Annotated in this window: 48 protein-coding genes and 2 pseudogenes; 8 read left to right on the forward strand and 42 right to left on the reverse strand. The window is 36.4% G+C overall.

Features of this window, described 5'->3' with window-relative positions:
- Positions 1-1106: pseudogene (locus tag V7Z48_RS07170) on the forward strand (urocanate hydratase); the annotation flags it as partial.
- A 23-nt stretch (positions 1107-1129) separates the two neighbouring features.
- Complete coding sequence (locus V7Z48_RS07175; RefSeq protein WP_334112723.1) at positions 1130-1711, forward strand: DUF4136 domain-containing protein; 582 nt, start codon at positions 1130-1132, stop codon at positions 1709-1711.
- 112 nt (positions 1712-1823) lie between these two features.
- Here V7Z48_RS07175 and V7Z48_RS07180 read toward each other — a convergent pair whose 3' ends face one another.
- The 3 genes from V7Z48_RS07180 to V7Z48_RS07190 are packed head-to-tail and all read right to left on the reverse strand — an operon-like array spanning position 1824 to position 6291.
- Positions 1824-3923: an alpha-ketoacid dehydrogenase subunit alpha/beta gene (locus V7Z48_RS07180; protein WP_334112724.1), complete on the reverse strand. Its 2100-nt coding sequence runs from the start codon at positions 3921-3923 to the stop codon at positions 1824-1826.
- Positions 3923-4990 carry a branched-chain amino acid aminotransferase gene (locus V7Z48_RS07185; protein ID WP_334112725.1) on the reverse strand — a complete coding sequence of 356 codons (1068 nt, stop codon included), beginning with the start codon at positions 4988-4990 and terminating at the stop codon, positions 3923-3925. Before V7Z48_RS07185 ends, V7Z48_RS07180 begins: the two co-directional genes overlap by 1 nt.
- A 26-nt stretch (positions 4991-5016) precedes the next feature.
- Positions 5017-6291 (reverse strand): dihydrolipoamide acetyltransferase family protein, encoded by a 1275-nt coding sequence (locus V7Z48_RS07190; protein WP_428849894.1) that lies wholly within the window; start codon positions 6289-6291, stop codon positions 5017-5019.
- Between the two features lie 232 nt (positions 6292-6523).
- On the opposite strand from V7Z48_RS07190, the gene V7Z48_RS07195 reads away from it, so the two are divergent.
- Positions 6524-7000, forward strand: a complete 477-nt coding sequence (locus V7Z48_RS07195) for an Lrp/AsnC family transcriptional regulator (protein WP_334112727.1) — start codon at positions 6524-6526, stop codon at positions 6998-7000.
- A 3-nt stretch (positions 7001-7003) separates the two neighbouring features.
- On the opposite strand, the gene V7Z48_RS07200 is transcribed toward V7Z48_RS07195, so the two are convergent.
- The 19 genes and pseudogenes from V7Z48_RS07200 to V7Z48_RS07290 form a co-directional block, all read right to left on the reverse strand.
- Positions 7004-7600, reverse strand: a complete 597-nt coding sequence (locus V7Z48_RS07200; RefSeq protein ID WP_334112728.1) for an acyltransferase — start codon at positions 7598-7600, stop codon at positions 7004-7006.
- Positions 7601-7619: 19 nt separating this feature from the next.
- On the reverse strand, positions 7620-8039 hold the full coding sequence (locus tag V7Z48_RS07205; RefSeq protein WP_334112729.1) for a four helix bundle protein: 420 nt from the start codon (positions 8037-8039) through the stop codon (positions 7620-7622).
- Between the two features lie 63 nt (positions 8040-8102).
- Positions 8103-8855, reverse strand: coding sequence for an enoyl-CoA hydratase/isomerase family protein (locus tag V7Z48_RS07210; protein ID WP_334112730.1), 753 nt, complete (start codon positions 8853-8855; stop codon positions 8103-8105).
- Between the two features lie 45 nt (positions 8856-8900).
- Positions 8901-9209, reverse strand: a complete 309-nt coding sequence (locus V7Z48_RS07215) for a GIY-YIG nuclease family protein (protein WP_334112731.1) — start codon at positions 9207-9209, stop codon at positions 8901-8903.
- 45 nt (positions 9210-9254) lie between these two features.
- The gene (gene paaZ / locus V7Z48_RS07220; RefSeq protein WP_334112732.1) at positions 9255-11756 is read right to left on the reverse strand and encodes a phenylacetic acid degradation bifunctional protein PaaZ; all 2502 of its coding nucleotides are present in this window, start codon (positions 11754-11756) and stop codon (positions 9255-9257) included.
- A 99-nt stretch (positions 11757-11855) separates the two neighbouring features.
- Complete coding sequence (locus V7Z48_RS07225; protein ID WP_334112733.1) at positions 11856-12188, reverse strand: type II toxin-antitoxin system PemK/MazF family toxin; 333 nt, start codon at positions 12186-12188, stop codon at positions 11856-11858.
- Positions 12185-12430 carry a CopG family transcriptional regulator gene (locus tag V7Z48_RS07230; RefSeq protein WP_334112734.1) on the reverse strand — a complete coding sequence of 82 codons (246 nt, stop codon included), beginning with the start codon at positions 12428-12430 and terminating at the stop codon, positions 12185-12187. The genes V7Z48_RS07225 and V7Z48_RS07230 overlap by 4 nt, the downstream gene beginning before the upstream one ends.
- A 36-nt stretch (positions 12431-12466) precedes the next feature.
- Positions 12467-13675 carry a 3-oxoadipyl-CoA thiolase gene (pcaF, locus tag V7Z48_RS07235; RefSeq protein WP_334112735.1) on the reverse strand — a complete coding sequence of 403 codons (1209 nt, stop codon included), beginning with the start codon at positions 13673-13675 and terminating at the stop codon, positions 12467-12469.
- A gap of 131 nt (positions 13676-13806) precedes the next feature.
- Positions 13807-14670, reverse strand: a pseudogene (gene ypfJ / locus V7Z48_RS07240) (KPN_02809 family neutral zinc metallopeptidase).
- A gap of 65 nt (positions 14671-14735) precedes the next feature.
- Entirely contained in the window at positions 14736-15140 is a 405-nt protein-coding gene (locus V7Z48_RS07245; RefSeq protein ID WP_334112736.1) for a PaaI family thioesterase, read from the reverse strand.
- A gap of 73 nt (positions 15141-15213) precedes the next feature.
- Positions 15214-16383 (reverse strand): 3-hydroxyacyl-CoA dehydrogenase NAD-binding domain-containing protein, encoded by a 1170-nt coding sequence (locus tag V7Z48_RS07250; RefSeq protein WP_334112737.1) that lies wholly within the window; start codon positions 16381-16383, stop codon positions 15214-15216.
- Positions 16384-16473: 90 nt separating this feature from the next.
- The gene (locus V7Z48_RS07255) at positions 16474-17409 is read right to left on the reverse strand and encodes a threonine ammonia-lyase (protein WP_334112738.1); all 936 of its coding nucleotides are present in this window, start codon (positions 17407-17409) and stop codon (positions 16474-16476) included.
- Positions 17410-18192, reverse strand: coding sequence for an enoyl-CoA hydratase-related protein (locus V7Z48_RS07260; protein WP_334112739.1), 783 nt, complete (start codon positions 18190-18192; stop codon positions 17410-17412).
- Positions 18193-18293: 101 nt separating this feature from the next.
- Positions 18294-18794: a 1,2-phenylacetyl-CoA epoxidase subunit PaaD gene (paaD, locus tag V7Z48_RS07265; RefSeq protein WP_334112740.1), complete on the reverse strand. Its 501-nt coding sequence runs from the start codon at positions 18792-18794 to the stop codon at positions 18294-18296.
- A gap of 60 nt (positions 18795-18854) precedes the next feature.
- Positions 18855-19640: a 1,2-phenylacetyl-CoA epoxidase subunit PaaC gene (gene paaC / locus V7Z48_RS07270; RefSeq protein ID WP_334112770.1), complete on the reverse strand. Its 786-nt coding sequence runs from the start codon at positions 19638-19640 to the stop codon at positions 18855-18857.
- A gap of 7 nt (positions 19641-19647) precedes the next feature.
- Positions 19648-19932, reverse strand: a complete 285-nt coding sequence (gene paaB, locus V7Z48_RS07275) for a 1,2-phenylacetyl-CoA epoxidase subunit PaaB (protein WP_334112741.1) — start codon at positions 19930-19932, stop codon at positions 19648-19650.
- A gap of 43 nt (positions 19933-19975) precedes the next feature.
- Entirely contained in the window at positions 19976-20932 is a 957-nt protein-coding gene (paaA, locus tag V7Z48_RS07280; RefSeq protein WP_334112742.1) for a 1,2-phenylacetyl-CoA epoxidase subunit PaaA, read from the reverse strand.
- A 95-nt stretch (positions 20933-21027) separates the two neighbouring features.
- Positions 21028-22101, reverse strand: coding sequence for a 2Fe-2S iron-sulfur cluster-binding protein (locus V7Z48_RS07285; protein ID WP_334112743.1), 1074 nt, complete (start codon positions 22099-22101; stop codon positions 21028-21030).
- 130 nt (positions 22102-22231) lie between these two features.
- Complete coding sequence (locus V7Z48_RS07290; RefSeq protein ID WP_334112744.1) at positions 22232-22804, reverse strand: TetR/AcrR family transcriptional regulator; 573 nt, start codon at positions 22802-22804, stop codon at positions 22232-22234.
- 78 nt (positions 22805-22882) lie between these two features.
- On the opposite strand from V7Z48_RS07290, the gene V7Z48_RS07295 reads away from it, so the two are divergent.
- Positions 22883-23188, forward strand: coding sequence for a rhodanese-like domain-containing protein (locus tag V7Z48_RS07295; protein ID WP_334112745.1), 306 nt, complete (start codon positions 22883-22885; stop codon positions 23186-23188).
- On the opposite strand, the gene V7Z48_RS07300 is transcribed toward V7Z48_RS07295, so the two are convergent.
- The 3 genes from V7Z48_RS07300 to gldB are packed head-to-tail and all read right to left on the reverse strand — an operon-like array spanning position 23183 to position 25111.
- Entirely contained in the window at positions 23183-23797 is a 615-nt protein-coding gene (locus tag V7Z48_RS07300; protein ID WP_334112746.1) for a DUF4230 domain-containing protein, read from the reverse strand. The two genes, V7Z48_RS07295 and V7Z48_RS07300, sit on opposite strands and share 6 nt — an antisense overlap.
- Before the next feature lie 16 nt (positions 23798-23813).
- Positions 23814-24149, reverse strand: a complete 336-nt coding sequence (gldC, locus tag V7Z48_RS07305; RefSeq protein ID WP_334112747.1) for a gliding motility protein GldC — start codon at positions 24147-24149, stop codon at positions 23814-23816.
- Entirely contained in the window at positions 24149-25111 is a 963-nt protein-coding gene (gene gldB / locus V7Z48_RS07310) for a gliding motility lipoprotein GldB (protein WP_334112748.1), read from the reverse strand. Before gldB ends, gldC begins: the two co-directional genes overlap by 1 nt.
- A 92-nt stretch (positions 25112-25203) precedes the next feature.
- Here gldB and nadE point away from each other — a divergent pair, with 92 nt between their 5' ends.
- Together nadE and V7Z48_RS07320 are read left to right on the forward strand one after the other, a co-directional pair.
- Entirely contained in the window at positions 25204-25995 is a 792-nt protein-coding gene (gene nadE, locus V7Z48_RS07315; RefSeq protein WP_334112749.1) for an NAD(+) synthase, read from the forward strand.
- 119 nt (positions 25996-26114) lie between these two features.
- Positions 26115-26744, forward strand: coding sequence for a response regulator transcription factor (locus tag V7Z48_RS07320; protein WP_334112750.1), 630 nt, complete (start codon positions 26115-26117; stop codon positions 26742-26744).
- Here the strand turns inward: V7Z48_RS07320 and dnaG are convergent.
- From dnaG to V7Z48_RS07345, 5 genes are all read right to left on the reverse strand, one after another.
- Positions 26741-28714, reverse strand: coding sequence for a DNA primase (gene dnaG / locus V7Z48_RS07325; RefSeq protein WP_334112751.1), 1974 nt, complete (start codon positions 28712-28714; stop codon positions 26741-26743). The genes V7Z48_RS07320 and dnaG overlap by 4 nt on opposite strands.
- 156 nt (positions 28715-28870) lie before the next feature.
- Positions 28871-29914 (reverse strand): hypothetical protein, encoded by a 1044-nt coding sequence (locus tag V7Z48_RS07330; RefSeq protein ID WP_334112752.1) that lies wholly within the window; start codon positions 29912-29914, stop codon positions 28871-28873.
- A 32-nt stretch (positions 29915-29946) separates the two neighbouring features.
- Positions 29947-30690 carry a hypothetical protein gene (locus tag V7Z48_RS07335; RefSeq protein WP_334112753.1) on the reverse strand — a complete coding sequence of 248 codons (744 nt, stop codon included), beginning with the start codon at positions 30688-30690 and terminating at the stop codon, positions 29947-29949.
- Positions 30677-31237: an RNA polymerase sigma factor gene (locus tag V7Z48_RS07340; protein WP_334112754.1), complete on the reverse strand. Its 561-nt coding sequence runs from the start codon at positions 31235-31237 to the stop codon at positions 30677-30679. The genes V7Z48_RS07335 and V7Z48_RS07340 overlap by 14 nt, the downstream gene beginning before the upstream one ends.
- A gap of 207 nt (positions 31238-31444) precedes the next feature.
- Positions 31445-32422 (reverse strand): polyprenyl synthetase family protein, encoded by a 978-nt coding sequence (locus V7Z48_RS07345; RefSeq protein ID WP_334112755.1) that lies wholly within the window; start codon positions 32420-32422, stop codon positions 31445-31447.
- A gap of 253 nt (positions 32423-32675) precedes the next feature.
- On the opposite strand from V7Z48_RS07345, the gene V7Z48_RS07350 reads away from it, so the two are divergent.
- Entirely contained in the window at positions 32676-34136 is a 1461-nt protein-coding gene (locus V7Z48_RS07350; protein WP_334112756.1) for a T9SS type A sorting domain-containing protein, read from the forward strand.
- A 51-nt stretch (positions 34137-34187) separates the two neighbouring features.
- Here the strand turns inward: V7Z48_RS07350 and rlmN are convergent, their stop codons facing one another.
- The 8 genes from rlmN to rsgA form a co-directional block, all read right to left on the reverse strand.
- The gene (gene rlmN / locus V7Z48_RS07355; RefSeq protein ID WP_334112757.1) at positions 34188-35225 is read right to left on the reverse strand and encodes a 23S rRNA (adenine(2503)-C(2))-methyltransferase RlmN; all 1038 of its coding nucleotides are present in this window, start codon (positions 35223-35225) and stop codon (positions 34188-34190) included.
- A gap of 107 nt (positions 35226-35332) precedes the next feature.
- Positions 35333-36382 (reverse strand): tRNA preQ1(34) S-adenosylmethionine ribosyltransferase-isomerase QueA, encoded by a 1050-nt coding sequence (queA, locus tag V7Z48_RS07360; RefSeq protein WP_334112758.1) that lies wholly within the window; start codon positions 36380-36382, stop codon positions 35333-35335.
- 128 nt (positions 36383-36510) lie between these two features.
- The gene (locus V7Z48_RS07365; RefSeq protein ID WP_334112759.1) at positions 36511-37740 is read right to left on the reverse strand and encodes a 3-phosphoshikimate 1-carboxyvinyltransferase; all 1230 of its coding nucleotides are present in this window, start codon (positions 37738-37740) and stop codon (positions 36511-36513) included.
- A 39-nt stretch (positions 37741-37779) separates the two neighbouring features.
- Positions 37780-38106, reverse strand: a complete 327-nt coding sequence (locus V7Z48_RS07370; protein ID WP_334112760.1) for a nucleotide pyrophosphohydrolase — start codon at positions 38104-38106, stop codon at positions 37780-37782.
- A 2-nt stretch (positions 38107-38108) separates the two neighbouring features.
- Positions 38109-40136 carry a hypothetical protein gene (locus V7Z48_RS07375; protein ID WP_334112761.1) on the reverse strand — a complete coding sequence of 676 codons (2028 nt, stop codon included), beginning with the start codon at positions 40134-40136 and terminating at the stop codon, positions 38109-38111.
- A gap of 18 nt (positions 40137-40154) precedes the next feature.
- Positions 40155-42053, reverse strand: a complete 1899-nt coding sequence (locus V7Z48_RS07380) for a DUF3857 domain-containing protein (RefSeq protein ID WP_334112762.1) — start codon at positions 42051-42053, stop codon at positions 40155-40157.
- A 74-nt stretch (positions 42054-42127) separates the two neighbouring features.
- Positions 42128-42580, reverse strand: coding sequence for a D-aminoacyl-tRNA deacylase (gene dtd, locus V7Z48_RS07385; RefSeq protein WP_334112763.1), 453 nt, complete (start codon positions 42578-42580; stop codon positions 42128-42130).
- Between the two features lie 42 nt (positions 42581-42622).
- Entirely contained in the window at positions 42623-43573 is a 951-nt protein-coding gene (gene rsgA, locus V7Z48_RS07390) for a ribosome small subunit-dependent GTPase A (protein ID WP_334112764.1), read from the reverse strand.
- Between the two features lie 83 nt (positions 43574-43656).
- On the opposite strand from rsgA, the gene V7Z48_RS07395 reads away from it, so the two are divergent.
- Complete coding sequence (locus tag V7Z48_RS07395; RefSeq protein ID WP_334112765.1) at positions 43657-44103, forward strand: hypothetical protein; 447 nt, start codon at positions 43657-43659, stop codon at positions 44101-44103.
- 33 nt (positions 44104-44136) lie between these two features.
- Here V7Z48_RS07395 and V7Z48_RS07400 read toward each other — a convergent pair whose 3' ends face one another.
- The 4 genes from V7Z48_RS07400 to V7Z48_RS07415 form a co-directional block, all read right to left on the reverse strand.
- Positions 44137-45219, reverse strand: a complete 1083-nt coding sequence (locus tag V7Z48_RS07400; protein ID WP_334112766.1) for a bifunctional 3-deoxy-7-phosphoheptulonate synthase/chorismate mutase type II — start codon at positions 45217-45219, stop codon at positions 44137-44139.
- A 112-nt stretch (positions 45220-45331) separates the two neighbouring features.
- Positions 45332-46183, reverse strand: a complete 852-nt coding sequence (locus V7Z48_RS07405) for a prephenate dehydrogenase (protein ID WP_334112767.1) — start codon at positions 46181-46183, stop codon at positions 45332-45334.
- On the reverse strand, positions 46180-47325 hold the full coding sequence (locus tag V7Z48_RS07410; RefSeq protein WP_334112768.1) for a pyridoxal phosphate-dependent aminotransferase: 1146 nt from the start codon (positions 47323-47325) through the stop codon (positions 46180-46182). Before V7Z48_RS07410 ends, V7Z48_RS07405 begins: the two co-directional genes overlap by 4 nt.
- A partial coding sequence (locus V7Z48_RS07415) for a prephenate dehydratase (RefSeq protein WP_334112769.1) occupies positions 47322-47872 on the reverse strand: 551 nt, incomplete at its 5' end. The genes V7Z48_RS07410 and V7Z48_RS07415, both read right to left, overlap by 4 nt.

Consider the following 47872-nt stretch of genomic DNA (forward strand, 5'->3'; position numbering starts at 1 on the left):
CACTAATCTCGAGAGTATCAAAAGCTAAAATTGAAAAAGAAGTCGTATCGCTAGCCTTTCTGGGAAATATTGTCGATGTGTGGGAAGCACTTTACGATGCCAATATACATATTGACTTAGGAAGTGATCAAACCTCCTTGCACAATCCATGGGCTGGTGGTTATTATCCAGTTGATATGACTTTTGAACAAGCAAATGAAATGATGTCCATAAACCCTGAGTTATTTAAACAAAAAGTTCAAATCTCTTTAGTGCGTCATGCAAAAGCCATTAATAAACATACGGCCAAAGGCACTTATTTTTTTGATTATGGAAATGCCTTTCTATTGGAAGCGTCACGTGCAGGTGCTGATGTTATGGCTCAAAATGGCATCGATTTTAATTATCCAAGCTACGTGCAAGATATTATGGGACCCATGTGCTTTGATTATGGATTCGGACCGTTTCGATGGGCTTGCGCTTCTGGAAATGGAGAAGATTTAGCTAAAACTGATGCCATTGCTTGTGAAGTACTTGAATCCTTGAAAAAGAAAGCGCCAAAAGAAATCCAACAACAATTAGCTGATAACATAAAATGGATAAAAGGCGCACAAAGCAATAATCTTGTAGTGGGTTCAAAAGCTAGAATTTTATATGCTGATGCCGAGGGACGGATAGAAATTGCTAAGGCTTTCAATAAAGCCATTAAAAATAAAGATATCGGCTACGTGATTCTCGGTAGAGATCACCATGATGTTTCAGGTACAGATTCACCTTATAGAGAAACGTCAAATATCTATGATGGCTCAAAATTTACAGCCGATATGGCCATCCAAAATGTGATTGGCGACAGCTTCAGAGGCGCGACCTGGGTAAGCATTCACAACGGTGGTGGCGTAGGTTGGGGCGAGGTTATTAACGGTGGCTTTGGTATGGTTCTTGATGGAAGTAAGAGGGCAGATAAAAGCCTCAAGTCCATGCTCTTTTGGGATGTTAATAACGGAATAGCGAGACGAAGCTGGGCTAGAAATGAGGAGGCTATTTTCGCCATAAATCGCGCCATGGAAAATGAACCGCAACTGAAAATTACCATACCGAATTTGGTTGACCCAGAATTACTAGAATAGACGTAACTCAATAAATAAAGACTATGAAAAAAATTGTAAAACTATTGCCAATACTACTCGTAGTAGCAGTATTAACCTCCTGTTCATCCGTTCGTGTAGCAGCTGATTATGAACGTGGAACTAATTTTGCAGATTACAAAACCTTCGCGTTTTTTAAACCAGGAATTGATCAAGCCAAAATAAGTGATATAGATAAAAGACGCATTCTAAAAGCTATAGAAACAGAAATGCTCGCAAAAGGTTACTCAAAATCCGAAACGCCCGACTTGCTCGTCAGTATCTTTACCGAATCCACCCAACGTGTTGATGTTTACAACAACGCTTGGGGCTGGGGAGGTTGGGGAGGCTGGGGAGGCTGGGGCTGGGGTCCTGGCTGGGGAGCCTGGGGTCCTGGTTGGGGCGGCGGCTGGGGTGGAAACGCCGTATCGACCTCTGTTGAAGGACAACTCTTTATAGATATAATCGATGCCAATAAAAAAGAATTAATCTGGCAAGGTTCTGGCACAGGTAATCTTACCGATAAAGATATTGATAAGAAAATCGCACAAATACAAGAGTTTGTGAATAAAATTTTGCTTCAATTTCCGCCAGATAAAACAAATTAAAAAACACTAAGGCGATGGTAAAGTCGCCTTTTTTATTTAAAAATATTTCCACTAATCAGGTAACAGCTGCAAATTACTGTATGGATTACGTTCGTTTAATGGAAAATCCTACTTAATAAGAAAGTAACTCTAGAATTTTTGCCTTCACCTTTTCCATACTAGGAATCATTGTTTGTTCTAAAATTGAATTCAGTGGAATTGCCGGCATATTTTCACTACCGATAGTCATTACTGGTGCATCTAAAAATTTAAAACACTCCTCCTGAATTTTACCCGCTAAAGCTCTGGCAAAACTATTATTTGAAGGCTCTTCGGTAACAACTAAACATTTGCCCGTTTTCTTTACGGAGGCCATAATGGTTGCTTCATCTAGGGGAAATAAGGTTCTCAAATCGATTATTTCAATTTGGTCACGCATATCAAGTGCTCCAGAAGCATTGTAAGCCCAATGAACACCCATACCATAGGTTACTATCGTAATGGTTTCAACATGCTCTTGTTTCCATATTTCCTGTAAAACCCACGCTTTTCCAAATGGTAAAATATAATCTTCGGCAGGTTCAACAGACGTAGCGCCTTTGGTGCCTTCTACCTTACTCCAATATAATCCTTTATGCTCTAAAATCACAACTGGATTTGGGTCGTAATAGGCGGCTTTCATCAAACCTTTTAAATCAGCTCCGTTACTTGGGTAAGCGATTTTAATGCCTCTAATATTTGTTACGATACTTTCAACTGATGAAGAATGATAGGGTCCACCACTGCCATAAGCCCCAATAGGCACCCGAAGAATCATACTCACAGGCCATTTCCCATTACTTAAATAACAGCTGCGGCTAACCTCGGTGAATAGCTGGTTGAGTCCAGGCCAGATATAATCCGCAAATTGAACCTCAACAATAGGTTTTAATCCAACAGCACTCATGCCCACAGTCGATCCTACAATAAAAGCTTCTTGAATTGGCGTATTAAAAACACGCTCGTCACCAAATTTTTGGGCTAAGGTAGCCGCTTCTCGAAAAACGCCACCTAGTCTACCACCAACATCTTGGCCGTATAACAAACACTCTTTGTGCTTGGTCATGATTTCTTCAATAGCAAACAAAGCGCAATCTACCATGACTACTTTTTCTGCGCCTTTGGGAGCGCGCTCGCCTTGTTCCTCTACAATTGGTGTCGGCGCAAAATCATGCGTAAATAAATCTTCTGGTTTGGGATCTTGAGCATTTAATGCTTTCTCAAAATCTTGTTGCACTTTTGTGATAGCTTCCTGTTCTATAAATTCAGCTTCTGCTATTGTAAAACCGTTTTCTAATAATTGATTTTTTAAGACAGGATAAGGATCTCGTGACTTGGCTTCCTCTAAATCGTCGCGATACCATTCCATTCTAACACCTGAGGTATGGTGATTTAATAACGGAACTTTGGCATGTACTAAAAAAGGACGGCGTTCTTCGCGAATGGTTTTTATCACCTTTTCAAGCGCTTGGTAACTTTCAGTGAAATTAGCGCCATCAATAGAAATAGCTTCTAAGCCTTTGAAACCCTTAGCGTATTCAAAAGCGTCTTGTGCTCTGGTTTCTTCAGCATTTGCTGATATATCCCAACCATTATCTTGTACCAAATACAATATCGGTAATTGTTTTAAAGCTGCCATTTGAAAGGCTTCAGCAATCTCACCTTCAGTCACAGAGGCGTCGCCTAGAGAACATAACACTATCGAATTCCCACGAAAGTGGGAATCTCGTTCTTTAAAATCAGAGATAGACGTACTACTTTCGGCTCTTTTCATGAAAAGACTACCGCTTTCGCGGTAATGTAGCCCCATAGCGGCGCCAGTAGCAGGAATTGCTTGCATGCCAGTAGCCGAGGATTGGTGAGGTATTTTTGGTTTATCGTCGTCTCTTAGACTTGGATGTGAATAATAGGTTCGTCCACCAGAAAAAGGATCATCTTTTTTGGCCAGCAATTGTAACATCAAATCATAAGGCTGCAGTCCGAACGACAATAGCATCGCATCATCGCGATAATATGGATAAGCGTAATCCTGAGGCAACAATTGCATTCCCGCAGCAATCTGAATGGCTTCGTGTCCGCGTGACGTTGCATGCACATATTTTGAAACAACCTTAAAATTATCTTCGTAAAGTTTTGTCATTGCTTTGGCGGTACAAAGCGTTTTAAATCCTTCTTTTAAAATTTCTTTATTCATCAAACTTCTATTGTTTCAATTTTATGCATCCAATTAAAAATATCGGTTTCCTTACCAGTTTTTATGCTATTTAGTTGGTCATTAATTTCTTTAGCTACTGGATTTTTATCAGAAATGAAAATGGTTTCATGTTCCGTTCCAATTTCTTCAATATAAGCAATACCTACAGCGGTTCCAGTTCCGAAGGCTTCTTCGAGCGTACCATTGTTGGCTGCTGCTTTTATTTCTTCTAATGAAATCAATTTCTCAGTGACCTTATAATTCTTATGTCTTAAAAGTTGAATTACGCTATCGCGGGTAATGCCTTTAAGCACCGAACCATCCAGCAGCGGTGTGAAAAATTCTCCGTTAATTTTGAAGAAAATATTCATCGTACCTACTTCTTGAATGTATTTATGTTCCGCAGCATCTAACCACAACACCTGATCGTAGCCTTTAGCTTTGGCGATTTCGGTTGGCCGAATGGCAGCTGCATAATTTCCAGCTGCTTTCGCCTCACCTGTCCCGCCATGAGCGGCTCGAATAAATAATGTTTCTGCCCATAACTTAATGCGTTTCGTAAAAAAGGGGCCAGCAGGCGACGCCATTGCAATAAATTTGAAATGCGTTGCCGCACGCATCCCAATAAATGGTTCATCGGCATACATAAATGGTCGTAAATAAAGTGCGCTGCCTTCTTGGGATGGAATCCAATTTTTTTCTATGGAAACCAACTGCTTTAAACCTTCCACAAAAAGGGTTTCAGGAAATGGCGGCATACCCATTCTGTCGGCACTTTTGTTAAGTCTGGCTGCATTTCTTTCTGGCCGGAATAGCATGGGTATTCCATCTGAATCCAAATAGGCCTTCATGCCTTCAAAAATTGCCTGTCCGTAATGCAAAGCCATGGCGGCTGGATGGGTTGGAATTAATGTTAAAGGTTCAATGCGAGGATTTACCCATTGCCCGTTTTCAAAGTCACATATAAACATATGATCGGTGAAGGTTTTTCCAAGTGGAATATTGTTGAAATCAAAATTTTCAACTTTTGACTGCTTTACTGTATCAATTGAAATATGAAACGACATAACTTTTACCTTTAAAATATATTGAATTAAATTTTTTGTGTATCATTAAATTGCTCTAAATAATCACCCACGCGGCGTAAGAAACTCCCTCCTAAAAATCCATCAACGACGCGATGATCAAAGGATAGTGATAAATACATCATACTGCGAATAGCAATTTCATCTCCCTGTTCTGTTTCGATAACTTCAGCTCTTTTCTTAATAATCCCGAGCGCCAAGATAGCTACTTCGGGTTGGTTAATAATTGGCGTGCCCATAACACTTCCAAAGGTACCAACGTTAGATATAGTGAAGGTGCTACCACTAATGTCATCGGATGAGAGTTTGTTATTTCTTGATTTATCTACTAACAGGTTTACATCTTTTGCTAATTGGGTTAAGCCTTTTTGGTCTGCATTTCTAACTACAGGCACAATTAAATTCCCGTTGGGTAATGCGGTAGCCATTCCTATGTTAATCTCTTCTTTTAATATAATAGTATTTCCATCAACAGAGGCATTAATATTTGGAAAATCTTTAATCGCCTTCGCAACTGCTTCTACAAATAGAGGTGTAAAGGTTAACTTTTCGCCATATTTCTTTTGAAATGCGGCTTTGTTAGTATTTCGCCAGTTGACCATATTGGTTAAATCGGCTTCAACATAAGCCGTTACGTGTGGTGATGTATGCTTGCTATAAACCATATGATCGGCAATCATTTGGCGCATGCGATCCATTTCAATAATTTTCCCTTTGCCTTTATCTAAATTCAATTGTGGAATGCGATAGGCAGTTGGATCATGCTGAATTGCCGGCTGCGCAAATTTAAAAGGCCTTCCTTGTTCTATGTACTGAAATACATCACTTTTACGTAATCTTCCCTCTTTGCCAGTTGCAGGAATACGAGCGAGCTCTTCAAAACTTATATGATGCGATTTTGCAATCGATAAAATAAGTGGTGAGAAAAAAGTACCATCTACCTTATCCGCAGTAATAGTGTACGTTGTAGCCTGCTTTATTGGTTTTGGGTGCGTTATTTTTTTTGGTATTTGAGGAGCATCCTTAACTTCATCTGCAATAACTGCGTCTTTTTTTGAAGTTGTTACTTCTTCTGAAATTTCTAAAATTGCAATGGTATCGCCAACTGGAACAACGTCCTTAGCTTGGCATAATGTTTTAACCAATTTACCCGATGCTGGCGCGGGCACTTCATTATCGACCTTGTCCGTGGCCACTTCTAGGATAATATCGCCTTCTTCAAAGCTATCGCCTTCTGCGATTAGCCAGTTGATAATTGTTCCTTCGGTAATGCTCTCGCCCATTTTGGGCATTTTAAATTCCAGCGAAAGCGGGGATCTCTCATTTTCACTCATTGTAATAGCTATTGAAGATTTGATTCTTTAATCAATAATAAAAGTACTAATTCTTTAATTCTACATTTGTTAAAATCTTACAAAATAAATTATAACAGGATAAAATTCTGTTTTTCTATAAATATTAAGTTTTTAATTCTTTTTATCTTTGTAAAAATATGATTCAAAAAATTAATTATCGATGGCTTATCAGTTAGACAAAGTAGACATCCAAATATTGAAGATGCTTCAAAAAGACAGTAACCGAACTACAAAAAGTATTGCTGCCCAATTAGACATGAGCACCTCTCCCATTTTTGAACGTATTAAAAAATTAGAAAAAGAAGGTTATATAAAAAAGTACGTAGCTGTTTTAGATAATAAAAAAATAGGATTAAAATTGACGGTTTTTATTGGCATAACACTTCAAGGGCATACCAGAAGTTACTTAGAAAAATTCGTGAAAGAGATTAATAATTTTCCCGAAGTAGTAGAATGTCATCGGGTTAGTGGCAATTTTGATTATCTGCTGAAATTGATAGTTGAAGATATTGAAGCCTACGAAACTTTTATAATCACTAAGCTAACGCTCCTTCCTTATTTAGGTAATGTACAAAGTCTCATCACTTTATCAACTGGTAAAGAAACCAACGAAATTGATTTAAGCAGTGTGCTTTAATAACTACTTTTTAAAAGTTTCTCTCAGCGTTTTATAAACATCATCTTGAACCTTCATATCGTTTGGTACTTCTCTAAGCGGTTCAACTGCATTTAAAGTGTCGTGACATTCCTTTGGTAATTGCTGATACAACTGCGTCCCTTTGGTTTTCCAAGTAATCATGTCATCACTTACTTGTTTCACAATTTTTGCGGGATTTCCAACTACTAAACTCCTTGGTGGAATTTGCATTTCTGACGACACAAAACACATAGCACCAATAATACTTTCGTCGCCTACCTCAGCATCGTCCATAATGACAGAGTTCATTCCTATAAGGCAATTTCTTCCTAGATTAGCGCCGTGAATAATGGCGCCGTGACCCACATGTGCACTTTCTTTTAAAACAATACTTTTACCTGGAAACATATGCACTGTACAATTCTCTTGAACGTTCACGCCATCTTCTAGAATGATTTGCCCCCAATCGCCCCTTATAGCCGCTCCTGGACCAATATAACAGTTTTTACCAATAATTACATTGCCCGTAACCGCCGCAAGTGGGTGTACAAAGCTGCTTTCGTGAACTACTGGTGTATAACCGTTGAATGCGTAAATCATAAGCCTGAGAGGTTAGAGATTAGAGATTAGAGGTGTGTTTCGATTGCTGTTTTTCATTTTTACGCTTTGCTATTTTTGAAACTAAGTGCTTTTTTAACGACGTCAACATTTTAGAAATTTCGGATAATCTTTTCCTGTTTTCCTCATTCTCCTCCTCTGAAATATAATTTCTAATTCTTGCCTTTGTTGATGCACATACGCTTTCATGAACACTTTCCCAAGATATTTGTAAGTATCTATTAAAATTAGCATCGGAACCTGCAGAACCTTCAGCAATATTAAAACCTATCGAGTCGGCTGCCCTTTGAAACTGAGAACTTAAATTATACGATTCGTGTTTTGGAAATTTTTGAATCTGTTGATTAACCAATTCAGCAAATTCTATAGCTTTTTGATATACAATCAAATCTTCAAAACTAAAATGGTATTTACTCTTCATAGCTGTTTTGATTACTAACCTCTTACCTCTATTTACTATTTACTATTTACTATTTACTATTTACTATGTCTTAAACTTATCTAAAACTTTCTTAGTAAACTCGCTCAACACCAACCTACCACTAATCTTAGCCCGCTGGGTCAGCAATTGGTCCCAGTCTTCGGTCCCGCGCCAGAACATCGTTTTCATTTCGGTCATGGCTTTGGGGTTGTAGGTACACAATTTTTTAGCAAATTGATGCACAGCTTCATCTAAGGCCTCGGTGGTATCAAACAATTCTGTGAAAAGTCCTTTTTGCAATGCCCATTCTGCTGAGAAAAATTCATCTGCATTCATGGCAATTTGCGACATCCCGCTTAAGCCAAGTTTACGCTGCACTGCAGGACCGACCACAAATGGACCTATGCCAATATTAAGTTCGCTCAGTTTGATGGAAGCAAATTTGGTTGCCATACAATAGTCGGTAGCCGAAGCTAAGCCAACGCCACCACCAACGGTTTTACCTTGCACCCGACCAACGATAAACTTAGGACATTTTCTCATGGCGTTGATAACATTTGCAAACCCTAAGAAAAATTGTTTGCCAGTTTCTTCGTCAGTAATATCAACTAATTCGTTAAAACTAGCGCCTGCACAAAAGGTGCGGTCACCACCACTTTTTAAAATGACTACCTTTACATTGTCATCTTCTCCAGCGCTAGTGATGGCTCTTGCCAATTCGGACAATAAACTAGATGGCAACGAATTGTGTGATGGATGAAAAAACTCAATCGTTGCGATGTTATTTTTAATTTGTTTTTTTACGTAGGGATCCATACCTTTTTTATTTGTCTGTGCGCACTTGTTGCGCACTCGTGTTTATTATTTATAGAATTTTGATAAATCCCAATCAAGGCTCAAATCGACCCAATTCGGATTTTCTTTATTGATTTGATTAATTCTCCACTGCCTCTTCCATTTTTTAATAATTTTCTCTCTTCTTATGGCTTCTCTTATATCCAAATGCATCTCAAAATAAACTAATTTTTTGATGTTATAACGACCAACATGAGTCCCAAAAGTTGCTTTTTTATGTTCGCTCATTCGCCTTTCATTATCATTTGTCACACCTACATAAAAGATATGATTTGGTTCATGTGTTAAGATGTAAGTATAATACTTTTTCGACATTTTATTTTTTAAGCGACTGCGCAACAAGTGCGTAGTGACCTGGAATTAAAGCAAACCAAATTGCTCAAAATGATGATTTAAATGCTTGCGTTCTAACAAATACCATTCGTAACGATTCATTTCTCCAAATACGATGTTGTTTAACTTTGCATCTGGATTTGCTTTGAAAAAACTTTTATATTTTTCTCTTTGTTCTAGAAATTTTTCAACGGCTTGTTCAAGATTTGGGTGAATTAGTGCCTCCAAGGTATCCTTTTCCATCGTTGGAAACTTGGTATTTCTCGGAAACTTTTGATAGTTGTATAAACTAGCATGCACTTTGTCGAGTATTTTCTCAGGCGTAGCGACTTCAAAATCTTGAATCTCGCCTGCTGCAATTTTATAGGTGTACTCTAAGTGTTCTATCATATGCTGCGGTGTCATGATGCCCCATTTTGGTTTGGTAGTTTCTTTCAGATTTGACAGATATTCTTTGATATTGTTATCGGTCATTTCAACAAAAGTCTCTTGCTTTTTTTGCATAATGGTGAGAACTGTAGCGAAAGCGACTTTTTCATCTGTATTGGCGTCAAAAATTTCTGCATACCATTTCACAATGCCGCTTGGATGCTCTGCAGATGCCACATCCCGATCTACTTTTTGCTTACAGGTTAATCGCACATAAATGGTATCGTTGTGATATAGCGGACGAAGAAATCGGCATTCTTCCAGTCCGTAATTTGCTGCCACAGGACCTTTATTTGGATAGACAAACAAACCAGCAGCGGCAGAGATTATAAAATAACCATGTGCAGTTCGTTTTTCAAAAATGCTGCCGTCTAAAGACGTTATGTCGGTATGTGCATAAAAATGATCCCAAGTGATGTTTGAAAAATTGATAATATCTGTATCTGTAATGGTTCGGTTATGCGTTTTCATCGACATTCCCGGTTGGATGTCTTCCCAATGGTATTTAAATGGATGTTGGTCTGCTTCTTTATACCTTGCGTTTTGCTGATAAATTCCAGTAATTTCAGTAATGGTTGTGGGCGAACCTTGAATAGCCGTACGCTGCAAATAATGCTTAATTCCCCGAACACCTCCCATTTCTTCACCGCCACCGGCCCTACCAGGACCACCGTGTACTAAATATGGTAAAGGTGAACCATGACCAGTACTTTCTTTGGCACTTTCGCGATTTAACACTAAAATTCTTCCGTGATGAGATGCTGCATTAATAACATAGTCTTTAGCAATATTGTCGTCATTAGTAGCAATAGATGACACTAATGAGCCTTTACCCATCTGTGCTAGCAGAATCCCTTCATCTAAACTTTTATAAGGCATAATGGTGCTTACAGGACCAAAGGCTTCACGCTCGTGAATGATGGTATTTTGAAATGGATGATCTGCTCTTAAGACAATCGGACTTATAAAAGCACCTTTTCTTGAATCTGCTCCAATAGTTTCGATGGTATCTAAATTGCCGTAGACGATTTGAGCTTCCTTTGCTAAATCCTTAACTGAATCCCTTACTGCTTGTACTTGCTGACGACTCACCAAAGAACCCATTCGGACTTCTTTAAGTCGTGGGTCGCCAATAGTGACTTTATCCAATGCTTTTCCTAAGGCCATTTGCACATCTTCAACTAAATTTTCTGGAACTATAACTCTTCTGATAGCGGTACATTTTTGACCTGCTTTTACGGTCATTTCATTACGCACTTCTTTGATAAACAAATCAAATTCGGGTGTGCCAGGAACTGCATCTTCACCCAAAATTGAAGCGTTTAGCGAATCGGCTTCCATAGTAAAAGGAACAGATTCCTCAATTAATCTTGGATGCGCTTTTAAAAGTCGTCCTGTAGTTGCCGAACCTGTAAAAGTTACGACATCCTGAGATTCAACGGTGTCTAATATGTTTTTAACAGTACCATTAATTATTTGAAGTGCCCCTTCGGGCAAAATTCCAGATCCTACAATTTCCTTCGCCACAGCTTCTGCTAAATACGAAGATGAAGGCGCAGGTAAAACCACCGCTGGTACTCCTGCCATCCAATTTACAGCACATTTTTCTAACATGCCCCAAACTGGAAAATTAAACGCATTGATATGAACAGCTACTCCTTTTTTTGGAACCATAATATGATGTGCCATAAAGCGACCACCTCGAGATAAATCTATTGGATCGCCTTCAACGTGATAGGGTTGATTAGGGAATAACTTTCTTAGTGAAGCATTGGCAAATAGGTTTCCGAAACCACCTTCAATGTCTATCCAACTGTCCACTCTTGTGGCGCCAGTGCGATAGCTTAATTCGTAAAATTGTTCTTTGCGTTTGGTTAAGTATAATGCCAAACTTTTAAGCATATTTCCTCGTTCTTGAAAGGTCATTTTGCGAAGTTGTTGGCCACCTTTGGTTCGTCCGTAGTTCAAAATTTCAGGAATATCTAAACCTTCGATTGCTACCGAAGCAAAAGTTTCTCCTGTAATGGCATCATGTATAGGCGTGCCTTCTTCGGTTCCTGTTGTCCACTTGCCAGTTATGTAATGTTCTATCTTCTTCATATGCTTGGTGCTTTATATGATGAGATTTTTGTTTTCACGAAAACATGATGTTGTATTTTTTTCATCAGAATAATTATTTAACGCAGGTTCGAATAGTTTCTAATATTTTAAAATTTTGAATAAAGTATCATGGATTGAGGTCATCGTTGGTTTTGAGATAGTACCAAGTTTTTTTTTGAACCGTTCCTTTGATAGTGTCCTAACTTGAAAAACCAAAATCTCCGAGGTTTCTTTTAAACCATTTTCTTCATTAGGCTCAATGATGGGATGTTCTTTAAAATAGTGCAATGAAGTTGTAAGCGGACAAACTATTAACAAATTTGATTTTTGATTCATTGTATTCCCACTGATAATCACTGCCGGCCTATTACCACTTTGTTCGCTACCTTTTACCGGGTCAAAGTAAACATTCCATATTTCCCCTTGCCTCATTTTTTTTCTAAATCTTCAAGTATTTGGAACCAATCTTCTAATCCTTCTTCGGCTATTTCCAACATTTCGGGATTGTTTGCAGCTCGTTCAAAAGATTTAGCGAATTGTGCCTTTTCAATTTGAATCAAATAACGTTGTAGCGCTTTTTGAATGAGTTTATTTTTAGGGATTTTTAATTCCAATGCTGTTTTTGCAAGCTGATCAAGTAGCTCTTGTGGAAGAGATGATGTAAATGTTGCCATTTTATATTTATTTTTTGTAAATATAAATAATATTTATCATATTTTTTCTATAATCGCTGCATAACCTTGTCCTACACCTATGCACATGGTAATTAATGCGTAACGCTTGTTTTGTTGGTGCAACTCCAGAGCTGCGGAATAGGCAATTCTCGTGCCTGTAACGCCTAATGGATGTCCAATGGCAATCGAACCTCCATTTGGGTTTAGTCTGGCATCGTCATCGGCTAAACCCCAAGCTCTAGTGCAGGCTAAAGATTGAGCAGCAAAGGCTTCGTTTAATTCAATGATATCCATATCATCCATAGTCAAGCCGGCTTTTGCCAATGCTTTATTGGAAGCTTCAACTGGACCGATTCCCATAATTCTTGGCTCTACGCCAACTACAGCCGAACTCACAATTCGGGCTAATGGCTTGAGGTTGTATTTTTTTATAGCCGCTTCGGAAGCAATGATTGTTGCGGCTGCACCATCATTTAATCCTGAGGAATTTCCAGCGGTAACACTGCCACCTTCTTTTTTGAAAGCTGGACGAAGTTTTCCTAAAATCTCTAATGTGGTGGTTGGTTTTACAAATTCATCTTTAGAAAACTGGATTGGGTCTTGTTTTCGTCGCGGAATTTGAACCGTTAAAATCTCTTTTGAAAGTCGGCCATTTTCTTGTGCTCTTATGGCTTTCATCTGACTCCAATAAGCAAATTTATCTTGGTCTTCACGTGAAATATTGTACTTTTCAACTAGATTTTCAGCGGTATTCCCCATACCATCGGTACCATACATCTCTTGCATTTTAGGATTGATGAATCGCCATCCAAAACTGGAATCGTACATTTTTGAATCGGTACCAAAAGCTGAAGAAGGTTTGGCAACCACGTATGGTCCGCGTGTCATGTTTTCAACACCACCTGCAACAAAAATGTCACCATCACCTGCTTTTATGGCGCGATTAGCGTGAATTATTGCCGAAAGTCCTGAACTGCACAACCTGTTAACTGTTTCTCCTGGCACCGTAAATGGTAACCCTGCTAAAAGCGACGCCATTCTCGCTAAATTTCGATTGTCCTCTCCTGCTTGATTGGCACAACCCAAAATTACGTCGTCGTATGCCTCTTTGGGAATACTAGGGTTTCGTTTTACTATTTCAGAAATTACTAAGGCCGCCAGATCATCCGTGCGAATAGTTGATAAAGCACCTTGATAACTTCCAATAGGTGTTCTAATGCCGTCTATAATGTATGCTTCATTCATTTGTCTAAAATATTTGTTATTTAGTGGTACATTGGAATGCCAAAATAACCATTTTCAGTTGGTTTGGCATTTTGTTAATGGGCATTTCATATTATTGTCTGCAAAAGCAGGTATTTTATTTATTAGTCTTTTTAATTTATCAAAACTGCAAAGGTGTCGTGATTACTCATATCACCTGTTTTGTAGCCCTTTAAAAACCATTCCATGCGTTGGGCAGATGTGCCATGTGTAAAATAATCAGGCACCACATGACCTTGTACACGTTTTTGAATAGCGTCATCTCCAACGGCCTTTGCGGCACTTAAAGCTTCTTCAATATCGCCTTCTTCTAAATACTGCTGATTGTAATGCGCCCATAATCCAGCGTAAAAATCAGCTTGGAGCTCGAGCGCCACAGATAATTTATTGGCTTCTGTCTTAGATGAATTGCGTTGTAATTGCCTTACTTTTTGAGAAGTGCCAAGTAAGGTTTGAACATGGTGACCAATTTCATGTGCCGTTACATAGGCAATTGCAAAATCTCCTTTTTGTGCACCAAATCTGGTATGTAACTCGTTAAAAAATACCAAATCCATTTATACTTTTTGATCGCCAGGACAATAAAAAGGACCCATTGCTGAGGATGCCGTACCACATGCAGAGGTTACTTGTTGAGTGAATAATATCATTTTAGGTTCTTTATACGTTCCTAAATTATGCTTTTGAAACACCTGATGCCAAACATCTTCGGTGTCGGCCAAAACAGTACCAACAAAATTTCCAATTTCAACCTCATCAGCGGTTAGTTGCCGATCGCTAGAAGTTACAGATTGCGATTGTTGTTGATTAATTTGTTCAAGAATTGGAGCGATGGTCTGACCTGTTTCACCGCCAAACAATTGCAATATTATGATGACCACTGCGATGATTCCACCACCAGCTACCAACTTACCTTTGGTACTTGTACCACGACGATCTTCAAGATTCCCGCTTTGTCTTCTGCCTTTCCATTTCATAGTTTGAGAAATTTAATGCCTCTAATTTACTGATGTTTTCGCTGAGATTCCTGCTTTCGCAGGAATTATTGCCAATCCTTTTGAGTTCTGTAAACGACTCCCTTAAAAAGTGCTACTAACTCATCACCTCGCTTTACTTCAATAATATTAAACCCAAGTTTATTATTTACTTTCTCAATAACCGACTCGGCCATTAAAAAATCACCTTCATTTAATGCCTCAATGTGATTGATACTTGTTTCAATTGAAACCGCATACTTTCCATGTGTGTTGGCAGCAAAACCAAAAGCGGTATCTGCCAAAGAATAAGTGATGCCGCCATGCGCTTTGCCCATGCTATTCAGCATATCTTTTCTAATGGTCAACCCTAATTTACATTTGCCAATTTCGCATTCTAATATTTCGATACCCAGCCATTGGCTGAAAGGATCGAGGGATAACATTTTAAATGGGATTTTTTCCGCTTGCATAAAATATCATTATTTCTATTGATTGTTCTCTTTTAAAACCCAAAAAGTCCCTTCTAAGAGATAATCGAATCCATCAAAAAAAAAATTTATTCTCTCTATTCATTTTGCGTAATAACGGACTACATCGGTATCTCTCTTCTCGGTACTCATCGTAGAGTGCATCCATTTGTTTAACGCACCAGTCTATTCCTTTTTCATTTGCCCAAGCTAGTAATCCTTTTGGGTAATTGACACCTTTGGTCATGGCAGTGTCTATATCCTTGGCCGATGCGATGTTTAAAAATAAGGCATCTACAGCTTCGTTGATAAGCATGACTAAAACCCTCTCAAAGATTTGTTTTGCCAATTCTTTATTATAGGATTCTTCGCTTTCGCTCTGAATGACAATGGAACCATTTTCATCATAATTATAGTAACCTTTTCCTGATTTTATTCCTAAATATCCTGCTTCGGCGAAGCGTTTTTGCGTTAAAGACGGTTTGTATCTTGAGTCATAAAAAAAGGCTTGGAAAACGGTTTCGGTTACGGTGTAATTGACATCGTTTCCTATAAAATCCATCAATTCAAACGGACCCATTTTAAAACCGCCAATTGTTTTCATTGCCAAGTCTATTGTGGCAAAATCTGCGATACCTTCTTCATAAATTCTTAACGATTCCCCATAAAAAGGTCGTGCAACCCTATTCACGATAAAGCCTGGAGTATCTTTGGCAACAGCCACTATTTTTTTCCAGTTTTCAATTGTTTTTACAGAGCGTTCTAACACTTCTTTAGATGTTTGAATTGCCGGAATTACCTCAACCAATTGCATTAAAGGTGCCGGATTAAAAAAGTGAATCCCAATGCATCGCTCTGGATATTTTAATGCGGAAGCAATTGAAGCAATCGATAAACTTGATGTATTTGAGGCAATAATACAATCCTTATTAACATAAGTTTCCAACTCAGAAAATACTTTCTTTTTAATGTCTAAATTTTCAACTATGGCTTCAATGGTAAGGTCTGAGTCTGATAAATCCTTTAAGTTTTGAACATAGTCAATATTACTTTGAATTCTATTCTTTTCTTCAGAATCAATTCGTCCTTTTTCAATTAATCTAAGTAATATTTTTTCTAAGGCAGCTTCTGCTTTATTGAGAGCTGATCGATTGGTATCGTATAATTTTACTTTACAACCAGAAGTTGCCGCTACTTGAGCGATACCACTTCCCATGGTTCCTGATCCTATAATTCCTACGGTCATAATTATTTCCTGCGAAGGCAGGAATCTTTTTAATTAAACTTTTTTCTTATATACCAAAAATACGAGCAATACTGAAATTGGTACTAATCATTAAAATGGTAAATTTCTCACATCCACGTTTCCGCCAGATAAAATGATACCAATATTTTTATTTTTAAACTGATGTTTTTCTTTAAGTACTGCTGCAAAAGGTACCGCGCAAGATGGCTCGATGATAATTTTCATTCGTTCCCAAATGAGCTGCATAGCCTTTATGATTTCATCTTCTTCCACTCGTATAATTTTTTCAACATGTTTTTGAATTATGGGGAAATTTCTATCTCCTAAATTTGTGCGTAACCCGTCGGCAATGGTGTTTACACTTTCATTAAATTCTATTTTACCCAATTTTAAGGATCGATAAGCATCATCGGCTTGAGCTGGCTCGCCACCTATAACTTTACATTTTTCTGAAAAATAATGCGTTGCTAAGGCCGTTCCCGCAATAAGTCCGCCACCACCAACTGGTGCCAATATCACATTTAAATCCGGATGATCTTCTAATAACTCCATAGCTGCTGTGGCATTGCCATAAATAACTTCATCTTGATTTGAAGGATGTAAAAACGTTGCGCCAGTTTCTTTTTGGATTTTATCGGCCATTTTTTCTCTAGCTTTGGGTGTGGATTCTGATTCAATAATCTCTCCTCCATATGCGCGCACTGCATTTTTCTTAACCTGAGGTGCATTTTTGGGCATGACTATGTAGGCTTTTACTCCTAATTGCTTAGCGGCCAAAGCTACTGCCTGAGCAAAATTACCTGAGGAATGTGTTACTACGCCCTTTTGTCTTTCAGCTTCTGAAAGTGATAAAATAGCATTAGCTGCACCTCGCATTTTAAATGCACCCATTTTTTGAAAATTCTCACACTTAAAAAACACATTTGCGCCAGACATATGATTCAGTAACTGAGATTTGAGTACTGGTGTTCTGTGAATAAATGGTTTTATTCGAGTATGAACTTGTATGAGCGTTTTTTTTGTCAATTAATTTCCTTTAAAATTTGGTTGACGCTTTTCTACAAATGCGGAAACACCTTCAGCATAATCATTAGTCTGTGCGGCTTCAATTTGATATTTTGATTCTAACGCAAGTTGCTGGTCCAAATTATTTGTGATTGAGGCGTTCAATAAAGCTTTAGTCATTCCCAAAGCCTTGGTTGGCATTTTTGCCATTTTTAAGGCGAGTTTATTAACTTCTGCCTCAAAATCTTCTAAGGCGAATACTTTATAGATCATTCCCAATCGTTCGGCTTCTTCTGCAGAAATTTTATCGCCCAACATGCACAAGGCTGATGCTTTTTGAAAACCGATTAACCTTGGCAGGAAAAAAGTTCCGGCGCTATCTGGTATCAGACCTATTAAACTAAAGGCCTGAATGAAACTCACTTTTTCGTGCGCCACCACCACATCACAGGCTAAGGCAATATTGGCTCCAGCTCCAGCAGCCACGCCATTAACTGCAGCAATAATTGGCTTTTTAATGTTTCTAATTAGTGAAATAATTGGGTTGTAATGTTCGTCGAGAATTTTTTTAAATCCGGGATTTAATTCGGGTGAAGTGACTTCCTTTAAGTCTTGCCCAGCACAGAAGGCTTTGCCGCTTCCAGTAAGTACGATGGCTCTAACTTTTGGATTATTTTCACAATTCTTTAAAACTTGCTGAAGACTTAATGCCATTTCTCGGTTAAAGCTGTTGAATACTTCGGGCCTGTTCAATGTAATGTAGGCTATGTTATTTTCTGTTTTTAAGAGTATACTTTCGGTCATAATTTAAATTTACAAAAACGTTGCATTCAGCATCAATAAAACATTTTATTTCCTTTTCCTAAAATGAGATTTCTTCAGATAGCTATTTGGATTTCAGAAATTTACTTCAAACATTTAAAGTAATCAAAAGGCTCGTGACAATCCTCACATTGAAACTGCGCTTTACAAGCAGTGGAGCCAAACTGACTTACAAGTCGTGTGTTTTGAGAACCACAATTGGTGCATTTTACAATTCGCTTTCCATTCAGCAACACTTCTTTATCAGCTTCGGCATCTAAAGGTGCTGCAATACCGTAATCTTCCAAAGCCTTTCTGCCTCTTGGTGTAATCCAATCAGTTGTCCAGGCTGGATGAAGGATTAAATCAACTACGGACTTGTAACCAGCGATCTTAAGTGCCGTATTTATATCGTCACCAATTACATCCATGGCAGGACAACCGCTGTAGGTTGGCGTGATTTCAACCTTCACAATTCCATCCACAATCACGGCAGACCTCACTACGCCCATATCCATGATTGATAATACTGGAATTTCAGGATCTGAGACTTGATCCAGAATTGGGATTAGTGCGCTATCAATATTTTGCTCTGTTGTTGTCATTTCTCTTTTCTCTTTAATGGAAAAATAGTTTTATGAGATCCCTTTTTTCAAAGGGATTTGTTACCATTCCATATTGGGATAAGCGCGTTGCATAAATTGTAATTCTGCGAGTATGTAACCCATGTGTTCTGTGTGAGTGCCTTCTTTACCTCCCTTTTGGAAATATTTTGAATCTGGAACTTTCAGTGTGGCTTCTTCTAAAAAATCGGTTACTTTGTTATAGTAAGCTTGTTTTAATTGTGTGACATCTACTCCAATTCCTTCTAAAACCATTGCTTTATCTGCTTCAGTTTGATGAAATAATTCATCCGTATAAGTCCATAAATCATCAATAGCTTCTTGTATTTTCAGATTACTTTCTTCGGTACCGTCACCTAAACGCTTTACCCAATCTGATGAAAAACGCTCGTGGTATCGCACTTCTTTGATACACTTTTTAGCGATGGACGAAAGCGTTAAATCCTTACTTTTTTCTAATTCTGTAAGAAAGGCTAAATGGTAAACGTCGAATAAAAACTGACGCCCAATGGTATAAGCGAAATTTATGTTGGGTTGCTCTACTAACAAAACGTTTTTATAATCACCTTCTTTACGAAGCATTGCAATATCATCTTCGGTTCGGCCATCGCCAGCAATTCTAGACGCATACTGAAAATAACTCCGTACTTGTCCAAATAAATCTAACGAAATATTAGTGCAAGCAATATCGGTTTCTAAACTTGGGCCGTGACCAGTGAGCTCGCCTAATTTTTGTCCGAGGATAAGTGAGTTGTCAGCGATACCGAGGATATAATTGTATAGATTTTTGTTCATGATTTGTGTAAATTGAGATTCTTGCGAACACAGGAATTTGCTACATATGTTTTACTTCATCTGGTAAATCGTAAAATGTTGGGTGTCGATATACTTTATCTTGTGCTGGTTCAAATAATTCACCATTATGCTCTGGATTGGATGCTGTAATATGTTTTGATTCTACTACCCAAATACTCACACCTTCGTTGCGACGCGTGTAAACGTCACGAGCGTTTTCAAGTGCCATTTCTGCATCGGCAGCGTGTAAACTTCCAAAATGCCGATGTTCTAATCCATTTTTACTTCTTACGAAAATTTCCCAAAGTGGCCAGTTTTTTTTCATTCCTTTCCCTAACCCTTTCCAGAGGAAAGGGAATTTTTGTTAATTAAACTACTTGTTTTTCTTTTCTTTCCCTTTGTTTTTCTGCAAAAGCCATCGCCGCATCGCGCACCCATTCGCCACCATCCCAAGCGCCGATTCTTGCTTTGATGCGTTCTTTGTTCATGGGTCCGTGGCCTTTGACTACTTGCCAGAACTCATCCCAATTAATATCTCCAAAATCATAACTGCCGCGTTCCTCATTCCATTTTAAATCTGGATCTGGAATGGTCAAACCTAAAATATCGGCTTGCGGAACAGTTTGATCTATAAATTGTTGACGTAATTCGTCGTTTGTTTTGCGTTTCAACTTCCATTTCATAGATTGTTCAGTATGTACCGAAGCTTCATCTGTTGGACCGAGCATCATCAAGCTTGGCCACCACCAGCGATTTAAAGCGTCTTGTGCCATGTCCTTTTGCTCTGGTGTACCATTGCAAAGTTTTAGCATGATTTCATAACCTTGACGTTGGTGGAAACTTTCTTCTTTACAAACACGCACCATAGCTCTTGCGTAAGGACCAAAAGACGTATTGCAAAGTGGCACTTGGTTAATAATAGCCGCACCATCTACCAACCAACCTATGGCTCCCATATCGGCCCAAGTAAGTGTTGGATAGTTAAAAATACTTGAGTATTTGGCTTTGCCTGTGTGTAGCTGCTCATACATTTCTTCGCGAGAAATACCAAGTGTTTCGGCTGCAGAATACAGGTATAAACCGTGTCCGGCTTCATCTTGCACTTTGGCTAACAAGGCTACTTTGCGTCTTAATGACGGAGCACGCGTAATCCAGTTTGCTTCTGGAAGCATGCCAACTATTTCTGAATGGGCATGCTGAGACATCTGACGAATATGCGTTTGACGGTATTTTTCGGGCATCCAATCCTTTGGTTCGATTTTTTCGTCTCTTGCGATTCGGGCTTCGAACTGCCTTTCTAAACTTCTGATTTGTTCTTCGCTCATGATCTTATTTTTTTAATTTTTCTTTTTCTATTAGTGTAATAGAGAATCTTCCGTTTGAGATTCCTCCCGATAGCTATCGGGATCGCAGGAATTCTTTAAACATCAAAATCTACGACTAAATGTTCACTTGTGGGTACTGCTTGGCAACTTAAAACTAAATTTTGTGCCACTTCTTTTTCATCTAAAGCATAGTTAATTTTCATTTCTACGCTACCTTCTTTCAACTCACATTTACAAGTGCTACAAACACCGCCTTTGCAGGCAAACGGCAAATCGGCACCAGCGTTTAAAGCCGCATCTAAAATATTGTCGTAATCTTTTGTCATGGTGAATTGAAATTCTTTTCCGCCATCAACTATGGTTATTTGAACGCCTTCAACATTTTGTTGAGCTAGTCGTTCTGAACGCTTGATATCTTCTTCTGAAAGGCCAGACACAAATAATTCAAAATGAATCATATTTTTAGGTAATCCGGCTTCAATTAGATAATTACTAACAAAATTCACCATCTGTTCTGGACCACATAGAAAAACTTCGCTGGTATCAGGAATATCAATGAAAGTTTTGGTAAGAACCTTCATTTTCTCATCATCAAATCGTCCGTTAAACAAATCGATATCTCTGCGTTCTTTGGTTAAGAAATAATAAATTTCTAATCTTCCAAAGTAGGAGTTTCTCAATTGTTCCAGTTCTTCTTTAAAGATAATAGATTTTGCGGTTTTATTCACATAAAACAACTTGCAAGTGGAATTTTCTTCTGAAGCAAGGTGGGTTTTAATCATTGATAAAATGGGCGTAATACCACTTCCAGCTGCAAAAAACAGATAATTTTTAGCAGCATCGGGTTTTGTTTCGACACCGAAAGTACCACTTGGTGGCATAACTTCTAAAAACTCTCCAGATTGTAAATGCTGGTTAACGTAAGTGGAAAATTTCCCGCTTGGTATTTGCTTGACCGCCACTCTCCATTGATGCTCCAAAGGACTTGAGCACAAAGAATAAGAACGACGCACATCTTCACCATTGATATCGGCTTTCAAGGTTAAATGCTGACCTTGATGGTACTGATACAGTGGTTGCAATTCTTCAGGAATTTCAAAGGTAATTACCGAAGTATCATCAGTTTCTTTGTAAACCTCTGCAACTTTTAATTTATGAAAATCTGCCATTTTTTTCTGTCGCTTGTGCATAAAGTGAACTTCAGATTTCAAATCGTAACACGAAATCGTTATCGCTTGAAATCAATAAAAAAACTAACACTTGTTAGTTTGAATACAAAATTACAAAATATATTCTAAACTATTTGTTAATTCCGCCAATGAGCACCTCGCTTAAAGCTAAACAAAGTTCGTTTACATTTAATAATTCTTTTTTAGGAATCCATAAATGTAATAGCCTGAGCGTTGATAAAATAGAAAAAACAGCCACATCAGGATTGATATTTTTAAGTTCGCTATTTGCTATACCTTGGTCGATAATAAATTTAAAATTGGATTCGTATTGCTGGCGTAATTCAAGATAATAAGTTCGTTTTTCTTCAAGATGCATCCAGTCATTATTCAAAGCTGCCATGCCTTCGGGGTTTTGATTGGCTAAGTTGACATGCATTTTGATAATGGCTTCTAATTTTTGGATAGTATTTAAATTAGAATTTAGAATGCTTTCCATTCCGTAGGTAAATTGTTCTGCAATATTGATAATAATAAATTCAAGAATGGCTTGTTTAGATTCAATATGATTGTATAGACTTGCTGCTTTTATACCCATAGCTTGCGCTAAATCACGCATAGTTACTGCACTGTAACCTTTATTTTTAAATAGTTTAGATGCGGTTGTTATAATTTCGGATTTGCGATTTTCTGTAGAAGCCATACTCCATTATTTGGATGTAACCCAAGTTACATTGATTATCAAAAATAATACTGAATTTTGCATTTAAATATAAACATTATGGGATTATTAGATTTTTTTAAAAGCAATAAACAGGATTATATTAGCGATTTCAAGTCGCGTAATGCCGTTATTATAGATGTGCGTACCAAAAGCGAATTTCAACAAGGCGCAATTAAGGGCAGTAAAAACGTTCCATTGCAAGAAATTAACAATCATTTAGTGTCAATTAAATCAATGAATAGGCCAGTAATAACCTGTTGTGCAAGCGGCATGCGTTCAGCCTCCGCAGCCAGCATTTTAAAACGCAATGGAATTGAAGCGGTAAATGGTGGCGGTTGGAATGCCTTGGAAAAGCTATTATAACTTTAAACTTTCTAAATTTTGAACGTTATTAATAGGTGTTTCATTGTACTGCAAGGTCCAGCCTAGAGAATTAGTTAGAATATAGAATTTTGATAATTCACTAATCAATCTGTTTTTAGCATTCTTTTTGATGTCTGAATTCTGCAACTTTTTACTGAGCGATACCTTTATAACATCTTTAATATCATTGTAATCTTTTGCTTCAAAAGGATTGAAAAAATCAGCTTGAATGTCATAATATTCTAATTCTGGACTGATTTTAATTTCTTCAGCAGGAATAAAGGTTATGGTTAAGATTTTTGAAACTTCGTCAATTTCGTATTCAATTTTACTTAAATCGTAGGCCACCGTCACGTCAGCATTAACTACTACAAGAGCTTTTTTTTCGGCGGTAAGATAATCGCCAAATAAACTTTTGGAATTTTTGTAATTAAATACCTCACTAAAATGACCTTCGGTTACCACTAATTTTCCAACATTTTTTATTTGCTCTTGGATTAGTGCCGAACTTTCGCGCATTTCAATGCGGTTTTGCTTTTTATCTTCACAATATTTGAAGCTAAAAAGCACAATAATTGTTATTACAACGCCAAAAAGGATTTTTCTCATGAATAAAAGATAGGTATTATTTATTTAGTTCTAACTTTTCAGCAAAATAGTCACAAAAATCTTTCATCGTTTGAGTCATTTTTTCATCTTGTGTGGCGCGATTAAAGGTATTAGCCATTGCTACAAGTGTTTGATGGAAAAACACTTTCATTTCATCAACAGGCATTTCTTTAGTCCATAAATCAATGCGCAAGGTTTCTTGGGTTTTATGATCCCAAACTGAAAGCATGATAGCTTTGGCTTCTTCATTTTTTATACCGCCATCTTGGGCAGTCCAATGTAATTTTTCTGGAACTCTATTTTCATCTAATTGAACTTTGAGTTCTATGGTTGATTGAATTGATTTGGCCATTATTTATTAGGTTTATATTTGGTATTATCGAAAATTTCTTGCGCACTTGTTTGCATCATTTTAAAAAGATCAACCTCTTTGTTTTGCTTCATATAAGCTTTTACTATTTGCCAACCGATGTACTGACCTATTCGTCCAGGCGAGTCGTTATCAATTTCCAAGTAAAATTTAGAAAAAGGCGCTGGCGTTATAAATCTACTTGGCAATTTGCTATCGGTGCTAAAAAGCAACTCATGCTCAATAAAATAACTCCAAACTTCACTTTCGTTGTTGATGGCCCAAGTTAATTGATCTTCGGTGTAGCCAATTTTTTCAGCATCGCTTTTAAATGGGATCATAATTTCTTTAAAATAAAGTAGTTTTCCAAAGTAAATCATTTCATCGAGCAATGTTTTTCTAATTGGTTGATAAGCATGTTTTTCAGCATAAGCTTCGGCTAAATTGACAACAATGTCACTAGGCTTAAAATTTTCAGTTAGGTATTCGGGAATATTCGCATAAAAATGATGTTCAGATCCTAAATAATTATCCAAGGCTACAAGCGCAATTGTATCGGTGACCACAACGCTCTCACGGTAGCGAACATTATTTGTAACGGTTATAAAACGAGGCTCGATAAAGGTTTTATCGTAATATTTTAAATGTTGAAAAAGTTTGTAGATGTCCAACTCTACCTCAGAAATATCGTTAAAAGCTTGATTAACTTCCTCAAATAGTTCTTGCTGAATTGTATCCTTTAAAGTTTCTACCCAAACCGAATCTGGCACCCAATTTGAGAACAAAAAAGGGTATTCGGATTTTAGTTTTGGCAATTCAGCCTCTGTAATTTTGGCAAATAATCTATCAAACCTTTCAATATTAAGTCCTACGTTTATTTTCGAAATCTTCTTTTCTAAATCCGATTGCTTATCACACGACATCAAAAAAATGAGTAAGCCTACTAATATGATGTGTTTTATCATAAAAATCTGTGAGTTATTAATTTTTATTATGTAATTGTTTGGTTTATTTTTGTGAAGCAAAGGTACGTTTCTTTGCGATAATACGTAAAATAATGCATACAGAAAAGGTTATAGATTATATTGTAAATTGGCTTAAAGACTATGCTTTAAACGCTAAAGTCAATGGTTTTGTTATAGGTGTTTCAGGCGGAATAGACTCGGCCGTAACATCAACCTTATGCGCTAAAACAGGATTACAAGTACTTTGTTTAGAAATGCCTATACATCAAGCCGAAAGCCATGTAAGTCGCGCCAACAAACACATTAGTTTTTTAAAATCTAATTATAGCAATGTTGATAGCAAACGTGTCGATTTAACACCTGTTTTTGAAAGTTTTAAAAGTGAAGTTTCTAATGATGTTAATGCCGAAACAGTTGATATGGCGCTTGCCAATACGCGTGCAAGATTACGAATGACAACCTTGTATTATCATGCTGGTCTTTATGGATTTCTGGTTGCAGGTACTGGCAACAAAGTTGAGGATTTTGGCGTAGGTTTTTACACCAAATACGGTGATGGTGGTGTAGATTTAAGTCCGATTGCCGACTTACTTAAAACAGAAGTATATCAACTTGGTGCTGCGTTAGGTGTGCCAAAGTCTATAATGAAAGCTGCTCCAAGTGACGGATTGTTTGGCGATGCACGTAGTGATGAAGACCAAATTGGGGCAAGTTATCCCGAATTGGAATGGGCGATGCAAATGAATGAAAACGGAAAGAATGAAAGTGATTTTTCGGGCAGACAACAAGAGGTTTTTAAAATATATAAACGTTTTAACCGAAACAACAAACATAAGATGGTACCGATTCCAGTTTGCGAAATACCCAAAGAATTAAAGCATTAAATAAATATTTTTAGATAATTTTAAGATATTTATTAATTTTTATTACCTTTAGAATCAAATCTCCACCAAGTACTTAATCAATTTAGTGTTCGTCACTATAAAACTTAAAATAACCAACCATGATAAAGGTATTAGTTGTAGATCCACACCCACTTTTTCGATTAGGCCTAGAAACACTTTTTAAATCTATTAGTGATATTCAAGTATCAGGTAGCCTGAGAAGTGGCATTGAAATATTCGAATTTATAAGACGTCATCCTGTTGATGTTATTATTTTAGAAGTTGACTTACCTGAACTGAACGGTATTACTACATTACGCGCCATTAAAAAAGAACATCGCAGTACTAATATGTTGATGCTGAGCAACCAGCCTGAAGAAATTTATGCTGTTAGCACCATTAAAGCAGGTGCATCGGGCTATTTAAATAAAACCTCTTCTGGTGAAGATGTAATTGCAGCGGTGAGAAAAATATTTAGTGGCGGTACTTTTTTAAGTCCTGAAATGAGTAAACAACTTACTTTTAACGATTCGAAAATGAGTACAAGTCGAATATTTAAACGTCTCTCCACCCGTGAAGTTGAAGTATTGAAGCTTCTTTCTATTGGTAAGAAAAACAAAGAAATTTCACAAGAGCTAGACATTAACGAAAAAACGGTTAGTACTTATAAATCTAGATTGTTCAGAAAATTAAATGTAAACAATTTGGTAGATTTAGTACATCAAGCCAAGCATCAAGGCATTACTTAAATCCTGCCGCCCACTACTTTACCGAGTTTTCGGGATAGTAACATTTTAAGTCCGAGATAATCTTTTACATCTTCCAGAATACCTGAGCTATTAGCATATTCCAAAGTGGTTTCATGTTGGTAGTCCTGAACTTTTTTATCAATTAAGTAACATCGTAAACTTAAAACAGTTTGGTTCACCAACTGCGGAATAGTATTGAGCTTTGTTTTTGGTATGATATGTTTTCGCTCCCAATCGTGTAAGGCGTAACGTTCTTCTTCCATTAAAATAGAAGTGACTTCTTCGGCCATTTCTTGGTCGAGCTGACCGATAAATTCCTTAATTGAAAACGATTGGTCCTGATTTAGCTTATCTACTAAACTGTAATAAAGTGTTTTAAAGTTCTCATTAGTGAATTGCATTTCATCTTCCTGCAAGTCAAGATAAATTTTTTCATAAACATGGGCTTCTTGAATAACCGGTTCTAATTCTAGTTCTCCTGTTTTTTCGTTTTCTTTTAAAACCAAATCCTCAAACGATTCCTTTTTATCACCGTAAAGCAATAAAATCTCGATTATTTTGCGCTCTAATTCATATTGACGGTCAATTTTTTGTGCTGACTTTTTTTCAGTTTTGATAACTTCGAAAGCCTTTTGATCGGTTTTAACTTGTTTACCAGCTTCGGTAAGGTTTTTTTTATTGATTTGTGCCAAGGTACTAAATAACACTTCTTCGCTTATATCCATGATTTTCGAGCATTCCTGAATATAAATTTCGCGTTTAATAGCATCGGGAATAATGGCGATACTATTCACCATATCTCTAATGGTTTCAGCTTTTTTTATAGGGTCGTTCTGCGCTTCCTTCATCAATAACGAGGCCTTAAAACTTATAAAATCTTGGGCGTTTTCGTCAAGATACGTTTTAAGTTCTTCTAGGGTATTTTGTTTGGCAAAACTATCTGGATCTTCACCTTCGGGAAAAGTGCAAACTTTTACGTTCATGCCTTGTTCCAAAATTAAATCAATACCACGAACAGATGCCCTCAACCCAGCTGTATCGCCATCAAAAAGCACGGTTATATTTGAGGTTAAGCGATTTATAAGCCTAATTTGTTCTGGCGTTAAAGCGGTTCCTGAAGACGACACCACATTGTGAACACCGGTTTGTACAAATTGAATTACATCGGTATAACCTTCAACCAAATAGCAATTATCTTCTTTGGCAATGCTTTGTTTTGCAAAATAAAGTCCGTAAAGCACCTTGCTTTTATGATAAACTTCCGATTCGGGAGAGTTTAGGTATTTAGCCGCTTTTTTGTCATTCACCAAGATACGACCACCGAAACCTAAAACGCGTCCGCTCATACTGTGAATTGGAAACATGACGCGACCTTTAAAACGATCGAAACGCTTTTCTTCTTTAACTATGGTAAGTCCAGTTTTTTCGAGAAATTCAATTTTATAAGCTTGCTTAAGGGCTTCGTCTGTAAATGCTTGCCACTCATCTAATGAATATCCTAACTGAAACTTCTTGATAATCTCATCGGTGAAACCGCGCTCTTTAAAATAGCTCAAACCAATGGCTTTACCTTGGTCGGTTTTGTGCATTACTTTTTGAAAATAGCTATTGGCAAATTCATTTACCAAATACAAACTCTCGCGTTCGTTTGCTACTTCCTTGTCTTCATCGGTTTGTTCGGTTTCTTCAATTTCAATGTTGTATTTTTTGGCTAAATATTTTATAGCTTCGGGATAGGTGAAATGTTCGTGTTCCATTAAAAATGTAACCGCATTGCCACCTTTCCCACTACTAAAATCTTTCCAAATTTGCTTAACTGGCGACACCATGAAACTCGGTGAACGTTCATCGGTAAATGGACTCAAACCTTTAAAGTTACTGCCTGATTTTTTGAGTTGTACAAAATCGCCAATAACTTCTTCTACTCTGGAAGTCTCAAATACTTTTGCTATGGTGTTTTGTGAAATCATACAACTTTCGAGTTAAACTAAATGAAATTTCATATAGTTTAAAACTGTTTGTAAATGTACCACAAAAGAAGTTGGTTTTAAAATTCACATCAACAGATATCACAAAAAAACTCCTTCAAAAATTAAAGGAGTTTTAACAAACTAATTATAATTGTATTAATCAAATTCAAGTCTCAAACCGACTGAAATATTGTTTTGATCTATTGGCTGACTATTAAAAATAGGATTTAAATCGTATTTGACATAAACCGCGACATCGCCAATGGCCACGTAACCGCTGAGTCCATAAATAAATTCATTTACGTTAAAGTTACCTCTTTGTTTGTCCTTTCTATCATCTCCGTTTTCTTCAAATTTTAATTTTTGCATGTGTCCGAGGTTAAAACCAGCATAACCACCAATACCCAATCTAAATCCACTATAACTGGAAAACCGAATATTATCATAATTTCTCACTTTTTTTGATGGCCCAAATTGAAGATGCACAGGAAATACGATATTGGTCATTCTAAATTTTGCTTTATCTAATTCTAAAGGAAATTCTTGCAATGTTATTAAATCACCTTCACGAACAAAATATTGGTTATCCTTTATGTTGAGTTTATTCCATTGTAGAGACGCTCCATATTTTATATGCAAAAAGCCTGAATTTTTAAAAACTCTCGTTGTCCAAGCGTAACCCAATTCAATAAAGCCTGAGCCTCCTAATTTATAGGGTGAATCATTAATGTCTTGACCATCAATAATAGCGTTATTAAATCCAAAACCTAGAATTGCAGTTTCGTAAGTTCGACCCCAAAAAGTATTTGAATAGATGTATTTAACTGAATCTTTCTTTTTTTCGTTCGATTTGGTTAATACCAAGTCCTGGGTAATGTTAGCATCACGTTTTAATAAAGCAATTTGGTTATCAATAATTGCCAATCGATTCTCAATATTTAAAGCACGCTTTTGAGCAGCTTCTTGTTTTAGTTGTTGTGACTCTTCTTCTGTTATTTCACCGCTTTCTAATTGTTTGTTAATGGCTTCAACTTCGGCCTTTAGCAGTTCCTTTTCGTCAGCTTCAACTTTTGATTTCTGCTTGATGAGTGCTTCAATTTTAAGTTGATTATTGCTAATTTTAATAGAATCTTGCGCCTTCACGTGCGTTGAAATAACTACTAGCAGAAGTAGTACTAAAAATTTAGTAATGGTTTGCATAATTGTAAGTTTTTTGATTTATAATTTGATGATTAATATTTACGATCGGCAACGGCAGTTTTAACAGAAATAAAACCAGATTTTAAAGCTTCGTATACCTTTTCTTTGAATGAACCGTTTAACTCGTCTTCAACTTCTAAAAGCAAGGCGTTAGCATCTACGGTTTTAGTGGTTTCGTTTATGAGTTTCTGTTTAAAAATATCCTTTTGGGCAGCTTTTAAAAGCGAATCGACCTCGGCTTCTGTAACTTGATTGTTGCGTTCGTTTAGTTGTTTGATTTGAGCCACAACTTCCAAAAGTTTTTGTGCTTCATAATCAAGCAGGTCTTCTTTACTATTGTTTAAATCAGTATCGTTTGCTTCACCCACAACAGGAGTGTATTTCAATTTAGGTTCCTGATTAAAAATTTCTTGACGTGACGCGTTGTTTTTCTTGTCAACTATGTTATCAATTGGACTTTCAACAACCATTGTTTCCGATGGATTTAAGAAACGACCGTTAAACTGGCTTTCGGTTTTTTCGCTTTTCTGGTTAGGATTTTCAACTACTTTAAGGGGAATTGCTTCTTCTGTTTCATCAGTGAGTATTGAAACACCTGCAAATAAGGCTAAAACTATTGTTGCAGCCACAGCCAACCACCAATAATTAGTTTTCTTTTTATTATTTTCAAAACTGTCTAACCTCTGGGATAATTTAGACCAAGACTGTAGCGAAGGTGACAATTCACGTTGCGCCAGCTTAGATTTTATTTGATTTTCTAACTTATTTGGCTTCATAGGTTTTTGCGCTTAATTCTTTGATTTGTGTTTGCAACATTTGTCTAGCTTTGAACAGTTGCGACTTGGATGTGCCTTCAGAAATTTGCAACATTTCGGCAATCTCGGCATGTTTATAACCTTCAATGGCATTCATTACAAAAACCATTTTATAGCCATCAGGTAAGTTATCAATGAAACTTTGAAGCTGCTCAGTTTCAAAACTAGTTTCAAAATCGAGATTTACTTGCGTTACATTTTCATAGTCTGAAACAAATTCTATTTGTTTTTGCTTTCGAATAAATGATATGGCTTCTCTAATCATTATTTTTCTAACCCAACCTTCAAAACTACCTTTAAACTTAAATTGGTCTAAGTTGGTAAATACCTTAAAAAAACCATCTAACAGAACTTCTTCAGCATTTTCTTGGTCTTTGATGTAGTAGCGGCAAACACTTAGCATTTTTGGCGCGTAAATTTCATATAAAGCCTGCTGCGCGCTTCTTTTATTTTTAAGCGCAGCCTTAATTAGTTTGTTGCTGTTGTTATGTAGTTGTATTACTTTCAAGTAAAAAGGGAATTACAAGATTCTATTTATAAAGACGCAAATTTAATGCAAAAGGTTGCCTGAAGGTTTTAAATAGTAATCACTTTTTCGAAACAATTTATCCTAAAATTCTTAATTTCAATTAATTAATATGGAATTAATATTAAAAAAAATCAGGATTAAAAACTAGGAGTTGGCAAATTTGACAGAAACAGAACAACAAATAACCTATTTTTTCCTATCGATAACGTATTCTACCATTAATTGAAGTGAGGCTTTGTATGGAGAATCTTCAAATTGATCGAGCATAGTAAGTGCCTTGTTTTTATATTCATACATGCGTTTAACTGCATAATCAAGGCCGTTGTTGTCTTTTACAAATTGGATTACTTCATTAACTCTATCCTTGTCTTTGTTATGATTTTTAACCGAATTTATAATCCATGCTTTGTCTTTAGCCGAACAGTTATTTAGCACATGAATGAGCGGCAAGGTCATTTTTTGCTCCTTAATATCTATACCAGTTGGTTTTCCGATACGTTTGGTACCATAATCGAACAAATCATCTTTTATTTGAAAAGCCATACCTATGAGTTCTCCAAATTTTCGCATTGACTCTACCTCTGGGCTGTTGGGTTTAACTGAAGCGGCGCCAAGGCTGCAACAGGCGGCAATTAGAGTTGCCGTTTTTTGACGGATAATTTCGTAATATATATCTTCTGTAATGTCTAATTGGCGTGCTTTTTCAATTTGAAGCAGTTCACCTTCGCTCATTTCACGCACTGCCACCGAAATGATTTTAAGTAAATCAAAATCGCCATTATCAATTGACAGAAGTAAACCTTTAGACAATAAGAAATCGCCTATTAATACAGCGATTTTATTTTTCCATAAGGCGTTAATCGAGAAAAATCCACGGCGTATATTACTATCGTCAACAACATCGTCGTGCACCAAAGTAGCTGTATGTATGAGCTCAATAACCGAAGCACCACGGTAAGTGCGTTCACTAACTTCGCCGTTGTTGAGCATTTTAGCCACTAAAAAAACAAACATTGGTCGCATTTGTTTGCCTTTTCTATTCACAATATAATGTGTAATAGTATTTAGTAGAGCAACTTTGCTAGACATTGAAAGTTGAAATTTTTGCTCGAAAAGCTCCATTTCAAAAGCGATAGGTCGTTTTATTTGCTCAGCAATTTTCATAGCTACAAATCTAGGGCTAATTTAGATTCCTGCTTATATAATAGAAACCGAATTTCGCATGCTGAGATTCCTGCTTTCGCAGGAATAGTTGGTTGTTTTATTTGTTCAATTATTTTCAATATCCATAGTGATGAATTGCAAAATTAATGATATTTCATGTTTATTTTATGAATAATGGGAAAAGGATTGAATTTCAAAATATTAAATTTATTTTGCTAATTTTATAGCATAATAACTATTAATCCATGAAAACATGAAAAGAATTACTTTTTTACTTATAACACTTTGTGTTGTTAATTATTCCTACTCTCAAGTTGTTTTATCTGAAGATTTTGAATCAGGTCTTACGATTCCAGCTGGCTGGACAAACAATGATTTAATTGTGCCCTCAAACGGAGAAATTTGGACTATAGAGACAGGTGGTACAGCAGCATTACTAGCGCCTGGAAACACGTTTATTTATGCAGTGGGTGGTGCTGATGGAAACTATGCAGCTTTTGATAGTGATGGCTACGGGAATAATGGACAGCCTGAAAACGCAGCTTTAGAAAGTCCTGTATTTGACGCTTCAGCATTAACTGCTGTAACACTTTCGTTTAATTCGGCATTTGCCGGTAACTTTGGAGGAACAGGTTTTGTTGAGGTGTTAAATGGAGATTCCTTACCTGCAACTTGGGTAACAGTTCAGACCCTTTCTGGTAATAATTATCAGGGTGGCTTAATCAGTTTAGACGTAAGTGCACAATTAGCAGGTGTAACCAATGCGCAAGTTAGGTTTAGATGGACCGGCAATTGGTCTGTAGCTTGGTATGTAGATAATGTAACTGTTTTTGAATGTACTGTAAGTGTTCCGAATCCAGTAACTGCTGTTCAACCGGCTAACGGCGCAATGGATGTTGATATTAATTTTGGTAGTGCCACAAATAATTTAGGCCCTATAGAATGGGCACCAGCAGCCACAGGCGATTCTGCGGACAATTATAATATTAGTTTAGGTGTTAATCCAGCAGGTAATGACATAGGTAGAATTGAAGGATTTGATATTGGAAATTCAATTAATTTTAATTGGCAGCCAAATACCACTTATTATTGGTTTATAGAAGCTGTAAATTGTGCTGGACTTTCAACTAGTCCAGTTTTTAGTTTTACAACTACCGCTTGTACCGATATAGCCGCACCTGCTTCACCAACAGCACCTGTCCCTGCCAATGGAGCAAATGACGTGACAATTAATGCTGAAAATAACTCTGTTAGTCTTTCCTGGACGGGAGATCCAAATGCAAGTTTCACATTAAATTTTGGTACTACAAATCCACCAACTCAGTCTTTTGATTTTTATGAAATTGGTGAAATAATTACAGGACTAGATGAAAATACCGAATATTTTTGGTCTGTAAATTCCTTAAACTGTTTTGGCGAAACTACAGGTACAGTTTGGAGTTTTACAACTGGACAAGCACTTTCTGTTTTAGAAAATGAGCTGCCAAGCTTAGGTGTATATCCTAACCCTTTTAATGATATTTTGCACATAAAATCTAATAATAACTTAACTGAAATTGTGATTTTTGATTTACTTGGCAAAACGGTAGCTAAATATGGCGAAAGTGATTTGGTAAACTCAACTGTTGATTTATCAAATTTACTACAAGGCTTATACCTTATGAAAATAACATCTGGTAATAAAACGCAAACTTTAAAAATTACAAAGAAATAGTATTAAATAAAATTTGTCAAAACCCGTCTCACAACTGGAGACGGGTTTTTTTTACGCTTTATTAGCAAGTTGCCCACAAGCGGCATCAATATCTTTCCCTCTAGACCGTCTTACGGTTACAGTAATTCTATTGGCTTCCAGCATGGCGATATACATATCAATCGCCTTGGAACTGGCTTGCTTAAAATCACCATCGTCGATGGGATTATATTCAATTAGGTTCACCTTACTTGGTGCAAATTTGCAAAAGGCAATTAAGGCTTCTACATCTTTTTTGGTATCATTAATGCCATCCCAAACTACATATTCGTAAGTAATCCTATTTTTAGTTTTTAAATACCAATATTCTAAAGCTTCACGTAAATCCTTTAAAGGAAAAGTGGCATTAAATGGCATAATAGACGTTCTCACTTCATCCATGGCAGAATGTAAGGATACAGCCAGTTTAAACTTCACACCATCGTCTGCCATTTTTTTAATCATTTTAGGCACACCAGAAGTTGATACGGTAATCCGCTTGGGTGACATGGCTAAACCTTCATCTGAAGTAATTTTATCGATGGCTTTAAGCACATTGTTGTAATTCATTAGCGGTTCGCCCATGCCCATAAAAACAATATTGCTCAGTGGTCGGTTGAAATATAATCGACTTTCGTTATCGATCGCTACGACTTGATCATAGATCTCATCCGGATTTAAATTGCGCATCCTCTTTAAGCGTGACGTTGCACAAAATTTACAATCTAAACTACATCCAACTTGCGAAGATACACAAGCAGTTGTGCGTTTTGGCGTTGGTATTAACACTGATTCCACAATTAAATCGTCATGAAGGCGCACGGCATTTTTAATGGTACCATCGCTACTACGCTGCATTACATCTACCCTAATGTGGTTGATTACAAAATTATCTTCCAACAAACCCCTGGTTTCCAAAGATATGTTAGTCATATCCTCAAACTTATGTGCAGATTTAGACCACAGCCATTCATATACTTGATTGCCACGAAATGCTTGATCGCCTTGTTGCACAAAAAAATCGCGAAGTTGATCTTTTGTTAATGCACGTATGTCTTTTTTTATTTTCATCGGGTAATTTCAGTAATAAAGATACAACGCCGCTTGTAAAAGTTAAAATCATGGTTGAAATAAAAAAACCTTGACTTGCAAGGCTTTTTATTTTTGAATATGTCATTTTAAATAATGAGCATGGCATCGCCATACGAATAAAATCTATATTTTTCTTTGATAGCCTCTTCGTAAGCACGCTTGGTTAAATCGTGACCTGCAAAAGCGGACACCATCATTAACAAGGTAGATTTTGGCGTATGGAAGTTTGTAATCATACAATTAGCAATACTAAAATCATACGGTGGGAAAATAAACTTATTGGTCCACCCATAAAATTCATTCAATCTTCCGTTTGAAGAAACAGAACTTTCTATAGCTCTCATTGAAGTAGTGCCAACAGCACAAACACGTTTTTTATGTTCTATTGCTCTGTTAACTTTCTGCACTGCAGTTGCGTCAATAATTACTTCCTCACTATCCATTTTGTGCTTTGATAAATCTTCAACTTCAACTGGATTAAAAGTACCCAATCCAACGTGTAAAGTAACCTCGGCATTTTCTACACCTTTTATTTCTAATCGTTTTAGCAAATGTTTAGAAAAATGCAATCCTGCTGTTGGCGCTGCAACTGCGCCTTCGTTTTTAGCGTAGATGGTTTGGTAACGCTCTTCATCTTCCGGTTCAACTTGGCGGTTAATGTATTTAGGTAGTGGTGTTTCTCCTAATTCGGTAAGTTTTCTTCTGAATTCTTTATAAGAACCATCAAACAAAAAACGCAGGGTTCTACCTCTGGAAGTTGTATTGTCTATCACCTCAGCAACTAAAGTATCGTCATCGCCAAAATACAACTTATTACCAATTCGAATTTTTCTAGCCGGATCTACCAAAACATCCCACAAACGTTGCTCCTCATTAAGCTCACGTAATAAGAAAACTTCAATTCTTGCACCTGTTTTTTCTTTATTTCCATAAAGTCTCGCAGGAAACACACGCGTGTTATTAAGAATCATCACATCGCCTTCGTTAAAGTAGTCAATTACATCCTTAAACATTTTATGTTCAATGGTTTTATTGGCTCTGTTTATCACCATTAATCTACTTTCGTCTCTATTTTCAACAGGTCTTTCTGCGAGTAGTTCTTCCGGTAATTTGAAATTGAAATGTGATAGTTTCATTTATAATGTATTTGAATTAGTTTTAAAATTTATGAAACAATTAAAATAATTATTGTTTCGGGAGTGCATTTTTTAAGCCTGCAAATATACAATCTCGACATAGGGTTTGTCAAGTGTTTTGGGTTTTATTATTCATTTATCTGAATACCAACCGATTTAAGGTGTTTCCAAAAATCAGGATATGATTTTGAAACTACATCAGCATCTTCAATTTTAATTGGAACTTTTAGTGATAAAGGAGCGAATGCCATTGCCATTCTATGATCGTTATAGGTGGCAATTGCTACATTAGCATTTAAATTTTTAACTGCTTTTAGGTGGAGTGAATTATCGGTAACCTGAATGGTTCCGCCCAATTTTTCTATTTCCTTTTGAAGTGCCACTAACCTATCAGTTTCTTTGATTTTTAAAGTATGCAAACCAAAAAGATCACAATTTACACCTAGTGCTAAAGCTGTAACGGCGATGGTTTGTGCAATATCTGGACAATTATTTAAGTCGAAAGTCACTTCGTCTTCGTGGGTTGAAGCCTTTGTTAAAATAATTTCGTGGTTCGCGAATTGGGTTTCAACCCCAAAACTTTTATATAAATTACTTAAAACCGAATCTCCTTGAAGAGAATTTTCTTTATAAAACTGCAAAGTTATGCGGCTACCAATATCGCTTAAAGCTACTAAGCAATAGTAATAAGATGCCGAAGACCAATCGGACTCCACGATTACTTTCTGCTCAACTGAATTTGGAATTTGAGATTTATGCTTGATTGTTATAACCTGATCATCAAAACGTGCATCTACTTCCAGATCCTGAAGTAATTTTAGCGTCATGTTTATATACGGTCTTGAAGTAATCTCACCATCAAGATAGATTGTTAAACCATTCGTTAGTGATGGTGCAATAAGCATTAATGACGATATAAACTGACTACTGATATTGGCTTTTAAGATGACTTCGCTCTTTAATAATTCTTGTCCTTGAATTTTTAATGGCGGAAAACCGTCATTTTCAACAAAGCTTATATTGGCACCTAAAGCATTCAACGCATCTACAAGCAAGCCAATTGGGCGTTCTTTCATGCGTTGCGAACCTGTTAAGATAACGTCAGTACCTTTTTTAGAAGCAAAATAAGACGTAAGAAATCGCATAGCAGTTCCAGCATGATGGATGTTAACAATATGATTTTCTGTTGATAAAGCCTTATTTAAAACTTGAGTGTCGTCTGAATTTGAAAGATTTTCAATTGAAATATTTGGATATAGTGCTTTTAGAATGAGCAAACGATTAGACTCACTTTTAGAGCCTGTAATAGTTACTTTTCTATTGCTTATTAATGTGGAATGCTGAAGTTGAATTGTCATATTTTAAAAATACAGACAAAGGTAAGATGTATTTAAAGATTATTTTAATTTTTTATTGCCGTGATGCCGATCGTGGTCGCGTTTTGTTTTCTTTTCCATCTTAGCATCAAAGGCGGCTTGTAAATCAATACCAGTTTGATTGGCCAAGCATAGAACTACAAAAACCACATCGGCTAATTCTTCGCCCAAGTCTTTTTCCTTATCGCTTTCTTTTTCGCTTTGTTCACCATAGCGTCTTGCGATTATTCTGGCGACCTCACCAACTTCTTCGGTGAGTTGTGCCATGTTGGTGAGCTCGTTAAAATAACGAACTCCGTGGGTTTTAATCCATTCGTCAACTATAATTTGCGCATTTTTTATATCCATAATTAAGCTTTTGTAAGTACCACGCGTTCAGCTTGCTTTTCAATAATTCTTTGGAAAAAATCTTTGAAATCTTGATAATCGGAAGTCTTTATGATTGTGGTATTAACATCTAAGGTAATATTTAACTGCAAAATTTCACCATTATTTTTGGCGAAATAACTAAAAACGCAAGTATCGTCATTAAATTTTAAAGATTCACTTTTTGGTAAGGTTTCAATATCATAACCTTTTGGTAGAACAATATCAATAAGGTATTTTTCAGAAACAGGATGCGTAAAATCTATTGGATATGATCTGATTTCTGATTTAAATGGTGATTCTTTCATAGCGACAAAAAGCATGGGTTGAAGATACAGTTTGTCACCTATACCTTCAAGAGCATCTTGCAATTCGAATTTATAGTTAAGTTCTACTGGCCTAGACGCGTCTTTAGCGTTTTCAAAATTCAATTCTAATATTTCCAAATCACCATTATTCATTTCGAGCGCTGTTATATGCCTTTCTTCATCTGAAAATGCATGTTTTTTTCTATATTTAAACGCAAGGTGATCTGTTAAACGCTTTCTAACATTGCCTTCTGCTGAAAAATCGTCGTTGATTTTAACTGTGAGCATCGTTATTTCTTCGGATTTTTTTTCAGGAATAAGGCTCACCCAGTTAGAAGTGCCATCTGGACGTAAAACTCTACCTTGCCAATTCAGCGCTCTTGTTGGCAATACATTAAAGCTCGAGAAATTTTCAGTTGCGTCGTATAGCGCAAATCCCTGATCGGTTACAACCATGCAAATTACGTAGTTGAATCCTGTACGTGTAGGAAAAAGTGGTATGCCATTATTTCTGGTGCTAATTAAAACAGGGTATGCATTTACGCCAGAAGACTGAAGCATAGATACCAGCAACAGATTAATATCAGCCACGTTACCAGAGCCATCCTTATAGGCTGTTCGTGTACCTTTAAATGTGAAAAAACCATAATTACCATTCCATGTTACTTTAGAATTTACAAATCTCTGTAAAATCGAGGCTTTGATAAATGGATCTGAAACGTCACCAACAACGGCATTTAGATCATCATTATAAAAATTTGAACGTTTTATCTGATCACCGAAATTAGGACTGTCGTAAATTGTTTTACAAACCTTTTCCCATGTGGTAGAATAGGTATCAAAACCTCCGCCAGAACGCTCAACAGCCTTTAATTCCATCCCTAACTTCGCTCGATAGTTATTTAGGCTAGAAATTAGTTCTTCGTTTTTTAATGCTGGAATATTATCCTCTGTAATTTCAATTTTATGCTCTATATAAGTCGCATTGCTTGTTTGGTATCTTTTTGAATGTGCATCACCAGCAATTGTACCCCAATTCGTTCTGTTTGAAGTTAAATATGTTACATTAAGTGATTTGCTTTCCTTGGTTTCTTTTATTCTAGGCGCAAACAATGCCATTGGATTAAAAGTTTTGTTATATCTATAAAATTCGGGTGTGGCAATTCTAGCTTCCAATCTATTAATTGGGATTTCTTCCTGCAAAACAATATCATCAATAGCTGAAAAAGGTGAATCAATCGAGTAGCTATATTCAATTACCGAACCTTCCATTACATTTGGCATTGTAAAGGTACTTAACCTAAAATACTCGTTTACATCTTCTTCAAAAATTCCATTTTTATTTAATTTATCTTGGGTGATTTTATTGCCTACTAAATTATAGGTAACACCATTTATTTTATTTAGAACCTCTTTTACATTTTTACTTCCGCGATATAATGCAATTCTTTTGGTCGCCCAATCAAAACCTTCTTTGTTGTAAATTTTGATACGTTCGTGTATCTCACGAATTTGATTAAATCCACCGTTTGTGTAGACAAAATAAACGCTTTCGCTTTTAAACAATATGGCGGCATTAGCAGTTGGATCGATAGGGTGTGTGGTTTCCGATATCTCTTCATCAGAAACTTCTCCGAATTTGAAGTTTTGGGAAAACACACCAATTGAAAGCACTAGAGTTAGGGCGAGAATTAATATTCTCATAAGTTAAATATTTGTTACTTAATTTATTTTTAAAACCATTTTAGCTTTATCGTGTTTGGCAATGAGCTTTCTAAATTCTCGAAATTCCTCATATTCATCTTTAGTATACTCGCCCTTTTTTAGAAGGTAGGTGCGTTTGTATAGCACTTTATTATTTTCTATTGGTTCCATACTGAAACTGTAATCACCAAATTTGGTGTTAAGCGACACACTTTCAGGCAATGCTTCAACCTCAACGGTATCAGGAAATTCCAGGATATAATGGTCTTCATCTTTAAAGCCGCGTTCTATTTCAAAATCTAAAGTTCTGGTTGAATATCTAGCCGGTATTTGACTAACCACATTAAACATGTTGGGTTGAAGCAATAATCGGTCACCTGTTTTAGAAGCGTAGTTACCTGCAGATAAAGAAGCAGTTTCAATAAATTCTATTTTATCTTTATCGTTAATAAACTGAATGTCATTTAATGTAAGGTTATTAATATTACCCCAATAACTTTTATAGCGAATATCTTGTTCTTTCATGTCCCTATTTTGATAACCTTCTCTCAAGGAATATTGATACCCAGTTGTTTTTATTTCGACATTGGCTTCAAAGCTCCCTGAATCATCAAAATTCACGTTGGCAGATGTTAACTGAAGACTTTCTTCAGGTTTGTATTGTTTTGTGCGTATAATTTCACCACCGTCTGGTTTTATAACCAAGGCATCTCTATCATCGGTAAACCCAGCAATTAAGCCAAACGGATTGGTTTGACTCGTACATTCTAGCCAAATATAATCGTCATTATTAGGGAGACATAAAATCACGTGATTTCCTTGTGTTGATGAAAAGTCTTTATCTATATGGGTAATACCATCCGATCCGCCATAAATAACAGTGTAATATGATTCTACACCAATTTCTTTAAGTAATGCCTGCGTGTAATTGGTTAACCCTTTACAATCACCATAACCATTTCTATCAACTTCTAGGGCATTTATGGGTTTCCAACCACCAATGCCGATTTGTACACTTATATAACGCGTTTTATCTTGCATGAAATTATAGACAATTTTTGCCTTTTCAATTGGATCATCAATATCTTTGGTAAGTGATTTTACATGTGAAATTACATTTTCAGGTAATGTTTGGGTATCGGCAATTAAAGTGCTATTCATCCATCGGCCAAATTCTTTCCAATTGGTGTTGATACCCTTAACACCTTCCATAGAAAAATCCACTAAGGCTGCTTTGACGTTCGGCGTGAATCTATCAAAATCTGGACTGTATTCTTCGTATGGAATGGCCGGTAAATTAGTTGCTTTATAGTGAAAATCATTTAAGGTTTCGATATTAAAGCCCTCAAAATTTGAGGTTTTAAATCTGAGTTCAACGTTTGAATTGTTTATTATTTTATATTCTGAATTTTCGGTGGAAGTGTAATAATTTTCTAACGGATTCCATTCGGGCACAAATGCCGTTGATTTGTATTCAACAATTGCATCAAATTCCATGGTGTATGGATAAGAAATTGGTGTGTAATTTAAATATTTTACACGACTATCAGAATACAAAGTGCCACCAGAAACCGCACTTTCATCTATAAAATCATTCTTTTTAATTTTCTTTATTTGTTTACCATCAGCATTATAAATTAAAGCTTCTAGCTTTTTAATATTAATGTTATTATCGTATCCAACTCCAGCCCTTAGCATGCGATCTCCAACTTTATTGTAAACCGTTATAATTCTTTTTTTAGTTAAAATAATTTTATTGTAGGCTACAATTTCAATTTGAATGTTATTGTATCTAATACATGCATTAGATTTCTCCATCAAATTAACTGGAACGGTATTGGATTTATATAAATCTTCGGATTGCGACCAAAATAATGTAGGTAATATGAGAACTAGTAGGAAAAGCTTAAGCTTCATGTAAAGTGGGATTTAAAAGAAGCAATATATTAAACCCAAAAATAAGTCGCAAGACTTTTTTAATAAAATTTTAACTATTCCTTTCTCTTGGTATCAATAACGATGGTTACCGGGCCATGATTGCACAATCCAACTTTCATATGTACGCCAAAAACGCCAGTTTGAACTGATTTACCGATTTCATTTTCTATTTGTTCGATAAAATATTCATAAAGTGGGATGGCAATTTCAGGTTTTGCAGCCTTTATATAACTTGGTCTATTTCCCTTTTTCGTACTAGCATGTAAAGTGAATTGACTTACAACAATAACATCGCCCTGAACATCAATTAGAGAGCAGTTCATTGTGTTTTCTGAATCGTTAAAGATTCGAAGATTTGCTATTTTCTTGCTTAGCCATTGCGCATCTTCTTCCGTATCTTCAGTTTCTATCCCTAATAAAACCAATAGGCCTAAATTAATTACAGCTACCTGATCTTCATCCACCTCAACAGATGCTTTGGTTACTCTTTGAATTACTGCTTTCATAAACCCTAAATCCCCAAAGGGAACTTTTTTAAATATTAACGTTTATTCGTTATCCCAGTTATCGGTTCTGTAATGCTCGTCCTCTCCTTCAAGAATTTGCAAATAGCTTCTGTAACGTGAAAATGCTATTTCATCTTTATCTAAAGCTTCTTTTACGGCACATTTGGGTTCTTCTTTGTGCAAGCAATTATTGAATTTACAATCTTGCTTTAATTTGAAAAATTCAGGAAAATAATCACCCACTTCTTCGGGTTCCATATCAACGACTCCAAAACCCTTAATTCCAGGCGTATCGATGATTTTTGCTTGAAAACTTAAATCGAACATTTCAGCAAAAGTCGTGGTGTGTTGCCCTTGCATGTGTTGCTCCGAAATGGCTTTAGTTTTTAAATCTAAACCCGGTTCTATCGTATTTATTAAGGTAGATTTACCAACACCCGAATGACCAGCGAACATGCTGACTTTATCTTTCATTAAATCTTTAATCTTATCGATATTTTTTCCTGTTACGGCTGAGATACCAACACATTCGTAACCAATTTTTCTGTAGAGATCAGCTAAGTATTTTATTTCCAGAATTTCATCCTCATTATACGTATCAATTTTATTAAATACCAAAACTGTTTTGATAACATAGGCCTCGGCCGTTACTAAAAATCTATCAATAAAACTGGTAAAGGTTGGTGGATTATTTAAGGTAATTAACAAAAAAACTTGATCGATATTAGAAGCAATGATATGTGTTTGTTTGGAAAGATTGACCGATTTTCTAACTATATAATTTTTACGGTCATGAATCTTATTGATGACTCCAGTAACCTCATCGTTTTTGGTTTCAAGTTCAAAATCAACCACATCTCCAACCGCAATTGGGTTGGTACTTTTAATGCCTTGCATTCTAAATTTGCCTTTAATACGACATTTAAAATCTTTGCCTTGAGGTGTTTTCACGTTGTACCAACTTCCTGTTGATTTGTATATAGTTCCGGTCATTTAAAAATTTGAATTGAGCAAAATAACACTTTTTTATATGGTTATAAAACTTAATTTTATGTTGATTTTTAAATTTACTAATTATGAGAACCTTTATTTTATTTTTGAGTGCAATTTTACTCACTACTTTTGAAGTCGATGCGCAAGTAGAGTACAAAATTATTACCAGTGTAGAATCTATAGTTCCGGCTGGTTTGGGACGTTCGAGATTGGTCGCCTCAGAAGCTGAAAGAGATTATGAGGAATTTACATCAGATACTGAAGAAGAAAAACGAAACAAAACTAAAAGAAGTGAGATTAGAGTTAAAGAGTTTGAAGAAACCAAACTACTCAACTTTTTTAATCTAGGCGGCATTAGATTTCAAAATATTGTGGCTAACGATGTGGTTATATCCTCAAAACTTACTGCAATGGCTGAAGAAGGTTGGGAATTAGCATTTGTAACCAGCGCCGTTGAGAGCGATGCCGGAAAAGACGACGGCAATGGCATATTTGTTACCAGATATATCTTTAAACGAAACAAACAATAAATTAAAAAGGGTTGAAATTTCAACCCTTTTTAATTATCCATTAATTATTTTCTCCTGGTGGTTGATAGACTCTTGGTGAATGGCCTTAAATAATTTTAGAATAAATTCTTCACTTAAGCCTTTCTCGTTACCTTCTAAAACCATTTTGCCGAGTATTTCATTCCAACGCTTACTTTGTAACACGGCTACGTTCTTTTGTTTTTTAAGCGAACCTATGCCATCGGCTACTTTCATACGTTTTCCTAGCAATTCTATGATTTGATTGTCAACAACATCAATTTGTGCTCTTAAATTATTTAAGCTCGCATTGTATTCTGTTTCTGGATCGAATTCTTTTCTGATTTTTAAATCCTTCATAATTTGCACCAAAGCTTCAGGCGTAACCTGCTGTGCTGCGTCGCTCCAAGCACTATCAGGATTATTATGAGTTTCTATCATTAATCCATCAAAATTTAAATCTAAAGCTGTTTGCGACACATCAAAAATCATATCGCGCTTACCTGTAATATGCGAAGGATCGTTAATCAATGGTAAGTCTGGAAATTTTGATTGCAATTCAATGGCTATTTGCCACTCGGGATTGTTTCGGTATTTTGATTTTTCGTAAGTTGAAAAACCCCTGTGAATAACTCCTAATTTTTTGATATTAGCAGATGATAAGCGTTCAATAGCACCTAGCCACAAAGGTAAATCTGGGTTAACCGGATTTTTAACCAACACTATTTTGTCGGTTCCTTTAAGCGCATCGGCAATTTCCTGAACTATAAACGGACTTACCGTAGAACGTGCTCCAATCCAAAGTAAATCTATGTCGTGTTCTAAAGCTAGCTCAACATGTGCACGGTTGGCTACTTCAGTGGCTGTTTTGAGTCCAGTTTCTGCCTTAACTTTTTGTAACCATTTTAAACCCAATGCACCAACGCCTTCAAACATACCAGGACGCGTACGAGGTTTCCAAATACCTGCACGGTAATAGTTTACATCGGTATCTTTTAGCTGGTGTGCTATGTTAAGTACTTGTTCTTCTGTTTCTGCGCTACAAGGTCCTGCAATTACCAAAGGATGATCCAGTTTTAAATCGTCTAACCAAGTTCTAAGTTCTTTTTTGTTTTCCATAATTTTTGTTTAAAATTCCAACTTTCAAATTCCAAATTCCAATTTTTTAATTTTATTACTGACTATAGCTGGTATTTGTTTTTTGCATTTTGGAATTTGAAAGTTGGATTTTTTAATTAATTCCCTTTAATATTTCTTTTATTCGATTGGTGTTTTTCATTTCGTTAAAAACTGCTTCAAAATTATCAGTTTCTATATAGGCTTTGAATTCTTGTAAATTTTGAATGTATTCTTCAAGCGTTTCAACCACATTCTGCTTATTTTGCTTAAAAATTGGCGTCCACATTTCAGGCGAACTTTTGGCTAAACGTACCGTACTTTCAAAACCACTGCCCGCCATATCAAAAATATCACGTTCGTTTTTTTCTTTTTCAATTACTGTTTTACCGAGCATAAATGCGCTAATGTGAGACAAATGCGAAACATAGGCTATATGCTTGTCGTGTGCTTCGGGATTCATATACCTAATCCGCATTCCTATGTCTTTAAACAATTGCAATGCCGCTTCTTGTAATTTGAAAGCAGTTTTTTCAACTTCACAAATTATATTGGTTTTATTGGCATACAAGCCTTTAAAGGCAGCTTTCGGGCCTGAAAATTCTGTACCAGCAATAGGATGCGCGGCTAAAAAATTGCGACGCTTCGGATGGTTTTCAACCAGTTTACAAATATCGAATTTTGTAGATCCAGCGTCAAAAACTACGGCGTTATCGTTTACTTTGTTTAAAATTTCAGGGAGAATTTCTAATGTTTTATCAACAGGAATTGCCAACACCACAAAATCGGCGTTGCTAAGATCTTCTAAGGTTGCTTTTTCATCAATTACTCCCAAATCTAAAGCTTCTTGTAAATGATTTGGATTGATATCAATACCATAAATACGGATATTCTTATCCAAACTTTTAACGTCCAAAGCAAAACTTCCGCCAATTAAACCAACGCCTATGATATAAATATTTTTCATTTAATTCTTGCTATACATTCTCTAATGGCATCTTCATCAGCACAAAGCGAAAACCTGATATAGCCTTCGCCTTGGCTGCCAAAAATTGTTCCTGGGGCCACAAATATGTTGCTCTCCTTTAATAGCTTGTCTATAAATTCTTCAGATTTTTCAAAGGGTGGCAGCTTTGCCCATACAAACATCCCAACGGCATCTCTATCGAATGTGCAATTAAGTGCCGATGCCAACTCCCAAACCAATTCTCGACGTTGCTGATAAACACTATTCAAACTTGCAAACCAAAAATCGGAGCATTTAAGTGCTTCAATTGCACCTTTTTGAATACCATAAAACATGCCCGAATCCATATTGCTTTTTACTTTCAATATGCTTTCGATATATTTTGAATCGCCTAAAACCATGCCTACACGCCAGCCTGCCATATTAAAAGTTTTACTTAACGAATTCAACTCTAAACAAACTTCTTTAGCACCCGGATACTTTAAAATACTTTTTGGTGAAGGATTAAGCACAAAGCTATATGGGTTGTCGTTTACAATTAAAATATCGTGTTGTTTGCCAAAGGCAATTAAATCGTTGAACAGTTTGTGCGTAGCTTGTGCTCCCGTTGGCATATGCGGATAACTAACCCACATTAATTTTACTTTAGAAAGGTCTGTTTTACGTAAGGCTTCAATATCTGGTAACCAATTATTTTTCCACGATAAGTCGTAAAATTTAGGCACTGCTTCAATTAGTTTGGTAACAGATGCGTAGGTTGGATATCCAGGATTTGGAATGAGTACTTCATCGCCTTTGTTCAAAAATGCCATTGAAATATGCATAATTCCTTCTTTGCTTCCCATAAGTGGTAGCACTTCGGTAAGCGGACTTAAAGACACTTCATATTGCGCTTTGTAAAATTTGGTAATGGCCTCACGCAATTCTATTAAACCTTGATAGCTTTGATATTTGTGAGCATCCGGATGTGACATGCTATCGTTTATCGCATTAATTACTTGTTGTGGTGGTGCCAAATCGGGACTACCGATGCCCAAGTTTATAATTGGTTTTCCATTGGCTTTTAGCACAGCTACTTCTCTTAACTTTTTAGAAAAATAGTACTCTTCCACGGTTTGTAATCTATAGGACCGACTAATCATTGGCGTGCATTTTTATAAGTTCCCAATATTTTAAAATTCTCTGCCATAATGGTTAAAATTGATGAGGCTTTGTTGAAATTTTCCACTGCATCAAAAGTAACATCCACAAAAAAGGCGTATTTCCAAGGCGTTTCAATTTTTGGAAGCGATTGAATTTTTGTGAGGTTGAGTTTACAATCGCTCATGACATTTAAAATGGCCGCCAAACTACCGCGTTTGTGGTCCAGTTCGAACTTTAAAGACGCTTTGCTTAGTTGATTATCGGGTAACTCTTTTTTACTTGGTTTTACAATTACGAATCTGGTTTCGTTGTGCTGTATGCTTTGAATGCTTCGGGCTAAAATTTCAAGTTCAAATAATTCTGAAGCCAAAGTGCTGGCAATCGCGGCAACATTTTTTAATTTTTGTTTCTGAATGCGTTGCGCAACTTCAGCGGTGTCTTTATCTTCAATTAACTTGATATGAGGATGCAATTTAAAAAACTGTTTGCACTGCAATAACGCCATTGGATGCGAATAAACTTCTTGAATATCAGAAATTTTTTGAT

The sequence above is a fragment of the Paucihalobacter sp. genome (assembly GCF_036825875.1).
In the GTDB taxonomy this organism is placed as follows: domain Bacteria; phylum Bacteroidota; class Bacteroidia; order Flavobacteriales; family Flavobacteriaceae; genus Paucihalobacter.

What these genes read in the sequence shown, in the direction of transcription:
- V7Z48_RS07400 (WP_334112766.1), bottom strand. Translation starts at nt 45,219, where the DNA reads ATGGAAAACAAAAAAGAACTTAGAACTTGGTTAGACGATTTAAAACTG.
- pcaF (WP_334112735.1), bottom strand. Translation starts at nt 13,675, where the DNA reads ATGAATGAAGCATACATTATAGACGGCATTAGAACACCTATTGGAAGT.
- V7Z48_RS07405 (WP_334112767.1), bottom strand. Translation starts at nt 46,183, where the DNA reads ATGAAAAATATTTATATCATAGGCGTTGGTTTAATTGGCGGAAGTTTT.
- nadE (WP_334112749.1), top strand. Translation starts at nt 25,204, where the DNA reads ATGCATACAGAAAAGGTTATAGATTATATTGTAAATTGGCTTAAAGAC.
- V7Z48_RS07335 (WP_334112753.1), bottom strand. Translation starts at nt 30,690, where the DNA reads ATGAAGCCAAATAAGTTAGAAAATCAAATAAAATCTAAGCTGGCGCAA.
- V7Z48_RS07375 (WP_334112761.1), bottom strand. Translation starts at nt 40,136, where the DNA reads ATGAGAATATTAATTCTCGCCCTAACTCTAGTGCTTTCAATTGGTGTG.
- paaD (WP_334112740.1), bottom strand. Translation starts at nt 18,794, where the DNA reads ATGACAACAACAGAGCAAAATATTGATAGCGCACTAATCCCAATTCTG.
- V7Z48_RS07295 (WP_334112745.1), top strand. Translation starts at nt 22,883, where the DNA reads ATGGGATTATTAGATTTTTTTAAAAGCAATAAACAGGATTATATTAGC.
- rlmN (WP_334112757.1), bottom strand. Translation starts at nt 35,225, where the DNA reads ATGAAAATAAAAAAAGACATACGTGCATTAACAAAAGATCAACTTCGC.
- V7Z48_RS07350 (WP_334112756.1), top strand. Translation starts at nt 32,676, where the DNA reads ATGAAAAGAATTACTTTTTTACTTATAACACTTTGTGTTGTTAATTAT.
- V7Z48_RS07370 (WP_334112760.1), bottom strand. Translation starts at nt 38,106, where the DNA reads ATGGATATAAAAAATGCGCAAATTATAGTTGACGAATGGATTAAAACC.
- V7Z48_RS07395 (WP_334112765.1), top strand. Translation starts at nt 43,657, where the DNA reads ATGAGAACCTTTATTTTATTTTTGAGTGCAATTTTACTCACTACTTTT.
- V7Z48_RS07320 (WP_334112750.1), top strand. Translation starts at nt 26,115, where the DNA reads ATGATAAAGGTATTAGTTGTAGATCCACACCCACTTTTTCGATTAGGC.
- V7Z48_RS07260 (WP_334112739.1), bottom strand. Translation starts at nt 18,192, where the DNA reads ATGACCGAAAGTATACTCTTAAAAACAGAAAATAACATAGCCTACATT.
- V7Z48_RS07245 (WP_334112736.1), bottom strand. Translation starts at nt 15,140, where the DNA reads ATGCAAGCGGAAAAAATCCCATTTAAAATGTTATCCCTCGATCCTTTC.
- V7Z48_RS07230 (WP_334112734.1), bottom strand. Translation starts at nt 12,430, where the DNA reads ATGGCAACATTTACATCATCTCTTCCACAAGAGCTACTTGATCAGCTT.
- V7Z48_RS07300 (WP_334112746.1), bottom strand. Translation starts at nt 23,797, where the DNA reads ATGAGAAAAATCCTTTTTGGCGTTGTAATAACAATTATTGTGCTTTTT.
- V7Z48_RS07290 (WP_334112744.1), bottom strand. Translation starts at nt 22,804, where the DNA reads ATGGCTTCTACAGAAAATCGCAAATCCGAAATTATAACAACCGCATCT.
- V7Z48_RS07190 (WP_428849894.1), bottom strand. Translation starts at nt 6,291, where the DNA reads ATGGGCGAGAGCATTACCGAAGGAACAATTATCAACTGGCTAATCGCA.
- V7Z48_RS07365 (WP_334112759.1), bottom strand. Translation starts at nt 37,740, where the DNA reads ATGACAATTCAACTTCAGCATTCCACATTAATAAGCAATAGAAAAGTA.
- dnaG (WP_334112751.1), bottom strand. Translation starts at nt 28,714, where the DNA reads ATGATTTCACAAAACACCATAGCAAAAGTATTTGAGACTTCCAGAGTA.
- V7Z48_RS07180 (WP_334112724.1), bottom strand. Translation starts at nt 3,923, where the DNA reads ATGAATAAAGAAATTTTAAAAGAAGGATTTAAAACGCTTTGTACCGCC.
- V7Z48_RS07285 (WP_334112743.1), bottom strand. Translation starts at nt 22,101, where the DNA reads ATGGCAGATTTTCATAAATTAAAAGTTGCAGAGGTTTACAAAGAAACT.
- V7Z48_RS07195 (WP_334112727.1), top strand. Translation starts at nt 6,524, where the DNA reads ATGGCTTATCAGTTAGACAAAGTAGACATCCAAATATTGAAGATGCTT.
- dtd (WP_334112763.1), bottom strand. Translation starts at nt 42,580, where the DNA reads ATGAAAGCAGTAATTCAAAGAGTAACCAAAGCATCTGTTGAGGTGGAT.
- V7Z48_RS07185 (WP_334112725.1), bottom strand. Translation starts at nt 4,990, where the DNA reads ATGTCGTTTCATATTTCAATTGATACAGTAAAGCAGTCAAAAGTTGAA.
- paaB (WP_334112741.1), bottom strand. Translation starts at nt 19,932, where the DNA reads ATGAAAAAAAACTGGCCACTTTGGGAAATTTTCGTAAGAAGTAAAAAT.
- paaA (WP_334112742.1), bottom strand. Translation starts at nt 20,932, where the DNA reads ATGAGCGAAGAACAAATCAGAAGTTTAGAAAGGCAGTTCGAAGCCCGA.
- V7Z48_RS07345 (WP_334112755.1), bottom strand. Translation starts at nt 32,422, where the DNA reads ATGAAAATTGCTGAGCAAATAAAACGACCTATCGCTTTTGAAATGGAG.
- V7Z48_RS07250 (WP_334112737.1), bottom strand. Translation starts at nt 16,383, where the DNA reads ATGACCGTAGGAATTATAGGATCAGGAACCATGGGAAGTGGTATCGCT.
- V7Z48_RS07205 (WP_334112729.1), bottom strand. Translation starts at nt 8,039, where the DNA reads ATGAAGAGTAAATACCATTTTAGTTTTGAAGATTTGATTGTATATCAA.
- queA (WP_334112758.1), bottom strand. Translation starts at nt 36,382, where the DNA reads ATGAAACTATCACATTTCAATTTCAAATTACCGGAAGAACTACTCGCA.
- V7Z48_RS07330 (WP_334112752.1), bottom strand. Translation starts at nt 29,914, where the DNA reads ATGCAAACCATTACTAAATTTTTAGTACTACTTCTGCTAGTAGTTATT.
- V7Z48_RS07215 (WP_334112731.1), bottom strand. Translation starts at nt 9,209, where the DNA reads ATGTCGAAAAAGTATTATACTTACATCTTAACACATGAACCAAATCAT.
- gldB (WP_334112748.1), bottom strand. Translation starts at nt 25,111, where the DNA reads ATGATAAAACACATCATATTAGTAGGCTTACTCATTTTTTTGATGTCG.
- V7Z48_RS07175 (WP_334112723.1), top strand. Translation starts at nt 1,130, where the DNA reads ATGAAAAAAATTGTAAAACTATTGCCAATACTACTCGTAGTAGCAGTA.
- V7Z48_RS07410 (WP_334112768.1), bottom strand. Translation starts at nt 47,325, where the DNA reads ATGATTAGTCGGTCCTATAGATTACAAACCGTGGAAGAGTACTATTTT.
- V7Z48_RS07210 (WP_334112730.1), bottom strand. Translation starts at nt 8,855, where the DNA reads ATGGATCCCTACGTAAAAAAACAAATTAAAAATAACATCGCAACGATT.
- paaZ (WP_334112732.1), bottom strand. Translation starts at nt 11,756, where the DNA reads ATGAAGAAGATAGAACATTACATAACTGGCAAGTGGACAACAGGAACC.
- V7Z48_RS07225 (WP_334112733.1), bottom strand. Translation starts at nt 12,188, where the DNA reads ATGAGGCAAGGGGAAATATGGAATGTTTACTTTGACCCGGTAAAAGGT.
- V7Z48_RS07380 (WP_334112762.1), bottom strand. Translation starts at nt 42,053, where the DNA reads ATGAAGCTTAAGCTTTTCCTACTAGTTCTCATATTACCTACATTATTT.
- gldC (WP_334112747.1), bottom strand. Translation starts at nt 24,149, where the DNA reads ATGGCCAAATCAATTCAATCAACCATAGAACTCAAAGTTCAATTAGAT.
- V7Z48_RS07200 (WP_334112728.1), bottom strand. Translation starts at nt 7,600, where the DNA reads ATGATTTACGCATTCAACGGTTATACACCAGTAGTTCACGAAAGCAGC.
- rsgA (WP_334112764.1), bottom strand. Translation starts at nt 43,573, where the DNA reads ATGACCGGAACTATATACAAATCAACAGGAAGTTGGTACAACGTGAAA.